Genomic DNA, 45742 nt, shown 5'->3' with positions numbered 1-45742 from the left:
TTAGAATACCGGCCTGTCACGCCGGGGGTCGCGGGTTCGAGTCCCGTCCGCTCCGCCACTAATTTGAAGGCCTTCCCGATTGGGAAGGCCTTTTTGCTATGGGCAGTTTTGCCCATAAGTCCCACAGATTTGTACGCAAGAACCAACACAAAGCCCGGTTTCATAACCGGGCTTTTGTATTTTTAGTGCGTTATATCGCCAATGTCAGGCTTTTACCTGTCGGAAGAATGGCCAGATAGCCGATTATTTCCACCATTTTCGGGCTATCTCAGAGTCTTATCAGTTTCATTTACTGCCATTTGAACGACTCTGCAGGTGGTCAAATCAGCCTTCTGCCGCCTGCTGACTACAGGGCAGTTCCATATTGACCACCCCCTCTTCCATCTGGACGTCGATCTTGAAGCCAAGCCGTTTGGCGAGGTTGACCATGCCGCGATTGCTGGGCATGGTCATGCCGGAGAGCTGGCCAATCCCCTGCTCGCTGGCGTAGCGGATGATCTTCTCCATCATCAGTTTGCCGAGCCCCAGTCCTTTCAGGTCGGAACGAACCAGAATGGCAAATTCGGCATCGCTGAGATCCGGCGTCGAGATGGCGCGCACCACCCCGAGAATCTGATCTTTGCGCTCCCCATCCTGCCCTACGGCAACAAACGCCATTTCTCGGTCGTAATCGATCTGGGTCATGCGGGCCAGCTCCTCATGACCCAGCTCACCCACGTCGGCGAAGAAGCGTTTGTACCTGTCTTCATCGGAGACCTGCAGCACGAACTGCTTGTGAGCCGGTTCATCTTCCGGCCGGATCGGGCGCAGCAGGATATGGCGCTGATCTTTAAGCCAAGCACCTTCTTCCAGCTCGGTAGGATAGGGGCGGATCGCCAGTAGGTTGCTGGCCGGGATGGCGGGGTCAGCCAGCGTGAGGCTGGCATCCAGCACCACCATTTCGGTACCGCACGCTTGTAGCGGGTGCAGGTCCAGTTCCTGAATCTCAGGAAAGGCGAGCAATAGCTCGGAGAGCTGGCAGAGCACTTGACCGAGGGCATCGATATCCAGTCGTTCCGGTGTGGCCTGTTCACGGATCTTGCGGCTCTTGAGGGCTCCGATGATCTGGTAACGAGCCAGTGCCTGATTGAGCGGTGGCAAGGCAGCCACCATCTCCTGCGGTTCCGCACCCGACTCACCCAGCAGAATGACGGGGCCAAAGATGGCGTCTTGCTGGATCCGTACCCGCAGCTCGAGGCCGCCGCTGCGGCGAGCCATGCGTTGCACCAGCAAGCCTTCGATGCGGGCGCCCGGATCATGCTGTTTGACCCTGTCCAGAATGGCATCTGCGGCTTGCGCCACTTCGGCCGAGGTGCGCAGATTGAGCACCACACCGTGTACGGCAGACTTGTGCAGGATATCGGGCGAGCGCAGTTTTACCGCCACCGGGTAGCCGATCTGCTCGGCTGTGAGGGTCGCCTCGATGGCGTCGGTGACGATCCAGGTTGGCAGGGTCGAGAGACCTGCGGCTTGCAAAATCGGGTGTACCAGATGAGTATCCAGCCTCAGTTGCTTGCGCTCCTGCGCCTGACGGATCAGTTGCTGGCAGAGCTCGATATTGAGCTGGTTGCCATGCAGGGAGGCGGGGGTCTCCATCAGCTGCTTCTGGTTGCGGCGGTACTCCACCATATGCATGAAGGCTGCCATGGCGCTTTCCGGGGTACGGTAGGTCGGGATGCCCGCTTCGGTAAAGAGCTTGCGCCCCTCCTGCGCCGAGTACTCGCCTGCCCAGTTGGTAAGAATATTGAAACGGCGAGCTTTGGGGTGCTGTTTCAGGTGGGCTATAAGGTGGCTGGCCAGCGGTGCGCTGGGGGCCGTGAGCGAGGGGGCGTGGATGATCAGGATGGCGTCGATACCATCCTCCTGCAACACGCTGTCCAACGCCTCCTGATAGGTGGCGATGGTGGCATCGCTGCCGATATCGAGCGGCGGGCGAGCCAGTTTGCCGCCCCGCTCCAGCAGCACATCCACCGCCATATTGGCCAGCCCGCGGCCATTGGAGATGATGGCGAGCCGCTCCCCCTTTAGGGCCATGGAGTGGCTCAAGGTTTCTACCGCGGCGAATAGTTCGTGGGTATCCCGCACCCGCAACATGCCGGCGCGGCGGATGGCGGCGTCATAGACGTTGTCGAGGCCGTGGGCCGGATCGTGGCGTCCGCTTTTCAGTACCAGGATCGGTTTGTTGCGCGAAGCGGCGCGCGCCGCCGAGAGAAAATGGCGGGCATCGTGCAGCTTGTCCATGTAGAGCAGGATGGCGCGGGTGACGCTGTCGCGGGAGAGTTGATCCAGCAGCTGGCCGAAGTCGATGTCGCAGTGATCGCCAAGGGAGATAAAGGCAGAGAATCCCAGCTCATGCTGCTTGGCCCAGTCGAGAATGGTGGTGCTGACCGCAGCAGACTGGGAGAGAAAGGCGACCTGCCCGGGCTTGGCGGCAATCGGTGAAAAGCTGGCATTGAGCCCCTGACCGGGCAGCAGCATCCCCATACTGTTGGGGCCGAGCAGGCGAATGCCATATTGCTTGCAGAGCCGTTTCAGCTCCTGCCGCTCATCTTGTGAAAAATCGGCGGCGAGGATGATGGCTGCGCCTGTTCCCTTCTGGCCGAGCGCCTCCAGCAGGGGGATGACCCGCTCCCGGCGAGTGCAGATGATGGCGAGATCCGGAGCCAGTGGCAGGCTGGCAATATCGGGATAGGCCAGCACGCCGGCCACCGCCTTGCTGCGCGGGGTGACTGGCAGGATGGGCCCTTTGAAGTGACCCGCCAGCAGGTGGCGCACGATCACATGACCCGCCTTGAGCGGGTCGGTCGAGGCGCCGATCACGGCGATTGAGTGGGGTTTGAACAGCCGATCCAGACCGCTTGCTTTCATGGGCACTCCCGACAAAAGGGGGAAGATACCAGTCTAATATGCCTTTGCTGCGGGTTCTGTGACCGGATCCTGATCACCGTTTTTTCAGGGCATTGGCACGCAGATAAAAGCGCAGTTCGCCTTGCACCCGGCGAATGGCTCCCAGGTGGCGTTCCTGCAGATAGATATCCTGCTCCCGATCGAGCGCCGTACTGGGCACGCCCATGCTCTGCAGATACTCGTCAAACAGGGTTGAACCCTTGATCTCTACCAGATGCTGTTTCATGGCTCTCCTCCCTGCGCCTTGGCGTTTGTTGATGAACGCCCAGTCTGCGATGACCTGCCGGGTTTGCCTATTGTCACTTTTGACACGAGATTTGACACGAGAGCGCTCAAACATCTTTCAGAGAGGGCGTCGTTGAGGCGCTGGCTGACGTTATAGTATGGCGAGGAGCACGAGGCACGGATGGTGCGCAGGATGATCAGACTCTGGTGGTGGTGCATGGCACTATGGACGGTTGGCGTATCGGCAGCCGAGCAGCCTATCCGCGCCTGGAATCTGCTGCTGGATCATCCCAACCCCGCCGTCGTCCAGTTGCTGCGCCTCTCCCTCGATCTCACCGTGCCCGAATATGGCCCCTACCAGCTGGTCTCCAGCCCGCAGATGGAGCAGGGGCGGGCGGTGAAGGAGCTGCGTAGCGGCGAGCTGGTTCAGGTCGGTGTCTTTGCCCCCGATGGTGAGCGAGAGCGGGAGTTGCTGGCAATCCACATTCCGCTGGCCAAGGGGCTGCTGGGGTGGCGGGTGTGTCTGGTTCGGCAGGGGGATGAGGGGCGTTTTGCCGCGATCGGATCGTTGGCGGACTGGCATCGCGCCGGGCTCTCCATCGGCCAGCACAGATCCTGGCCAGACACCCAGTTGCTGCGGGCTAACGGCCTCAAGGTGACGGTGGGCAATCTTTATGAGGCGCTCTTCAACATGCTGCGCAAGAAGCGCTTTGACTGCTTCCTGCGCTCGGTCATCGAGGTCGAGGATGAGCTAAGGCAGCATCCCGATCTCGCCATCGAGCCCCATCTGGTGTTTCGCTATCCGCTGGCGCTGCTCTTCTTTGTTTCGCCCAAATATCCGGAGCTGGCGCAGCGCATCGAGCTTGGCCTGCTGCGGGCGCGGCAGTCTGGTGCTTTTGACCGGGTCTTTGAAGAGGGATTTGGCAGCACCATTCGGCGGTTGAAACTGGATGAGCGGGTGCGCCTCGAGTTGCACAACCCCGACTTGCCGCAGCCCAGTCGCGTCATGATGGTCGATCCGGCCCTTATCTATAATCCGGTGTCAGCGCAGTGAGCCCTGATTCTGCGCGGTATCCCAGAAGGCGCGGATCAGCGGCTCCTCCAGCCGCTTCTTGAGCACCCCGATCCCCACATCAAATGGCTTGAAGGCGGGCTTGAGGTCGATGATCCGCACCTTGTCGCCGAGCGGGCTATGGTCGATCACCGCCGCCGGCACCAGCCCCACGCCACAACCGAGCGCCACCATGGCGACGATCCCCTCGTTACCCGCCACTTCGGCGTAGATGTTGGGGGCGATCCCCTTGTTGCGAAACCACTGATCGCTGCGTTTGCGGGCCAAGCCCTGCTCGGAGAGGATGACTGGCAGCTGCTCCCAATCAGGTTCTCCCTGACGGAACCACTGGTTCAGTTGCGGGGCGTTGCGCGGCGCGATAAAGACCAGCGGCACCTGCTGCAGGCTGGCGAACTCCAGCTTGGCGGGCAGGGCATCGGGACGGGCGGCGATGGCGAGATCGGCTTCATCGGCCAGGATCTTGTCCACCGCCAGCGCCGGGTCACCGGTCTCCAGCTTGATCTCCAGCTGGGGGTAGCGGCGGCGAAAGCGCTCCAGTACCTCGGGCAGCAGAAAGTAGCTGGCAGTGACTGAGCAGAAGACCCGCAGACGACCTTGCAGCGGCTCGTCGCTGCGTTTGAGCTCCTGTTTGAGCTGGCGCCACTCCTGCAACAGGCCCCCGCCGAATTCGCGCAGCTTCTCACCGGCGGGGGTGAGCCGCACCGAGCGGTTGTCCCGCTCGAACAGGATGCAGCCTGTCTCCTGCTCCAGCCGCTGGATGGCGCGGCTTAGGGTGGAAGGGCTGACCGCCATGGCATCGGCGCTTTTGCCGAAATGAAGGGAGTCGGCGAGGTGGAGAAACAGCTCGAGATTGCGAAGGTCCATCTTTCAGCTCCTGGCGCGGCATATGTGCCCGATATCCAGCGGTTGGCGGCTTGTTTCTGCCATCTCGCGGTACATTCAGCAGGCAATTATGAAGGGGGATCGTTTCAGTTATTGCAACGTACTATTTCGAATATATCAGTTCAGGCAATAAGTGTCCCGCGCTATAGTGGTTCAGACAACGCCGCTATCCGGCATGGAATCAATCGAACGGAGCAATCACCATGGCTAACTATTTCAACACCTTGAACCTGCGTCAGCAGTTGGCCCAGCTGGGCAAGTGTCGTTTCATGCAGCGCGAAGAGTTCGCGGACGGCTGCAACGTGCTGAAGGGCAAAAAGGTGGTGATTGTGGGCTGTGGTGCCCAGGGTCTGAACCAGGGTCTGAACATGCGCGACTCCGGGCTGGATATCTCCTACGCCCTGCGCAAGGCTGCCATCACCGAGAAGCGCGCCTCCTGGCAGAAAGCCAACGACAACGGCTTCGCGGTCGGTACCTATGAAGAGCTGATCCCGACCGCCGATCTGGTGCTGAACCTGACTCCGGACAAGCAGCACTCTGACGTGGTGAAAACCGTGATGCCGCTGATGAAGCAGGGCGCCGCGCTGGGCTACTCCCACGGCTTCAACGTGGTGGAAGAGGGTCAGCAGATCCGCTCCGATATCACAGTCGTGATGGTGGCGCCCAAGTGCCCGGGTACCGAAGTGCGTGAGGAGTACAAGCGCGGTTTCGGCGTACCGACCCTGATCGCCGTTCACCCGGAAAATGACCCGAAAGGCGAAGGTATGGCCATCGCCAAGGCGTGGGCCTCTGCCACCGGCGGCGACCGTGCCGGGGTGTTGGAATCCTCCTTCGTGGCGGAAGTGAAATCCGACCTGATGGGCGAGCAGACCATCCTCTGCGGCATGCTGCAGGCTGGTTCCCTGCTCTGCTACGACAAGCTGGTTGCCGAAGGCACAGACCCGGCCTACGCCGGCAAGCTGATCCAGTTCGGCTGGGAGACCATCACCGAAGCCCTGAAACAGGGTGGCATCAGCCTGATGATGGATCGCCTCTCCAACCCTGCAAAGCTGCGCGCCTTCGAGCTCTCCGAGCAGCTCAAGACCCTGATGCGCCCGCTGTTCGAGAAGCACATGGACGACATCATCGCCGGTGATTTCTCCCGCGGCATGATGGCCGACTGGGCCGAAGACGATGCCAAGCTGTTCGGCTGGCGCGAAGAGACCGGTAAATCCGCCTTCGAAAACGCCCCGGCGTTCGCTGGCAAGATTGCCGAGCAGGAGTACTTCGACAATGGCGTGGTGATGGTGGCCATGGTCAAGGCGGGTGTCGAGCTGGCGTTCGAGACCATGGTGGCTTCCGGTATCTACGAGGAGTCTGCCTACTACGAATCCCTGCACGAGTTGCCGCTGATCGCCAACACCGTTGCCCGCAAGCGTCTGTACGAGATGAACGTGGTCATCTCCGATACCGCCGAGTACGGAAACTACCTGTTCGCCAACGCCGCTGTGCCCTTGCTGCGCGAGCGCTTCATGCCGACCCTGAAGGCGGGCGATCTGGGTGCCAGCAAGGCGGAAGGGCAGAGCGTGGATAACCTGGCGCTGCTGGCGGCCAACGAAGCGACCCGCAACCACCCGATCGAAAAAATCGGCCAGGTACTGCGCGGTTACATGAAGGACATGAAACGCATCGCCGTTGGCGGTTAAGTCTGCATCGGGCAGGATGATGAAGGGGGGGGATGACGATCCCCGTCGCCGGTCGGACTGGACACCCGCTCGGCCAGCCAGAAAACTCAGCCTGACAGTCATAAAAAAGCCCCGCTCATCGAGCGGGGCTTTTGCATTCAGAAAGGCTGGATAAATCAGGCTTTCCACGCTTTCCAGGTGTTGATCAGACCGTTGGTGGAGCAGTCGTGGCTGGTGACAGCCTCGTTGTTGCCCAGCTCCGGCAGGATCTTGTTGGCCAGCTGTTTGCCCAGCTCCACACCCCACTGGTCGAAGCTGAAGATGTTCCAGATTGCGCCCTGTACGAAGATCTTGTGTTCGTACATGGCGATCAGGGCACCCAGGGTTTTCGGGGTCAGGCTCTTGAACAGAATGGAGTTGGTCGGGCGGTTGCCTTCGAACACCTTGAACGGCACCAGATCCTTGACCTGCTCCAGGGTTTTGCCAGCAGCCAGGAACTCGGCTTCAACCTCTTCCTTGCTCTTGCCGAAGGCCAGTGCCTCGGTCTGGGCGAAGAAGTTGGCCAGCAGTTTCGGGTGGTGGTCACCGATCGGGTTGTGGCTGATGGCCGGTGCCAGGAAATCACAGGGGATCAGCTTGGTGCCTTGGTGGATCAGCTGGTAGAAGGCGTGCTGGCCGTTGGTGCCCGGCTCACCCCAGATGATGGGGCCAGTCTGGTAGTCAACCGGCTTGCCGTTGCGATCCACGTACTTGCCGTTGGATTCCATGTTGCCTTGCTGGAAGTAGGCAGGGAAGCGGTGCATGTACTGGTCGTACGGCAGAATGGCTTCGGACTCGGCACCGTAGAAGTTGTTGTACCACAGGCCGATCAGCGCCAGCAGCACCGGCACGTTCTGCTCATAGGAGGCAGTGGCGAAGTGCATGTCCATCTCGAAGGCGCCTTGCAGCAGGGCTTCGAAGTTCTCGAAACCGACAGACAGGGCGATGGGCATGCCGATGGCAGACCAGGAGGAGTAGCGGCCGCCAACCCAGTCCCAGAACTCGAACATATTGTTGGTGTCGATGCCGAACTCGGCCACGGCCTTGCCGTTGGTGGAGAGGGCTGCGAAGTGCTTGGCAACGTGGGCCTTGTCACCGGCGATATTGATGAACCAGTCGCGGGCGGTCAGGGCGTTGGTCATGGTCTCCTGGGTGGTGAAGGTCTTGGAGGCCACCAGGAACAGAGTGGTTTCCGGATCGATCTTCTTCAGGGTCTCGGCGATGTGGGTGCCATCGACGTTGGAGACGAAGTGCATCTGCAGGTGGTTTTTGTAGGGACGCAGTGCCTCGGTGATCATCACCGGGCCGAGATCGGAGCCACCGATACCGATGTTGACCACGTGCTGGATCGCTTTGCCGGTGTAGCCTTTCCACTCGCCGGAGATGACCTTCTCGCAGAAGCCCTTCATCTTGGCCAGTACAGCGTTCACTTCAGGCATCACATCCTTGCCGTCGCACTCGATGGGGCGGTCGGAGCGGTTGCGCAGGGCCACGTGCAGTACGGAGCGGCCTTCGGTCATGTTGATCTTGTCGCCATTGAACATGGCATCGATCGCGCTGCGAAGATCGGTCTCTTTGGCCAGATCAACCAGCAACTTGAGGGTTTCTTCGGTGATCAGGTTCTTCGAGTAATCAACCAGGATGTCGCCGCCGAAGGTAAGGGAAAACTTGTCAAAGCGCTTCGGGTCATGCGCGAACAGATCCTTGAGTCGGGTCTCTTTGTTTGCTGCAAAGTGGGCTTCCAGTGCCTGCCAGGCCTGGGTTTGGGTTGGATTGATATTTTTCATAGGATTCCTGAAATGCCAAGTTGTGTTTGAACCTTGCAGGCAAGGTCCCGCCAAACCTTATTATCCGAGCATTATAGCGAGCCGATCGGGCGGCCCGTGTAACAGATTTTTACCGATTGTCTTTTACCGCAATGGGTCACTGCCGGGAGCATACAACCAGAACATTGGGATTATGTGTCACGAAAGCAAGGCGGATCTTGCGCTTGCTCATGATTGGGGCCACCCCGATAGCCTGAAATTGTTTTCATCCGGTTGGCGTGGTTATGCACCGACATGGCCATGGGCTGGGGCCAGAAACGACAATGCCAGCCCGAAGGCTGGCATTGTCTGTTGCAGCAGAACCGCGATCACGCCTGCGTTTTTTGCATGTGCATCACCATCTGCGGGAAGGGGATCTCGATGCCTTCGGCATCAAAGGTCAGTTTCACCTTCTCGTGGAAGTCGAACCAGACACCCCAGTAGTCAGCGGTTTTCACCCAGGGGCGCACCACGATATTGACCGAGGAGTCGGCCAGCGCGGCAACGGCGATGGTGGCTGCCGGATCTTTCAGGATGCGCGGCTCTTCGCTTACCAGACGCTCGAGGATCTGTTTGGCCTTGCGCAGGTCAGAGCCGTAGCCGATGCCAAAGGTCATGTCGACGCGGCGGGTATCCATACGCGAGTAGTTGACGATGGTGCCGTTGAGGATGGCGGAGTTCGGGACTACCACCATCTTGTTGTCACCGGAGGTGAGGGTAGTGGTAAAGAGCTGAACGGACTGCACCACACCCGCAGTGCCTGCCACTTCGATAAACTCGCCCGCCTTGATGGGGCGGAAGATGATCAGCAGGAAGCCGGCAGCGAAGTTGGAGAGCGAGCCTTGCAGCGCCAGACCGATGGCCAGACCGGCGGCACCGATAATGGCGACGAAGGAGGCTGTCTGCACGCCGACACGGCCCAGCGCAGCGATCACTACGAACACCAGAATGGCGTATTTGAGGATGCTGCCGACGAAGTGGGTGACTGTGGTGTCCAGCTTGCGGGCCTGCATCACCTTGACCACGCCACCGCTGATGAGGTTGGCGGCGATATAGCCGACCAGCAGGGTCAGCAGGGCGGCGGCGATATTGACGCCGTATTCGATCAGCAGTCCCTGATTATTGACCAGCCAGGTCTGCGCTTCGGTAATGATTTCGGGTTCCATAGGATGTCCTGTCAGGTTCTAAAAGGTTTATGGTGGATAAATCTAACACCGCAGCGCGACAGTACGGGTCGCATCTGGTACTTCTTTTCTGCCATAAAAACCTGACACAAAAAAGAAGGGAGGCCAAAGCCTCCCTTCTTTTTGCTGAATGATGCGAAAAAACCATCAGCTCTGCAGCAGCTGGCTGCGGATAAATTGCCACTGATCTTCGAAACCTGCGGTCGGCTTGAGCTTGAACTCGGAGCGCACGAACTGGCTGATGCGACCTTCGGTGTAGGCCAGCAGCAGATTGGCCAACATGGTCTCGTCGAGCTGGAAGCCCTGCCCCTCGCGCAGCCGCTTCTCGCGCAGCACCTGTTTGATCTGGGTCTCCAGCTTGTCGAACAGGATGCTGATGCGATCCCGCAGCCGATCGTGCTCACCCAGCAGGGCGTCGCCGTTGAGGATACGGGTGATGCCGGGATTGCGCTCGGCGAACACCAGCAGCAGCTGCAGGATGTGGTGGCAGCGTGCCATGGTGTCCTTCTCTTCCGCCATGATCAGATTGACCCGTGACAGCAGGGAATCCTCGATAAAGTCGATCAGCCCCTCGAACATCCGCGCCTTGCTGGGAAAATGTCGATAGAGGGCTGCTTCAGAGACGCCGACCTCGGCCGCCAGACGGGCCGTGGTGATGCGCTGACCCGGACTGGTTTCCAGCATATGGGCGAGCGCCTGCAGGATCTGATCGCGCCGACTCTGTTTCTGATTACTGCTTGCCATGGATTCCCCTAAAAAAAACAATGGCTTGATTCTATTATTAGGCACCGCCCATCGGGCTGGTGTGGTCTGTTATTGGCGACCAGAAGAACCAAAACCGCCTTCACCCCGTTCGCTCTGATTGAACTCATCGACCAGTTGGAAGCTGGCCTGAACCACCGGCATGATCACCAGCTGGGCGATGCGCTCGCCGGGTTGCATGGTGAACTCATCTTTGCCGCGGTTCCAGACCGATACCATCAGCTGACCCTGGTAATCGGAATCGATCAGACCGACCAGGTTGCCCAGCACGATGCCGTGCTTATGGCCGAGGCCGGAGCGGGGCAGGATGGTGGCACACAGACCCGGATCCTGGATGTGAATGGCCAGACCGGTCGGCACCAGGGTGGTATCACCCGGAGCCAGAGTCAGCGGCACATCCAGCAGTGCGCGCAGATCCATGCCGGCAGAGCCCGGTGTGGCGTAGGCGGGCAGCGGGAACTCGGTACCGATACGGGCATCCAGAATCTTCAGTTCAATTTGTGTAGTCATGAATCGCTTTTTCAGTTGGATCTTGTATTGGCGCCCCTCTTGGCAAGGGCGGGGCGCCGTGAGTTTTGTTCTTTCGGGACGCTCAGTGCCGGTAGTGGCGGGCAATCAGGGCGATCAGGTGACGGGCCAGCGTCAGCTTGTCGGCCAGCGGCAGCGGGGCCTGGCCCCCTTGCCAGAACACGGTCAGGGCGTTGTCATCGGCGTTGAAGCCTTGCCCCTCGCGGGACACATCGTTGGCGGCGATCATGTCCAGCCGCTTACGCTGCAACTTGTCGAGGGCGTATTGTTCCACATCCACGGTTTCGGCGGCAAATCCGACGGTGAAGGGTTTGTCTGAAAGGGCACCGACGGCCGCGATGATGTCGGGGTTTTTCACCAGCTTCACCACCATCTGGTCGTTGTCGCCGGTTTTCTTGATCTTCTGGCTGGCGACCTGCTCGGGGCGATAGTCGGCCACCGCCGCGCAGCCGATGAAGAGGTCGCACTCGCCGACCCGGCTCATCACCGCCTGATGCATCTGCTCCGCGCTCTCCACATCGACACGGGTCACGCCCGCAGGCGTAGCTAGCGTCACCGGACCGCTCACCAGCGTCACTTCGGCGCCCGCTTCACGGGCAGCTCGGGCGATGGCGTAGCCCATCTTGCCGGAGCTGTGGTTGCTGATGTAGCGCACCGGATCGAGCGCCTCGCGGGTTGGCCCTGCGGTGAGCAACAGCTTGACGCCTGCCAGCAAGGGCTCGGCGGCCAGCTGCTGACAGCAGCGATCCACCAGTTCGAGGGGATCCAGCATCCGCCCCGGGCCCACATCGCCACAGGCCTGGCTGCCAGCATCCGGCCCCCACAGCAGGATGCCGCGGCTGGCCAGGGTCTTGAGGTTGGCCTGGGTGGCGGCGTTGAGATACATCTGCTGGTTCATGGCTGGTGCCAGCGCGACCGGTGCCGGAGTGGCCAGACAGAGGGTGGTCAGCAGTTCGTCGGCCATGCCGGCCGCCATACGGGCCATCAGGTTGGCGCTGGCGGGGGCGATCAGTACCAAATCGGCCCACTTGGCCAGTTCGATATGGCCCATGCCCGCTTCGGCAGAGGGATCCAGCAGGCTGTAGGCCACCGGATGACCGGAGACCGCCTGCAGGGTCAGCGGGGTGATGAACTCCTTGGCGGAGCGGGTCATCACCACCCGCACTTCGGCGCCCTGATCTTTCAGGCGGCGTACCAGCTCGGCACTCTTGTAGGCGGCGATCCCGCCACTGACACCCAACAGGATGCGTTTATCGGCCAATCTCATCTGCTGTTTCTCTATCCGGCTCATTCTGACTGGTCGGCTAAGATACCACAGGCAATGGATGACGACAGGGGTTGGCATCAAGGGGTGTGGTCGGGCGCGCGCAATTTTTTGCTATGTTTTTTCTCAACAGGGATGAGGGAGAGACAAATGAGCATCAAAGAGTGGCCGGAAGATGAACGCCCCAGAGAGAAGTTGCTGCGTCAGGGGCCTGCGGCGCTCTCCGATGCCGAGCTGCTCGCCATCTTTCTGCGCACTGGCGTCAATGGCCTGAGTGCAGTGGATCTTTCACGTAATCTATTGAATCAATTCGGCTCTTTGCGCAGCTTGCTGGGCGCGGATCAACGGGCATTCTGCGAGGCGCACGGCCTTGGCCCGGCCAAATATGCCCAGTTGCAGGCGGTGCTGGAGATGGCCAGACGCCATCTGGCCGAGCAGTTGCAACGGGGCGATGCACTCACCTCGCCCCAGCTGACCCGGGACTATCTGCAGGCCCAGCTGCGGGATCGGCCGAGGGAAGTGTTTGCCCTGCTGTTGCTCGACAATCAGCACAGAGTCATTCAATTTGTTGAGCTTTTTTTCGGCACCATCGACTCGGCGAGCGTCTGGCCAAGAGAAATCGTGCAGATCGCGCTCAAACATAATGCAGCCGCGGTGATTCTGGCGCATAATCACCCGTCCGGCGTCGCCGAGCCCAGTAGGGCCGACCGCCAGATCACGGATCGGATCACGGCCGCTTTGGCCCTGATCGATATCAGAGTGCTGGATCACTTGGTGATCGGTGATGGCATCACGGTTTCTTTTGCCGAGCGCGGTTGGCTATAACTGTGCTCTGGCACCGTATTAGTTGATCTTTGATCACGGATGCTGTATAAAATGCCGCCTTCTGTTTGCCCCGCAATCGAAGGCCAGCGGGGCAGATATTTGCTCGAGCAATGAAGTAAGATTTGGAGAGACTGACATGTCTAGAGTATGCCAAGTAACCGGCAAGCGCCCGGCAGTTGGTAACAACCGTTCGCACGCTAACAACGCCACCAAGCGTCGTTTCCTGCCGAACCTGCACACTCACCGTTTCTGGGTTGAGAGTGAAAAACGCTTCGTAAGCCTGCGCGTATCCGCAAAAGGCATGCGTATCATCGACAAGCGTGGCGTTGAAGTGGTTCTGGCTGAACTGCGCGCCAGCGGTGTTAAGGTATAAGGAATTAGATCATGGCTAAAGGTATTCGCGAGAAAATTCGCCTGAACTCCAGCGCCGGTACTGGTCACTTCTATACCACTACCAAAAACAAGCGCACCATGCCCGAAAAAATGGAGATCAAAAAGTTTGATCCCGTTGTTCGTCAGCATGTGATTTACAAGGAAGGCAAAATCAAGTAATTACTTGATGCTGCATTCCCAAAAACCCGGCTTCGTGCCGGGTTTTTTTATGCGCCGAATTCAGTACACTGCCGGTTCAAAGGGAGGCTTGCCATGTTCAAATTGAGCCGCAAAGGCTGGAATAACGTGATCATTGTGGTGGTGCTGATCGTGATCACCCTGTTGCATCGTATGGAGACTGCCCAGCAGGAGAACAGCGCCAAGCGCACTCGCCCCTTGCTGCCGGATGCGGCCGTGGTGCTCACCTGGCAAGGGCCTAGCTGGCAGATTGAGCGGATTGGTCAGGGCTGGCGCAGTGTGCCGGATCTGGGGCTCGACACGGTGCAGCTGGATGCCCGGCTGGCACGCTGGCAAGGCTGGTTGCTGCCCCCCGGCGAGGTGGTGCGCGGCACCCCGGTGACCATCAAGGTGTGGATTGCCGGCCAGAGCGATCCGGTCGAGATCGGCCTCTATCAGAACAGCGGCCAATATGGCGCCCAGCTGCCGTCCGGTCTCTGGCTCGCCCTCACTGCCGAACAGTATCGCGATCTGCTGCGTCCTGCCCCCTGAGTTCCTTTTCCTTGCGAGGTGCCAATGCCCGAATTGCCAGAAGTTGAAGTCAGTCGTCAGGGGATCTCCCTCTGGCTCACCGGTATCAAGGTGACGCGTGTAGTGGTGCGGGATGGCCGCCTGCGCTGGCCGATCCCCGGTGAAATTCAGGAGCTGGTGGATCTCACCATCCATCGGGTGCGTCGCCGTGCCAAATACCTGCTGCTGGAGACCGATTTCGGTACCGCCATCCTTCATCTGGGGATGTCCGGCAGCCTGCGTGTACTGGATATCGGCACCCCGGCCGAGAAGCACGACCACGTGGATATCGAGCTGGAGAATGGCAAGCTGCTGCGGCTCAACGATCCGCGCCGCTTCGGCGCCCTGCTCTGGACTCGCGAACCGGCCGAAGCCCACGCGCTGCTCGCCAAGCTGGGGCCAGAGCCGCTCACCGATGCCTTCAGTGCTGATTACCTGCAGGGGCGCGCCAAGGGGCGCAGCACCGCCATCAAACAGTTCCTGATGGACAATCAGGTGGTGGTCGGGGTGGGCAACATCTACGCGAACGAGGCGCTCTATGCTGCCGGCATTCACCCCAAACGGGCTGCGGGCAATATCAGTGCCGAGCGGCTGGGAACCCTGGTGGCCGAGATCAAGCGCGTGTTGGCCGAGGCGATTCGCCAGGGCGGCACTACTCTGAAGGATTTCACCAGTGCCGATGGCAAGCCGGGCTATTTCGTGCAGCAGTTGCAGGTTTATGGTCGTGGCGGTCAGCCCTGTTTCCACTGTCACACCCTGCTGACCGAGACAAGAATGGGCCAGCGTACCACGGTTTTTTGCAGTCATTGCCAGCGCTGAGCGCACTTTTTGCCCCGATCCGGGGGAAGTTGTAACAGCGTATTTCCACTCTGTTGAAGATTTGCACAGCTGTCACTAGTATCCCGACCGTTCAGGCGGTTTGAGAATATAAAAATGACAGTTAAATCAATAGACTGGGAATATTTATCCCGGCAGGAGCGCTATTGCGCAAAATCCATGGCCCGCTTCCTCTACCCCGAGGGATGTGACCGGAAAACCTTCAATCGCGGCAAGTTCGTGCTGCGCAGCCTGCTCTATCGCAAGTCGCTGAGCCGGGTCTTCAGCCTGTTTCAGTGCGACTCGCTCAAGGCGCTGCCAGCGGTCTATCCCGAGCTGCTCGACAAGCCGATGCGACCCTATCGCTTCGCCTGTGCCAGCGCCCGTGAGCGGGTCGAGATGCTGGAAAATCACTATCGGTTGCTGCTGGAGTGCTACCCGCAGCTGATCGACCCCCTCTATCTGGGCGAGGGGATCGCGCTGGGGCACTATCCCCAGAGCGGCTGCCGCATTCTGCTGCGCCACGATGGCACCTTCCGCCGCGAGGCCGAGCTGGCGCTATCCATCGTCAACGGCGAGGGGCAGCGCCTCTACAGCTGCGCCTTTTCGCTGGCGGGCAGCGTGGATCGTTTGATTCTGATGATCGGCTCCATGCAGGGGCCGGAGCCTGCAGTCGACAATGCCCAGGATCGGGTGCGCGAGCTGACCAAAGAGGGGCACGGCCTGCGGCCCAAATCCCTGCTGGTGCAACTGGTGCTGCAACTGGCGCAGAGCATGGGGGCGGCAGAGGTGCTGGCGGTGCGCAAGCGGGCCCACGTGTTTCAGGCCAAGCGCTACAGCAGCAAGCAGAAAGCCAACCTACAGGCCGATTATGACGAGTTGTGGCAGGAATTCGACGCCCGGGATGTGGATGCTAACTTCGTTGCTCTGCAAGCCCAGCCGCGCAAGCCGCTGGAGGAGATCGCCTCCAAGAAGCGGGCCATGTATCGGCGCCGCTACGAGTGGCTCGATCAGCTGGTGCAGGAGATGAATGAGCGGTTTGCCCGTCAGTAACCGGCAAGCAGGCTGACCTCTCCATGCGAGAGAGATACAACAAGGGCTACCCACGGGTAGCCCTTGTTCGTAGTTGCCGTCGGGAATGGCCAGTGTGGAAGGGGATCACCCTTTCTGTTTGGCTGCGATGGCCTGGGCCACCACGGGATCGACAAACTGACGAATGTCGCCACCGTGCAGCGCCACCTCTTTCACCAGAGTGGAGGAGATAAAGGAGTTCTCCTCCGCCGGGGTGAGGAAGACGCTTTCCAGCTCCGGCATCAGGCGGCGGTTCATATTGGCCAGCTGGAACTCGTACTCGAAGTCGGAGACGGCTCGCAGACCACGGATCAGCACGTTGGCCTGATGCTCTTTGGCAAAATCGACCAGCAGCCCGGAGAAGCCCACCACCTTGACGTTGGGAAGCGTGCTGGTCACTTGCTGGACAAGCTGGACACGTTCTGCCAGATCGAACAGCGGGCGCTTGCTCGGGCTGTTGGCGACCCCGACCACCACCTCGTCAAACAGCTTGGCGGCGCGGCCGATGAGATCGGCGTGGCCATTGGTAACGGGATCAAAAGTCCCGGGATAGATCACCCTGGTAGTCATCTTTGCGGTCCTGCAACCTGGAAATTTGGTCGCATTATAAGGTCGTCGCTTGAGAATAGCAGTGCATCAGGCAAGAATACGCCATCGCGCATCAAGCCTCCTTGCATTGGTGACAGGGAGCAAAGGGATTTTTTATGAAACGTATTCTGGTCGTTCGCAATGACAAGATTGGTGACTTCATGCTGGCGTGGCCTAGCTTCGCCATGCTCAAAGGCTCCATGGAGTGTCATGTGACTGCCCTGGTTCCGGCCTACACGGCGCCGCTGGCCCGGCTCTGCCCCTGGATTGACGAGGTGATCATCGATCCGGGCGTGCGGGCCGACAAGGAGCAACAGCGAGCGCTGCTGGCGCGGATCAAGGCGGCTGCGTTCGACGCGTCCATCTGCCTCTTCTCCAACTCCCGCAACGCCATGCTGGTGTGGAAGGCGCACATCCCTTACCGGCTGGCCCCGGCGACCAAGCTGGCGCAGGTGCTCTACAACCAGCGACTGGTGCAGCGTCGCTCCCGCTCCCAGAAACCGGAGTCCGAGTACAACCTGGAGCTGATCCGCCGCTTCCTGGCCGATCAGCAGGTGGCCGTGGTGGAGCCCAAGACCCCCTTCCTGCAGTTCGATGACGAGACCCTGCTAGAGGTGCGCGAGCAGTTGGCACTCAAGCTCAAGCTCGATGCCAGCCGCCCCTGGTTGATGGTGCATGCCGGCAGCGGTGGCTCGGCCAACAACCTCTCCATCGAGCAGTACGCCCGCATCATCATCAAGCTCAATCAGGCCTGCCCCGAGCTGCAGTGCGTGCTGACCGCAGGCCCGGGCGAGGAGAAGATGGCCGAACAGCTGGCGGCCGAGCTGCTGGCCCACGGTGGCAACGGCTGGATCTATCGCTCCAGCGATGGTCTGCCGATGTTCTGTCAGGTGCTGGCCAACGCCGCCCTGTTTGTTGCAGGCAGTACTGGCCCGCTCCATATCGCCGGCGCGCTCGATGTGCCGACCATCGGCTTCTTCCCGATGCGCCGCTCCGCTACTCCGCTGCGCTGGAAGCCCCTCAACAGCGAAGGGCGTCACCTCGCCTTCAGCCCTCCGGAGGATAGCGACCATCCTGAGGATATGAGTCAACTCGATCCCAAGACCATGGTGCCGGTGATGGCCCGCTGGGCGGCGCCTTTCTGGCGCAAATAACGTATGCAGCAATGCAAACAGGGCCCCGCGGGGCCCTGTTTCGTATGACGGTTATTCCGGCTGCTGCGGTTGCTGGCGCACCCAGAGGTCGGCGTATTTGACGAAGGTAGAGTGGGCGGAGAGGATCGCCAGCAGCAGCCCCTGCTTGCCATCGAGGAAACCCGCTTTGAGCAGGTACATCTTGAGGAAGCAGCCGACAGCGTGGATCAGCCCCTGACTGAGAGAGCCCTTCTTGCCGCGGGCGGTGCGCTGGTCGGCCCAGGCGCGGGCATAACCGGCGGATTTCACCAGATAGTGCTCCAGATCCCGATAGGTGAAGTGGAGCAGGTCGCCATGAATGTTGACGATCTTCATGTTGGCCCGCACTTCTACCTTTTCGTGAACCAGCGCCTCGTTATAGCTGGTGAGCGCCTTGGGGTAGAGGCGCAGCACCCGATCCGGATACCAGCCACTATGGCGGATAAAGCGGCCAAACACCCAGGAGAGGCGCGGGATCGAGTAGATGGTATCGCTGGCCGGATTGGCCATCACATTGGCGATGGCGGTTTTCAGCTCGGGGGTGAGCCGCTCGTCGGCATCCAGCCACAGCACCCAGTCGGATTGCACGTGGGATTGGGCCAGTCGGCGCTGTTTGCCAAAGCCGGGCCACTTGGCGTTGACGAAGAAGCGGGCACCAAATTCGGCGGCAATGGCCGGGGTCTCGTCCTGACTACCGGAGTCCAGAATGACGATCTCGTCCACCAGTCCGTCGAGGGAGGCGAGGCACTTGCGCAGGTTGTCGGCTTCATTCTTGACGATCAGAACGGCAGCCAGAGTCGGTTTTTTCACGAAATGGGGCTCACGGTTATTGCCCGGCTGGCGGGTCGAATGCGTATTGATGGGCCATTCTAACGGAAAAACGGGTCAAAGAGAGAGCCGACATTGCCCGTTTCTATCAGCTGTTTGCCTGCTCGGCTGGCGTTGCATCTCTTCAGAAGACCTGTGGAAAAATGAGACGGCAGGGGGGATTGCCAAGGATCTTCTGTTATTTATCCAGTCATTCTTGGGGCATAATCTCGCCCAGTGATGATTAACCGCCGGGCCAGTCCCGAGAGAAGACGCGTGATGAAAATATTGGTGATCGGCCCCTCCTGGGTCGGCGATATGGTGATGTCCCAGAGCCTCTACAAGGCGATCAAAGCCAACCATCCGGAGAGCGAACTGCATGTGATGGCCCCCGCCTGGTGCTGCGCCCTGCTGGAGCGGATGCCGGAGGTGGACAAGGCGATCACCATGCCCCTCGGCCACGGTGACTTCAAGCTGGTGGCGCGTCGCCGCCTCGGCAAGCAACTGGCGGCCGAGAAGTACGATCAGGCCATCGTCCAGCCCAACTCCATGAAGTCGGCGCTGATCCCTTGGTTTGCCCGCATTCCGGTCCGTACCGGCTGGAAGGGCGAGAGCCGCTACGGTCTGCTCAACGACCTGCGCAGCAACAAGTCCGCCTTCCCGCTGATGGTGGAGGGCTATCTGGCGCTCGCCTATCCCAAGGAGCAGATGAAGAGCCGGGCCGATATTCCGACCATTCCCCACCCCTCTCTGCACGTCGATCTGGTCAACCAGAGCAAGGCGCTGGAGCGGCTGGGGCTGGATCGCGCCCGCCCGGTGCTGGTGCTCTGCCCCGGTGCCGAGTTCGGCCCGGCCAAGCGCTGGCCGGAGGGGCACTACGCCGTGGTGGCCCAACAGCATCTGGACGAGGGGTGGCAGGTGTGGATCTTCGGTTCCAGCAAGGATGTGCCGGTGGCCAACACCATCCGGGATCGGGTCAACCTGCTGACTCGCCCCAACTGCCACGTGCTGGCGGGTAAGACCAGCCTGCACGAGGCGATCGATCTGATGGCGCTGGCCAGCCGGGTCATCTCCAACGACTCCGGCCTGATGCACATCGCCGCCGCCCTCAACCGGCCGCTGGTGGGTGTCTATGGCTCCACTTCGCCGCTCTACACCCCGCCGCTGGCAGATCGGGTCGAGATCGTCCACACCGACATCGAGTGCCGCCCCTGCTTCAAGCGCACCTGCAAGTTCGGCCATCTCAAGTGCCTGATCGACCTGGCGCCGGAGCAGGTGGTCGATGCCTGCAAGAAGCTGGAGCAGAGTCAGTAAGATGCCCTACCGTCTGCTCTACAACCTGCTGATCCATCTGGGATTGCCGCTGGCGTTGCTGGCCCTCTACAAGCCGAAGAAAGGCAAGCCCGGCTTTGGCAAGCGCTGGGCCGAGCATCTCGGGCGGCAGCCCGCCACCGGACAGGAGGCGCCGCTCTGGATCCATGCGGTGAGCGTGGGGGAGACGCTGGCCATCACGCCGCTCATTCGCGCCCTCAAGGCGGAGCGGCCCGATCTGCCGATCCTGTTCACCACTACCACCCGCACCGGCGCCGATCAGGCTGCCAAGCTGGGGGACCGGGTGATCCATCGCTACGCGCCGCTCGACTACCCCTGGGCCATTGCCGCCTTTCTCGACACCTTCAAGCCGCGTGCGCTCTGGGTGATGGAGACCGAGCTGTGGCCGAACTGGCTGGCCGCCTGCGAGGCGCGCCACCTGCCGGTGACCATCATCAACGCCCGCCTCTCCGAGCGTTCCTGCCAGCGTTATGCCCGCTTCCACGGCGCCTTCGATGCCCTGAGCCAGCCACTGACCCATCTGCTCTGTCAGCATCAGGATGACGCCGACCGCTTCGCCCGCCTCGGCATCGATCGTTCGCGGCTGGCGGTGACCGGCTCCATCAAGTTCGATATCCAGTTTGGTGACGAGGTGCAGGCCAAAGGGCGTGCCCTGCGCCAGCAGCTGGGGGCGGATCGGCCGGTCTGGATCGCCGCCAGCACCCATCTGGGTGAGGATGAGCAGGTGCTGGCCGCCTTCGATCTGCTGCTCAAACGTCATCCCGATGCGCTGCTCATTCTGGTGCCGCGCCACCCCGAGCGGTTCGACCGGGTGGCCGAGCTGTGCGCCCCTTACGGCTGTGTGCGGCGCACCAGTCATGCTGCGGTTGGAGCACAGGATAAGGTCTATCTCGGCGATACCATGGGCGAGCTGCCGCTGATGCTGGCGGCGGCCGATGTGGCCTTCGTCGGCGGCAGTCTGGTGAAGGTCGGCGGTCACAACCTGCTGGAGCCGGCAGCCCTCGGCAAGCCCTGCCTGACGGGGCCCGCTTACTTCAACTTCAGCGATATCACTCGCCAACTGGTGGCTCAGGGGGGCGCCGCCATCGTGGCCGATGCCGCCGAGCTGGGCGAGCAGGTGAGCCAGCTTTTTGCCGACGAGAGCACCCGCCGCGAGATGGGCGAGCAGGCCCGCGCCGTGGTGCTGCGCAATCAGGGTGCGCTGGCGCGTACCCTCTCGCACTGCCTCACTGCGCTGGAGAACGACTGAGTGTCAGCCTTTCATACAGCCCGGCCATAAAAAAACGGAGCGCGATGCGCTCCGTTTTGTTTTTGGCGGAGGCCGGAATTAGCGAACGATCAGTCCCAGCAGGATGCCGACCACACCGAAGTCGGAGTCGCTGAAGGTGGTGTTGGCGAAGCCGAGGTCGCCCAGCACCGGCAGCAGGAACACCGGCAGAATGGTGAGCAGCAGCAGGCCGTTGGCGAAGGAGCCCAGAATGGCGCCACGACGACCACCGGTGGCGTTGCCGAAGACCCCGGCAGCGGCGCCGACGAAGAAGTGCGGTACCACGCCCGGGATGATGACGGTCAGGCCCATGGCGTAGAGCAGCGCCATCCCCACCAGACCGGCGGCAAAGCTCGACAGGAAGCCGATCAGCACGGCGTTGGGGGCATAGGGGAAGACGATGGGGCAGTCGAGTGCCGGCTTGGCGTTCGGCACCAGCTTGTCGGAGATCCCCTTGAAGGCCGGTACGATCTCGGCGATGACCATCCGCACACCCTGCAGGATGACGTAGACACCGGCGGCGAAGGTGATGGACTGCATCAGGGAGAACATGAACCAGTGCTTGCCTTTGGCGACGCTGGAGACAAACTCGGGGCCGGCGAAGGCGGAGGTCACCAGGAAGATGATGCCCATGGTGAAGGAGATGGCCACCGGGGTATCGCGCAGGAACAGCAGGCTCTTGGGCACCTGTACATCTTCGCAGCTGTGGGCCTTGTTGCCGAACTTGGCGCCGATCAGGGCGGAGAGCACGTAGGAGCAGGTGGAGAAGTGGCCCAGCGCCACGTCATCGGAGCCGGTGATCTGCTTCATGAAGGGGTGGGCGATGGCCGGGAAGAAGACCATGGCGACGCCGACCACCAGACTGCCCACCGCGATCAGCGGTACGCCGCTCATGCCGCCGGCAGAGAGGATCACCGCCACCATCATCGACATGAACAGGGTGTGGTGACCGGTCAGGAAGATGAATTTCCACGGGGTCAGACGGGCGATCAGGATGTTCACCAGCATGGCGAAGAACATGATCATCGCCATCTCCTTGCCAAACGAGGTCTGGGCGATGGAGACGATGGCCTCGTTGTTGGGGACGACCCCCTTGATGCCGAAGGCGTGCTGGAAGATGACGGCAAAGTCACCCAGCGAGTTGATCACCAGAGTTGCACCGGCCCCCAGAATGACGAAACCCATGATGGTCTTGACCGTGCCCTTGATGCACTCGGTCACCGGTTTCTTCTGGGCAATCAGGCCGATAAGTGCGATCAGGCCGACCAGCACGGCGGGCTCGGACAGCACGTCAAACATCAGAAAGTTGAAAAATTCCATGGTCAGCTCCTGGCAATGGAAGATGCGGCCCGCAGGCCGCATGGAGGATCCTTAGAGGGCGCCCAGTTCGCGCAGGGCGATGGCGAGCTTCTCTTTCATCGCGGCCTTGTCGACCATGTTGTCGAGGGCCACCAGACGGCCGTTGACCCCCATGGATTGCAGCTGCTCGGCGATGTCGCGGGTGGCGACAAAGATCTCGGCGGTTTCACTACCGGCGGAGGCCAGATCGCGGTGATCCACCTCGGCGGTGACTGCCAGCTCTTTCAGGATGCTCTTGATGCTCATCTCCATCATCAGGCTGGTGCCCAGACCGTGACCGCATACAACCAGAATTTTCATTGTCTCTTCCTCTGTCAGGTGCGCCTTGGCGCAGATTAGTAGCGCGCCAGAATGCGCAAGATGTCGTCTTTGGTGTCGGCCGCAATGATGGCCGCCACGTCCTCTTCATTCATAAACAGCTCGGCCAGCCGGGCGATGGTCTCCACGTGGGAGTTGCTGTCGCTGGCGGCCAGGGTGATCAGCAGCCGGATCGGGTCGTTGCCCTCGGAGTCGAAGTTGACCCCCTGCTTGATGACGGTCAGCCCCAGACCCAACCGGTTGACGCCGTCTTCGGGACGAGCGTGGGGCATAGCCAGACCGGGGCCCAGCACGTAGTAGGGGCCGAGCTCTTCATGAGAGCGAAACAGCGCCGCCACGTAGGAGGGTTCGATGGTGCCATTGGCCAGCAGGGGCGCCGTCGCCAGCTCGATGGCGTGACGCCAGTCGCGGGCTGTGGGCTCGATGCGGATGACATCCTCGGTCAGCAGTTGAGTCAGCATGGTGGTGATCCGGCTAGTTAAGATGGCGCCAATCTATCGATCTTGCGGTGGTGAAACTGTGAGGGTGATCGCGAAAGTTAGCGCTATCAGATAGCGCTAACATCAAACTGTGATAGCGCTATCACTTCACCCATTAACGGGAGTCATCCTGCCCCCGTGATCCGGGAAAGAGGGTAGAATCGGCCCTGAGCAAATGGTCAGTGGCGCTCTTTTGCCTTAAAGTGAGCAGCCGCAAGTCGAGGATGGGATGGATGTCAGAAGCAAAGAAGCGCCGTAGCACGGGTCGGGTGACCCTCAACGATGTGGCCCAGCTGGCCGGTGTGGGGGCCATGACGGTTTCCCGTGCCCTGCGCACGCCGGAGATGGTCTCCGACAGGATGCGCGAGCGCATCGAAGCTGCGGTGGAAGAGCTCGGCTATATCCCCAATCGGGCCGCCGGGGCGCTGGCCTCTGCGACTTCCCAGACCATCGTAGTGATCGTCCCGAGTCTGGCGGAAGCGGGCTGTGGCGAGATGATCGCGGGCCTGCAACAGACCCTGCTCGAGGAGGGCTACCAGATCATGCTGGGGGATGCCCAGCATCTGAAACAGCAGGAAGAGCGCCTGCTGACCAGCTTTTTGCAGCACAATCCGGCGGCGGTGGTACTGTTTGGTGGCGATCCCGGCGAGACGATCCGTACTCGCCTGAAAGCCTCCCGCCTGCCGGTGGTGGAAGTGGGTGCCATGGCCCGCAGCCCCATCGACATGAATGTGGGAGTCTCCAACTTCGATGCCGGTTATCAGCTCACCCACCACCTTATCGAGCGGGGCTACCGCAATATCGGTTTTCTCTGTGCCCGTCAGGAGCAGTGGATGCTGCAACAGCGGATGCAGGGCTGGCAGAAGGCGCTGCTCGACAACTACCTATCCCCCGATGCCATCATCAACACCTCGGAGCGGCCCAGCTTCAGCACCGGTGCCACCATGCTGGGTGAATTTCTGCTGCGCTGGCCCGAGCTGGACGCGCTGATCTGCGTTAACGACGAACTGGCGGCCGGGGTACTGTTCGAGTGCCAGCGTCGCCATTTGAATGTGCCGGGAAAACTCGCCATCGCCGGATTTGACGATCTGGATGTGGCGCGCGCCTGTTATCCGACCCTTACTTCGGTCAGGATCCCCTATCGCAAAATGGGGCAGGAGGCTGCCGAGCTGATCCTGCGCCAACTGGCCGGGGAGCCCGTGATGGGCACCGCGCTGGCTCTCGATTTTCAACTGCAAAAGCGTCAAAGCAGCTGATCCCCGTTTCACACGTCATCAAAGAGGCAACCATGTTCAAGGCTCTGTTACTGGAAAACCAAGACGGCAAGACTGTACCGACTCTGACCCGGCTGGCCGAGAGCCAGTTGCCGGAAGGTGAAGTGCGGGTGGCGGTCGCTTACAGCTCGATCAACTACAAGGATGGGCTGGCCATCACCGGCAAGGGCAAGATCGTGCGCCAATGGCCGCTGGTGCCCGGCATCGACTTTGCCGGTACCGTGCTTGAGTCTGCCGACAGCCGCTATCAGCCCGGCGACAAGGTGGTGCTGACCGGTTGGGGTGTGGGCGAAGGGCACTGGGGCGGCATGGCCGAACAGGCGCGGGTCAAGGGGGACTGGCTGGTGCCGTTGCCCGCCGGGCTGGATGAACGGCAGGCCATGTGCATCGGTACTGCCGGTCTCACCGCCATGCTCTGCGTGCTGGCACTGGAAGAGGCGGGCATTACTCCCGAAAGCGGCGAGGTGCTGGTCACCGGCGCGGCTGGCGGCGTGGGTGCCACCTCGGTTGCCCTGCTGGCAGCCCTTGGCTATCAGGTGGCGGCGCTGACCGGTCGTCCCGAAGAGCAGGGCGCCATGCTCACTGCGCTGGGTGCCAGCCGCATCGTGCCGCGTAGCGAGCTGCTGGTGCCTGCCAAACCGCTGGAAAAACAGCTGTGGGCTGGCGCCATCGATACCGTCGGCAGTCAGGTGCTGGCCAAGCTGCTGGCCCAGATGAACTATGGCGGCGCTGTGGCAGCCTGCGGGCTGGCGGGCGGCTTCGATCTGCCGACCAGTGTGATGCCCTTTATCCTGCGCAACGTGCGGTTGCAGGGGGTCGATTCGGTGATGTGCCCGTTTGAACGTCGTCAATTGGCATGGCAGCGACTGGCACGGGATCTTCCCGCCAGCTTCTTTGCTCAGGCGGTCACCGAGATTGGGCTGGAGCAGGTAGTGGAGGCCGCCGAGGCCATCACGCAAGGCCAGATCGCCGGTCGGACTCTGGTCAAACTTTGAACTCTCTCTGACTGGCGAGCCCGACAATTCCGGATAAAATTGGAGTGCGGGTGAACTATCCAAGGAGAGTGAAGATGGGTGGACACAAGCCGGATTACGACTCCTCTGATGATGATTGGGAGCCGGACTCCTGGGAAGAAGAGCTGGATCAGTGGGAAGATGAAAGCTGGCAGGATGATGACACTTTCGATGACCAGTGAACCACGGTATTGAACGAACAGGCGGGCTTTGGGCCCGCCTGATTTTTTTGCCGCGCTCACATGGCTGAGCGTTCGTCCTTGGTCAGGGGCGGGCCGCTGGGTAGAATGAACTGCCCAAATGACGCTCAAGGATGACTATGCGACTCTCCATCATATTGTTGGCTGCCCTGCTGGGTGGCTGTGTCTCCAACGATGATCCCTGCGAGAAGGTATGGAGTGAGGTGGGGGAGGCGGATGGCAAGCTGGGCTTCACCACCGAGCGGATCGAGTTCCATCAGGGCCAGTGTGGCAAGAAGGTGGATCCCGAACTGTGGAAGCAGGGACACCAGAAGGGATTGGCATGGTATTGCCGCCCCGAGCACCTCTATCTGGCTGGCCGCTCAGGCGAGGAGTATCGCGGCGTTTGCCCGAATGATACCCAGGCACGCAGATTGTTCGAACAGGGGCGTCAGGGGTGGACCGATCAATAACGCCCTGACAGGGAGGGGCGTTACTCCTCTTTCAAACGCAGCGGCTGGCAGAGGTAACCCTTGTCATTGGCACTGCGGGCACACTTGCTGCAGACAAACTTGGGTTTGCGGACTATCTTGCGCAACGCCTTGAGATCGGTGGGGATCTCGTGACGGCGCCATTCACACAGGGTTTTGCTGCCCATAACGACTACCTCTACGACTTGACGGCCGTATTGTAATCGATTTTCATTTCGAATAAACCGACAAAGCTCGCTTATTGGCCGATATGCCAATAAGCGATTGTTTCGGGAGGGATTACTGGTAGAGGAACTTGGTGAAGATAAGCTCGCGCACCGCTTTCTTGCCGGTCTCTTTCACCAGCAGTTCGTTGACGGTTGTCTCGCACTCCTTGCGCAGCTCTTCTCTGTTGGTCAGGGACTTCACTTGATCGGCATTTTTGCTGCCAATCAGACGGATGATGGCATCGCGGATCAGCGGGTCATGCTGCTCCAGCAGTTTGAGGTCGGCTTCGTTTTCCGCCATCAGCTCTACCGTGACCCGGATATAACCGAGGGTTTTGCTATCACTCAGGTAGTTGGTGATGATGTCGGGATCGAGCGCGTGGTAGGAGAAACCGGGCTTGGCAGCCCCCTCCGTGCCCTCGGCGGGCGGCTCATCTTCAGCCAGAGCTTGCTGCTGCAGGGCGCCACAGCTCAGTAACAACACCAGCAGAATTTTGAAGATCTTCATATAGATGGCTCATCAGCAAGAGATAACCCATTTTTGATGTTGCCATCGGGGCCGTCAAGCACGGATGTTCTTACATTTCGCTATTGATTTACGGATAATAAACCGGATTTTAACCTGAACACGGAAATCTCTGGATGGTGAAGCTGTGAAGTCCGAGTTGACTGTTCCCCTCACGCCGTTAAGCGGGTGGCTGGCCCCTGAATGTTGCGAATTGCCTGCCAGCTTGCGCCCCTGGCTGCTGGAGCCCGGCTCCATGACCCGGCGTCTGCGTCAGCACAATCGCCACTTTTCGGTGGAGTGGCTGGGCAATCACCCGGTCGCCCTTACTGCCGATGAGCAGTGGCTGGTGGATTCGGCCTCGCCGGCCGGCACCTGCCGCGAGGTGATCCTGCACGGGGATCGTGGGCCCGCCGTGCTGGGCTGGACCCTGTTTGCCGATGACGCACTGCAAGGGAGCGGCATTGCCGAGCTTGGCGAGCAGCCGCTGGGTGAGCGGGTATTTGGCCATGAGCCTGCCCGCCGTGATCACCTGCAGCTGGCCCGTTTCGATATTGCCGCCAATCCTCGTTGCCCGGCCGCCACTGTCTGGGGGCGTCGTTCCCGTCTGTTTCTGGGGCAGTGGCCACTGCTGGTGCACGAGCTGTTTCTGCCCTCTCTCGTCTGTGACAAGGAGCTGGAGTGAATCTGTTAACCAAGGAGCGGGGACTTGCCTACATGCAGTTGGCCCGCGTCGACAAACCCATAGGTACTCTGCTGCTGCTGTGGCCAACCCTGTGGGCGCTCTGGCTGGCCGCTGGTGGCCTGCCCAATCTCTGGGTGCTGACCGTGTTTGTGGTCGGGGTCTTTCTGATGCGCTCGGCAGGGTGCGTCATCAACGACTATGCGGATCGCAACTTCGATGGCCACGTCAAACGCACCGCCGGTCGCCCCTTGCCCACGGGTAGAGTCAAGCCGTGGGAGGTGCTGGCGCTCTTCTTCGTGCTGGCACTTATCTCGTTTGGTCTGGTGCTGACCATGAATCCGCTCACCATCGGCCTGTCGTTTGTCGCCCTGCTGCTGGCGGTGAGCTACCCCTTCATGAAGCGCTTTATCTCGAACCCCCAGCTGGTGCTCGGGATGGCCTTCTCCTGGTCGATCCCGATGGCCTATGCGGCCCAGGCGGATGCCCTGCCGCTGGTGGCCTGGCTGCTCTTCTTCGCCAACCTGCTCTGGACCGTGGCTTACGACACCCAGTACGCCATGGTGGATCGGGATGACGACCTCAAGATCGGCCTCAAATCCAGCGCCATCCTGTTTGGTCGTTACGACAAGCGGATCATCGGCGCATTGCAACTCTCGACGCTGCTGCTGTTGCTGGCGGTCGGGCAGCTGATGACGCTGGGGGGCTGGTATTACTGGGGATTGCTGGGGGCGGCGGTGCTGTTTGTCTATCAGCAGCGGCTCATTCGCGAGCGGCAGCGGGAAGCCTGCTTCCAGGCGTTTCTCAACAACAACTATGTGGGGGCGCTGGTGTTTGCCGGTCTGGTGCTCGATTACCTGCTGGCGTGACATGTTCCCGCGCAGACTCCGATAAAAAAGAAGGCCGCATCATGCGGCCTTCTTTGTTTGCGTTGCAGATCAGAGCTGATTGCCTGCCTGAATGGTGCGGCGGATCTTGTTGCTCAGCAGCGGCACTATGTTGTCGGCCAGCGCCTGGAAGCGGCCGAGATCCGGCTTGCACTCGGGAGAGAGGTATCCCTCCTTGCGCAAGGTGTGGATCAGGGTGCTGAACAGCTTCTGGTCGAAGAACTCGGGGGCGTTGATGCCGTGCAGGGTGCCGAGGCGCTCTGCCATCATCAGGCCGTCCGCTTCCAGCTGCTCCGCCTCGATATGAGGCTGGGCCAGCACCCGGGTCAGCACGATGGCGTAGCGTTGCAGGGTCTCCTGAATGCTCTCCGCCAGCAGCAGCAGGCGCATCTGGTTGGCCGGATTGACCCAGTAGCCGTCATCGCGGGTCTCGATCAGTTGCTGGGTTTGCAGAGCGTCGAGCAGGCTGTCGACCAGCGCCGGCAGCTCCTCTTCTTCATAACGCAGGAACAGCTCGGTCTTGAGCAGCGGATAGATGTCGATGCAACGGGCCATGATCTCGCTGCGGGAGATCCCTTCGCACCGTTCGATCAGTGCCGCCACCAGAGAGGGCATGGCAAACAAGTGGAGGATGTTGTTGCGGTAGTAGGTCAGCAGGATCGCCTGATAGCGGTCCAGACTGATGATCTGCCCCAGCTTGTCCTCGCTCACCTCGAACTTGTTGAGCTCCATCGCCTGATCCAGCAGGGTCTTGGCATCCTCATCCGGAATGGTGCTCTGCGGGCTGTAAGGCACTGCTTTGAGCAGATCCAGATAGGTGTTGAGCTGGGCCTGCAACTCGTCGCGGGTCAGGGCGTGGCGCTCGGCGGCCAGCAGCGCCAGCGCACTCAGGGTCAGGCCGTTGACCGCGGCAGCGCCGTTGATGCGGGTCATCAGCAGTTCGGCCAGATTGTTGACGGTGCCCGCCATCCACTCCGGACGCTCCTCTTCCCCGATGTGCTTTTTCCAGTCGGGAATATGTTCGCTCAGGTAGCTGTTGAGGGTCAGCGGTTCGCCGAAGTTGACGAAACCACGGCCGTAGTTGCGCAGCTTGCGCAGGATGCCGAGCACCTGCAGGAAGCTCTCTTTCTCCTTGCGACTCCCCTTGAGCTCGTTGTGGTAGGTGTTCACCTCCATCACGTGCTCGTAACCCAGATAGACCGGCACCAGAGTGACCGGCCTGTCCAGCCCGCGCATCATCGCCTGCAGGGTCATCGCCAGCATGCCGGTCTTGGGCGGCAGCAGGCGACCGGTACGGGAGCGACCGCCTTCGGTGAAGAACTCTACCGAGTACCCCTTGGCAAACAGCAGGTTGAGGTATTCACGAAATACCGTGCTGTAGAGCGGGTTGCCCTTGAAGGTGCGGCGAATGAAGAAGGCGCCGCCGTGGCGGAAAATCGGGCCCGCCGGCCAGAAGTTGAGGTTGATGCCTGCCGCGATATGGGGCGGCACCATCCCCTGGTGGTAGATGACGTAGGAGAGCAGCAGGTAGTCCATGTGGCTGCGGTGGCAGGGAACGTAGACGATCTCGTGCCCTTCCTGCGCCAACTGGCGTACCTTCTCGGCGCCATTGACCGACAAACCGCGGTAGAGCTTGTTCCACAGCCAGCCGAGGAAGCTCTCGCCCAGGCGGATCAGCCGGTAGGAGAAGTTGGAGGCGATCTCGTCCATGTAGCCATGGGCACGCTTTTGCGCCTTCTCGAGGCTGATCCCCTCGCGCTGGGCCTCCTCTTCAATCGCCTGCTGGATCACCGCGGAGTCGAGCAACTGCTTGAACAGCAGGTTGCGGTTCGGCAGTTTCGGGCCGGTGGCAGCCAGCTGCTGGCGGCTGAAGTGGGTACGGGCCACTCGTGCCAGCTTGTGGGCGATGGCCTCGTCGGTGCCGTGCTTGTCGGCCATGTAGCGCAGGGAGAGCGGCGGCGAGAAGCGCACCAGATTCTCGCGACCCTTGAGGATCACGATGAGCGCCTTCTTCAGCCGGTTCGGCGCCAGGCTGCTGATGATGTTGAGGCCGGAGGCTTCTTCCCCTTCCCGACCCGGAGCGCGGCCCCAGAACAGGGTGACGGGCACCACCTGGATATCCAGTGCGGGATCCTGCTTGTGCAGATCCAGCAGCTGGTGGAACTCCTGCAGGAAGGGGAGCGGTTTGCTGCGTTTGCCAAACAGGGGAGGCGGGCGATCCAGACAGACATAGCGCGGCAGCAGCTGGCCGTTCAGTTCCAGCGGCGTGAAGGGGCCGGGCAGCCCGAGATCCTCGCAGCACTGCTGCAGGGTCATCAGGTCGGTGATCGAACTGGTTTTCAGGGCATAGACGATGGGTCTGGCCGGATCCAGATTGAGTTCTGTGATGGGATTTTCCGGCAGGCTCTTGTGATTGACCAAGCCGCTGACCGGCCATTGCAAGATGGCTCTGGAAATCTTCTGTCCTAGGGACATGTGCGTCTGCTCTCCAAAAAAATGCGGCGTGAGCATAGCAAATCGACAGCCCCTTGTCGCCGAGAGGTACGATGAGTCAGCTGCGCAGGATCAAAACAGCAGTAAATGAGGGGTTGGTTGCGACAAATGTCAGCTGCGCCTTGCCTTGGCCACTGCACTGTATATACTGCCAGTGTGCTGTATAAAAAGACAGGTGCCAATTCTATGAAACCCCTTACCCCCCGCCAGGCCGAAGTGCTGGAGCTGATCAAGGTGAACATGAGCGAGACCGGTATGCCGCCGACTCGTGCCGAGATTGCCCAGAAGCTTGGTTTCAAGTCGGCCAATGCGGCCGAAGAACATCTGAAGGCCCTGGCCAAAAAAGGGGTCATCGAGATCATGCCGGGCACGTCCCGCGGCATTCGCCTGTTACTCGAAGAGGAAGAGGTGCTGGAAGAGAGCGGCCTGCCGCTCATCGGCAAGGTTGCCGCCGGTGAACCCATCCTGGCTCAGGAGCATATCGAGAGCCACTATCAGGTTGATCCCGCCCTGTTCCACCCGCGCGCAGATTTTCTGCTGCGGGTGCAGGGGATGAGCATGAAGAACATCGGCATTCTGGATGGCGATCTGCTGGCGGTGCACAAGACCCAGGAGGTGCGCAACGGTCAGGTGGTGGTCGCCCGTCTCGATGAGGATGTCACCGTCAAGCGCTTCCAGCGCAAGGGCAGTCAGGTATGGCTGCTGCCGGAAAATGAAGAGCTCTCCCCCATCGAGGTGGATCTCTCTTGCCAGCAGCTCACCATCGAGGGACTGGCTGTCGGGGTGATCCGCAACGCTGACTGGATGTAATCCTCCCCGCCAACTGCGTTTGCCACACGGCCTCCTTCGGGAGGCCGTGCTGTTTCTGGCGCACTTTCCCTGTCATATCAAACAGATCATCGGTGGCGGCATTTTTGTCCTGCGCGACCGGCTACCAATCATCCATTTCAGATATATGCTCAGATCAGTGCCCTGTCGCCGAGACAGGGCTTGGCGCCTCCCTCTGACCATCGCAATGCGCCGTGACGGGAGGGCCGGTAACAACGAGAATCAGGCAGTACACCTTCACGGGATATGAAGGGGGAGTGGGGAGATCCCGAGCCTTGTCGGGCAAAGGGGACCACTCGTAATGGTTGCAGATAGTCGTGACGGGCCTGTTCCCAGTTCAGGCCGACGAAGCAACATGACCTGTCGGTCAAGGAGGACTGGTATGGCATCAAGATCGCCATGGGATTCAGAGGCTGGGGCTGCGCCAGCGGAATCGTCAATCACCCGTTTCGTCAAAGGTAGCCGGATGACCTGGTTTTACGGTCTCTGGCTGCACCATCGTGGTTCGCACTGGACGCTCTGGCTGGGATGCCCGAAAGAGAAGGTGGTGCGTCTGGTATTGCTGTTCAAACGGGGTCACGGTGATCGCCAGGGGGAAGAGGGCTGGCTGGCCCCCGTGATTCCCATCGGCGTGCGGGCCATCGGCAAGATGTTGCAGCAGGGGCGTAACGCTCGCCCCTGAGCAGAAGAGACAAACAAATCCACCCATAACCGGCCCCCGAGGGGGCCGGTTTTTTTATGGCTGAAATTGGCGATTAATTATGCCAAATGGTCGACTCCTGACAGGGCGTTGCACAAGGTTGAACCACCTTGGCGGCTCGCTGGGGTACAATGCCCCCCTCTTGTCCGGTCACTGCTGGGCATCTGCCTCGAACTGAAAGGGTCTCTTGTTATGATGAAGCTCCGCTATCCCCTGCTCTTTCTGCTGCTGACAGCCTGCCTGATCCTGGTGTTCTACGCCACGCAGCCAGAGCAGCCGGAACAGGCCGACTACTATCCGGCGGGGCGGGACATCAATGATTTCGCCTTTACCGATGCGGACAACCAGCCGTTCACCCCTGCCAACCTGAAGGGGCACTGGACCTTCCTGTTCGTCGGCTACACCTTCTGCCCCGATATCTGCCCCACCACCCTGGCAGATATGCGCTCCGTCTATGACCAGCTGAAGAAGATGGCGCCCGACAGTCAGGTAGTGTTTATCTCGGCGGATCCCCAGCGTGACGATATTCCACGCCTCAAGACCTATACCGCCTTCTTCAATCCCGAGTTCAAGGCGGCCACTGCCCCCCACGACAAGCTGTTCCCGTTCGTGCGCAATCTGGGGCTGATCTACTCCATCGCCAATCAGGGGGAGAAGGATTACCTGATCGATCATTCCGCCTCCATCGTGCTCATCAATCCCAAGGGCAAGCTGCAGGCGGTATTCCGTCCGCAGGTGGCGCCGGGTCAGGTGCCCAGAGTGCAGATGGCCACCATGCTCTCTGACTTCTCCCGCATCCTGAAGCTGACAGGCCACTGAGCGTGACCCCAGCTGTTGCCCCCTGGTGGCGAGATCCCTCTCGCCACCGCGCTGTGTTTGCGCTCGCCCTGCCCATGGTTTTCTCCAATATCACCACCCCCTTGCTGGGGCTGGTGGACACCTGGGTGATCGGTCATCTCGGTCAGGCCTGGTTTCTGGGGGGCGTTTCGGTCGGTGCGACCCTGATCAACCTCATCTTCTGGCTGCTCGGCTTTTTGCGGATGTCGACCACCGGCCTGACGGCGCAGGCGCACGGCGCAGCTGATGGTCGTGCCCAGCTCGATACCCTGCTGCGGGCGCTGGGGCTGGCCATTGCTCTCGGTCTGGCGCTGCTGTTGTTGCTTTTCCCCCTGTTGCCACGACTGATCGCCCTGAGTGGCGGCTCGCCCGAGGTGCAGCTCTATGCGGGCCAATACGTGGCGGTACGGATCTGGAGCGCCCCGGCGGCGCTCTGCAATCTGGTGATCATGGGCTGGCTGCTGGGGATGCAGGATGCCCGCAGCCCCATGGTGATGCTGATCCTCACCAATCTGGTCAACATGGCGCTCGACGCCCTGTTTGTGCTGGGGCTCGGCTGGCAGGTGCGGGGTGTGGCGGCGGCCTCGGTCATGGCGGACTACTGCGCGCTGGCCGTCGGTATCTGGCTGGTACGCCGTCAGCTGGGGCAATTGGCGCCGACGGTGTGGCAGGATGGCTGGCAGCGCTGGCGGCAGCTCGCGCCCATGGTGCGGTTGCTCGGCCTCAACCGCGATATCTTCCTGCGCTCCCTGTGCTTACAGCTCTGCTTTGCCTTCATGACTCTGCAAGGGGCACGACTGGGGGATGTGGCGGTGGCCGCCAATGCGGTGCTGCTCAACTTCCTGATGCTCATCTCCTACGGGCTCGATGGTTTTGCCTATGCGGTGGAGGCCATGGTAGGACGAGCCATCGGTCAGCGGGATCGGCAGAAACTGCGGGAGGCCATCGTGCTCAATCTGGGCTGGGCCGCCCTCATTGCCAGTGGTTTTACCCTGGTGTTTGCCCTCTTTGGTGCCCACCTTATCGGCTATATCACCGACATTCCGGCCGTGGTGGCGGAGGCAAATCGTCAGCTTCCCTGGCTGATCGCCATGCCCTTGCTGGCGGTCTGGTGTTTCCTGCTGGATGGCGTATTTATCGGGGCGACCCGGGCGCGGGAGATGCGCAACAGCATGTTGCTGGCCGCGTTTGGCGGCTTCTTCCCGATCTGGTGGCTCTGTCAGTCGTGGGGCGTGGCCGCGTTATGGGCGGCGATGGCGGCGCTGATGGTGGGGCGTGGCCTGTCGCTGGGGGTCACTTGCTGGCGGCTGGAGCGCAGCGGGCATCTACTCGACGCCCGCCACTGATCATCGGTGGCGCTTACATGGCGCCGTCGTAGCCGAGCTGGCGCCAGCTCTCGTAGACAAAGACAGACACCGCGTTGGAGAGGTTCATGCTGCGGCTCTGGGGCACCATAGGGATGCGCAGCCGCTGCTCGAATGGCAGGCTCTCGATGATCTCGATGGGCAGGCCGCGACTCTCCGGGCCAAACAGCAGGGCATCGCCAAGGGCATATTGTGCTGCCGAGTGCGCGGTGCGGCCCTTGGTGGTGCAGGCAAACACCCGCTTGGGTGCCACGGCGGCCAGAAAGGCCTCATAGCTCGGCCAGCGCTTCACCTCGGCAAACTCGTGATAGTCGAGTCCCGCCCGTTTTACCCGCTTGTCATCCCACTCAAATCCCAGCGGCTCAATCAGATGGAGCCGGTAACCGGTATTGGCGCAAAGCCGGATGATATTGCCGGTGTTGGGCGGAATTTCCGGCTGGTAGAGGACGATATCGAGCATGACGAGCTCCTGTAAAGAGATGTAAAGCCAAGAAGGGGCGCCAGCATACCCAGCGCCCGTCCGGATGAAAAGGATCAGGCGATGGGCAAGCGGATGGTGATGGTCAGCCCGGTCGGGTGATTGTTGCTGGCCGCAATGGTGCCGCCGTGGCGCTGTATTGCCTCCGAGGCGATGGCCAGCCCCAGCCCGGTGCCGCCAGTTTTGGCGTTGCGGGCGTCATCGACCCGGAAGAAGGGCTGGAACAGCAGCGCCTGCTGCTCGTCTGGCACCCCGGGGCCGTCATCCCGAATGGTCATCACCCACTCCTGCCCCTCCCGATACCAGTCCACCTTGATGAACTCGCGGGCATATTTGAGGGCGTTGCGCAGGGGGTTCTCCACCGCCCGGGCCAGCAGCTCGGGCCACATCTGGATCGACTCGGCAGGTAGCGGCGGCAGTCTGAGCTGTTTGCCGCTCTGATTCGCTTCGAACATGGCATCTTCGAGGATGGGCTCCAGCAGGTCGGCCAGCGGATGTACCACCGGCGCCTCCACATGCTGCTGCACTCGCGACAGATCCAGCAGATCGCCGATCAGCTTGTCCAGCCGTCCGATCTCCGACTCGATCCGCGCCAGCTCGGCGCTGTCACCCTGTTTGCGGCGGATCAGCGCCTGCGCCAGTTGCATCCGGGTGAGGGGGCTGCGCAGTTCGTGGGAGATATCGGAAAGCAGCTGTTTCTGCTTCTGGATCATGCTCTTGAGCGTCTCCACCATGCGGCTGACGTTGTCCGCCAGCTGGCCGATCTCGTCGCCCCGTCCCAGGTTGGGGATCTGTACCTCCAGATTGCCCGCCGCCAGTTGGGAGACCGACTTCTGCAACTGCAGGATGGGGCGGGTCAGCCGCCAGGCGAGCAGCAGGCAGAGCGGGGTGCTGACCAACATCGAGATGCCCAGAATGCGGATCGGGTGATCCAGCACCTGAATGAACAGGAACAGATAGGGGTTCTCGGCATTGAGGCCGAAATAGACGTGATAGCGATGACCGTGGTGCTCCATCAGGAAGGGGCCGGCGATCGCCTTGCGATCCTCGTTGCCCAGCATGGGATTGGCCGGGTCATCGGCGTCCACCATAAAGCGCACCACGAACTTGCGCGGATGGGTGGTGGACTGGATCTGCCCCTTCTCGTCGCGCAGGTAGACGTTGTCCACCGGCAGCATGGCGATCTTGTCCATCGCCTTGGCCAGATCAAAATCCTGATCCGGCTCGGCGGCGTTGAGCAGGGCCTGCACGTTGTTCTGCATCCGCGCGACTTCGTGGGTCGGCAGCGGGATCTGGTTACGGGGATCCAGGGTCGGCAGGCTGATCACGGCGGCCAGCATCACCAGCAGCATGAACCAGAACCAGAGGAAGATGTGGGTCGAGATCCCGTTGAGGGAGTTGATGCGCTCTATTCTTGCTCTAGCCACAGGTACCCGCGCCCCCGTACGGTTTTGAAGCGGGGTTGACCATCGGTGCGGTCCGGCAGCTTCTTGCGCAGGTTGCTCAGGTGCATGTCGATGGCCCGATCGAAGGGTTCCAGCTTCTTGCCCAGCACCTGCTCGGAGAGGTGGCTCTTGCTGACGATCTGGCCGGGATTACGCAGCAGGCACTCCAGCAGCCCGAATTCGGTGGCGGTCAGCTCCAGCAGCTGTTCGCCGCAGCGGGCCTGCTGCAGGCCAGGTTGCAGCACGATATCCATGAAGTGCACTTCGTCGGAGGAGCTGCCGCGCTGGGGCGGGGCGCTCTGGGTACGGCGCAGGATGGCGCGTACCCGGGCCAGCAGCTCCCTGTCATCGAACGGCTTGGCCAGATAGTCGTCGGCACCCGCTTCCAGACCGTTGACCCGATCCTGGCTGTCACCGCGGGCGGTCAGCATCAGCACCGGGGTGTCGTGGGTCTTGCGCAGCTTGGTCAGCATGGCAAAGCCGTTGAGCTTGGGCATCATCACGTCCAGCAACACCAGATCGAAGCTCTGCTCCGCCAGCCGTTGCAGCCCCTCTTCACCATCCTCGGCGACCGTGACCTGAAATCCCTCCAGGGTCAGAATTTCGGTGAGCAGTTGGGTCAATTCAAGATCGTCGTCGACCAGGAGTATTCTGTTCATCTGGTGTTATTCCGCAGATTTTCGCGCCAAACTGACGCCGGGGTCAGGGTATAATAAGTTTTTCATCGCCAGAGGAAAGCCGGTTTTGAGCCATCAACAATATTCCCGTTGGGTGACCTTTGCCAGCATAGCGGCGGTCACCACCGCTACCTTGCTGATCATCGGCAAACTGATCGCCTGGCTGATGACCGACTCGTCGACCCTGCTGGCGTCGCTCACCGACTCCTTCATGGATGTGAGTGCCTCCATCATCAACCTGCTGGCCATTCGCTATGCGCTGGCCCCCGCCGATGACGAACACCGTTTCGGTCACGGCAAGGCGGAGTCGCTGGCTGGCCTCATCCAGTCGGCCTTTATCTCCGGCTCCGCCCTGCTGCTGGTGATGCACGGAATTTCATCCTTGCTCAATCAGGCGCCGATTCTGCGGCTGGAGGCGGGTCTCTGGGTCAGCGGCGGATCCATCGTGCTGACCCTGCTGCTGGTCAGTTTTCAGAGTTTCGTTATTCGCAAGACCAACAGTGTGGCGATCAAGGCCGACATGCTGCACTACCGCTCCGATCTGCTGCTCAATGCCGGTGTCTTGCTGGCGCTGGTGCTGGCGGGGCAGGGGTGGTACTGGGCCGACGGCCTGTTTGCCATCCTGATCGGGCTATTCCTGTTGTGGGGGGCGGGACACATCGGCTACGAGTCGGTGCAGGCCCTGCTCGATCGTCAGTTGCCAGCGGAAGAACAAGCGAGAATAATGGCGCTCTGCTGTGCCGTAGAAGGTGTACACGGCGTACATGACCTGCGCACCCGTCAATCCGGGCCGACCCGATTCGTACAGTTGCATCTTGAACTGGATGATCAGATCCCCCTGGTCAAGGCCCATCAGATCGCCGATGAAGCCGAACTGGCGGTACGCCAGGCATTCGAGCGGATGGATGTCATCATCCACATGGACCCCATCTCGGTGCTGACAAAAGAACAACAGAGCCCTCACCCAGAACAACAGTAGGCTGCAACATGGATGAACTGGTTGCCAAAACCTGGCACAAAATTCAGCAAGAAGCACAGTGCATGGCGGCCCAGGAGCCGATGCTGGCCAGCTTCTTCCACTCCACCATTCTCAATCACAAGAATCTGCGTTCGGCCCTCAGCTTCCAGCTGGCCAACAAACTCGACAGCGCCACCATGCCCGCCATCGCCCTGCGCGAGGTGATCGAGCTGGCCCTGCGCAGCGAGCCCGAGCTGCTGACGGTAGTGGCGGCTGACATCTGCGCCGTGCAGGAGCGGGATCCTGCGGTCGATCTCTTCTCCACCCCGCTGCTCTATCTCAAGGGGTTCCATGCCCTGCAGGGCTATCGGGTCGCCAACTGGCTGTGGCGTCAGGGGCGCCGCTCGCTGGCCCTCTATCTGCAAAATCAGATCTCGGTGGTGTTCGGGGTGGATGTGCACCCGGCCGCCCGTATCGGCAAGGGGATCATGTTCGACCACGCCACCGGCATAGTGGTGGGCGAGACGGCGGTGATTGAAGATGATGTCTCCATCCTGCAGAGCGTGACCCTCGGCGGTACCGGCAAGGAGAGCGGCGATCGCCACCCCAAGATCCGCGAAGGGGTGATGATAGGGGCGGGCGCCAAGGTGCTCGGCAATATCGAAGTGGGCGTGGGTGCCAAAATTGGCGCGGGCAGCGTGGTGATCAACCCGGTGCCGCCTCATACCACGGTCGCTGGCGTACCTGCCAAGATCGTCGGCCGTCCGGAGTGCGACAAGCCTTCACTGGATATGGATCAGTGTCTCTGATCTCCCGGCCGGAGTAGTCGATGGCCAAACGCTGGTCGGGTTATCTGATTTTGGGGATGTGGCTGCTCAACCTGCTCCATCTCTATCTGGGACTCTCCCCCTGGCCCGCGGCCATGGCGGCCTGGGGGGCGTCACTGCTCACCTGGCCCTGGCTGGTGGGAGCCGCCAAGCGGCAGGCGCTGGCCCTGTATGGCGCCGCCCTGCTGCTGCTCATCTTCTCCTGGTGGCAGGGCGCGCCCCTTACCGCCGGTGACTGGCTGCTGCCCAACATCAATATGCTCACCATGTTTGCCGCGGTGAGCACCCTCAACCTCGCCACCTCAGGTCTCTTGACCGGCACCACCTCCTGGACCGGGCGTAAAGGTCTGTGGAGCACCATGGCCAGCCTCAATCTGCTGGGGGCGGTCATCAACCTCTCGGTGTTGTTCATCATCGGCGATCGGCTGGAGCGCAATGGCACCCTGGAGCGGCGTCAGGTGATGGTGCTGAGCCGGATCTTCTGTGCCGCCGCCTTCTGGTCGCCCTTCTTTGTCGCCATGGCGGTGGCGCTTACCTATGCGCCGGGCTTGCAACTCTCCCATATTCTGCCGTTCGGGATCCTCGCCGCCTTGCTGGCGATGGGGCTGACCGCCTGGCAGGTTGAGCGGATCGGGGTGGCCGACTTTGCCGGTTATCCGCTGCGGCTGCAGACCCTGGGGTTGCCAGTCACGCTGGCGCTGCTGGTGCTGCTCATCAAGCAGATCTGGCCCCAGCTCGGCATTCTGGCGGTGATCGCGCTGGTGGCCCCGCTGCTGGCGCTGCTCTTTATGCCGAGGGTCGGGCGCAAGGCGGCCCTCAAGCGGCAGGTAGTGGAGCGCTTCCCCGCCATCGGCGGTCAGCTGGTGCTGTTTCTGGGGGCCGGTTTGCTGGCGGCAGGCATCAACAGTGCACTGTCGGTTATCGATTTCGGCTCCGGTCACGGCCTGCCGCTGTTCAATCACTTTGGCTGGCTCGAAGCATCCCTCACTCTGCTGCTGATCCTGCTGGTGGCCATCGTCGGGGTACATCCGCTCATCAGTATCTCCGGGCTGGCGCCACTGCTCTGGCCGCTGGCTCCGGATCCCAGCCTGCTCGGTATGTGTTTCCTGCTGGGGTGGGGGCTTGCCACCGGCACCAGTCCGCTCTCCGGATCCAATCTTGCGCTGGCCTCCCGCTACAACCTCAGTGCCGGGCTGATTCTGCGCTGGAACCTGCTCTACGGCCTGCTGATGTATGTGGTCGCCTGTCTGTTGCTGGGGGCTTATATCGCCTTGCATGGATAACGGCGGCGCCGTCAGGAGGGAGCAAATGATGCGCGGGTGGCGAGGCCTTTTACGCACGGTTCAGTGTGTTGTCGCGGCTCGGGCGCAGGATGCGAGAAAAATAGACGCATATTTAGACAATACATCTATGGAAGGCGCATTTTACAGCGCACTGGCTTGTTTGTGCCGATGCGCTCGGGGTATGCTGGCTTCACGCGCTTGAATCGCCCTCTGTGGGGCATCGCAATTGAACAAACAGGTATGCATATGTCACTAGAAGTCCTTGAGCAACTCGAATCCAAAGTACAATCCGCCGTCGACAACATCTCCCTGCTGAAGATGGAGCTGGACGAGCTGAAAGAGCAGAACAGCAAGCTGCAAGACGAGAACCATCAGCTGCGCAACGAGCACACTGCATGGCAGGAGCGTCTGCGTGCCCTGCTGGGTAAAATGGATCAGATGGGCGAAACCATCTAATTCATCGCCTTCAGGCAGAATTGAAAACGGGCCGCTCCATGAGCGGCCCGTCTGTTTTTGGCAGGGCGGGGATTACAGCGCCAGCAGCTGTTTGACCGTCTTCTCGATGCCGTCTGCCGCTTCGACTATGTTGTTGGCCAGCATGTATGCGGGGGTGGAGATCACCTTGCGCTCCTGATCCACCACGAATTCGTTGACCGGGCAGTTGAGATGGCTGCCTCCCATCGCCTCGATGGCGTTGGCGGTACCCTCGTCATGGCCGATGGTCGCCAGCGTCCCGGCGCCATATATCAGCGGGATCATGGCGGGCGCGATGCAGATATAGGCGGCCGGTTTGTTGGCTTTGGCAAAGCTCTGGCACGCTTTCAGCACATCGGGCTGGATCTGGCATTCGGCTCCTTTGATAGCGAAGTCGCACAGGTTTTTGGCCGCGCCAAAGCCGCCGGGCACCAGCAGCGCGTCGTAATCGGCCACATCCAGCTCGGCCACATCCTTTATCTGGCCACGGCAGATACGGGCCGCTTCGACCAGCACGTTGCGGCTCTCTCCCTCGCTCACTTCACCGGTCAGGTGATTGATGACATGGAGCTGCGCCACGTTCGGGGCGAAGCACTGGACGGCGGCTCCCTGACGGGCCAACGCCAGCAGGCTGATGACGGCCTCGTGGATTTCGGCCCCGTCAAAGACACCGCAGCCACTCAAAATCACGGCCACTTTTTTCATGGCAAACTCCTCGTTGTTGAAAATGTGAGCCAGGATGGATTGTTGTACTTTTGTATGGTTATCGCTCGCCCTCCGCTGGTCAAGTCATCTTGCTGTGCAAGGATTGTTTCGTTTTGGATCCTGCCGTACCTACTCCCTTAAATCTTTTTCCACATTGATCGAGATCATTTCAACTGTCTCGCGATCGGTTTTTACGATCTCAATTAATTGTTTTTAATGGCTTTTTGTATTCTTATGCACAGCTTTATCACTGTGCGCTCTGATGCGCCCCATTTTTGAACACAGAGTTATCCACAGATTGAGTCCCTTTATCAGGCGCTGTGTGCTGTTGCTGCGCCCCTTGGTGTGAGGGGGGCCCTGTGGCATCCTAGCGGCTGTTTATCTCTGGCAGGACGATTTCATGGCCCCTAGCAACCCCCTTATTCTGGTCGACGGCTCCTCTTATCTTTACCGCGCCTTCTTCGCCTCCCAGCAGGCCGATCTGCGCACATCGACCGGTTTGCCGAGCGGCGCCGTCCGTGTCATGGCCAACATGATGCGCAGCCTGCGCAAGCAATATCCTGACTGTCATGTGGCCGTGGTGTTTGATGCCAAGGGCAAGACCTTCCGCGACGACATCTATCCCGAGTACAAGGCGACCCGCGCCAGCATGCCGGACGATCTGCGCAGCCAGGTCGCCCCGATCCACCAGATGATCAAGGCGATGGGCTTCCCCTTCCTGATGGTGGAGGGGGTGGAGGCCGACGACGTGATCGGCACCCTGGCCCGCCAGGCGACCGAGAAGCAGCTGCCGGTGCTGATCAGCACCGGTGACAAGGACATGGCGCAGCTGGTCTCCGACCATGTCACCCTGATCGACACCATGAAAGATGTGAAGACCGATCGGGAAGGGGTGATCGAGAAGTTCGGCGTACCGCCCGAGCTCATCATCGACTATCTGGCCCTGATGGGTGACAAGGTCGACAACATTCCCGGTATGACCGGTGTCGGCGAGAAGACCGCACTGGCTCTGCTGCAGGGGATTGGCAGCATCGATGAGATTGCCGCCAACCTCGACAAGGTAGCTGCCCTCGGCTTCCGTGGCTCCAAGGCGTTCGCCGACAAGTTCCGCGAGCAGGAGGAGCAGGTTCGTCTCTCCTATCGACTGGCGACCATCAAGACCGACGTCGAACTGGAACAGAGCCTGGAAGAGCTGTTGCTCAAGCCGGTCGACAAGGAGTCCTTGCTGGCGGTCTATCGCGAATACGAGCTGCGCAACCTGATCAAGGAGCTGGAATCCGGTGGTGAAGAGGGGAGCGAGAGCGCCGGACAGGACGAAGCTGGCGATGAGATCGCCGCTCCGGTTGCCGCCATCGAAACCGACTACCGCTGCATTCTGGACGAAGCCGAGTTTGACGGCTGGCTGGAACAGCTGAAAGCGGCACCGCTGTTTGCCTTCGATACCGAAACCACCAGTCTCGACTATATGGAAGCGCGGATCGTCGGCGTCTCCTTCGCGGTTGAGCCGGGCAAGGCTGCTTATGTGCCGTTTGGCCACGACTATCTGGGGGCACCGGTACAGCTGAGCGAGGCCGTGGTGTTGGGCAAGCTCAAGCCGCTGTTGGAAGATCCGACCCGTCTTAAGGTGGGGCAGAACCTCAAGTACGACCGCAACGTGCTGCTCAACCATGACATCGACCTGCAAGGTATCGCCTACGACACCATGCTCGAGTCCTACGTGCTCAACTCCACCGCCAGCCGCCACGATATGGATTCGTTGGCCAAGCGTTACCTCGGGGTCGAGACCACCTCCTTTGAAGATATCGCGGGCAAAGGGGTGAAACAGCTCACCTTCAACCAGATCGAGCTGGAGCAGGCCGCTCCCTATGCGGCGGAAGATGCTGATATCACTTTGCGCTTGCACCAGATCCTGTGGGGTCAGCTGGAGGCCGTGCCGGGCCTTGCCAAGGTATTCAGCGAGATCGAACTGCCCCTGCTGCCGGTACTGGCGCGGATGGAGTTGCTCGGCACCACCATCGATCCCAAGCTGCTGCACCAGCAGAGCCAGGAGATCGAGCTGCGGTTGGCGGAGCTGGAGAAGCAGGCTCACGAGCGGGCCGGACAGGAGTTCAACCTCTCCTCGCCCAAGCAGCTGGGGGAGATCCTCTTCACCAAGCTGGGCCTACCGATCATCAAAAAGACTCCGAAGGGGGCACCGTCCACCGCAGAAGAGGTGCTGGCCGAGCTGGCGGAGACCTACGAGCTACCGCGTCTCTTGATGGAGCACCGCGGTCTGGCCAAGCTCAAGTCCACCTACACCGACAAGTTGCCGCTGATGATCAAGCCGCAGACCGGGCGGGTACACACCTCCTATCATCAGGCGGTAGCGGCTACGGGCCGTTTGTCATCATCTGATCCCAATCTGCAGAACATCCCGGTGCGCAACGAGCAGGGGCGCCGGATCCGTCAGGCCTTTATTCCGAGCGCCGGTTACAAGCTGGTAGCGGCGGACTACTCCCAGATCGAGCTGCGTATCATGGCGCACCTCTCCGGTGACAAGGGGCTGCTGACCGCCTTTGCCGAGGGCAAGGACATCCACAAGGCGACTGCCGCCGAGGTGTTCGGCGTGGCGCTCGATGCGGTCACCACCGACATGCGCCGCAGCGCCAAGGCGATCAACTTCGGCCTTATCTACGGCATGAGTGCCTTCGGTCTGGCCAAGCAGCTGGGGATCGGTCGTGCCGAAGCGCAGAAGTACATGGATCTCTACTTCGAGCGCTACCCGGGCGTGCTGGAGTATATGGAGCGCACCCGTCAGCAGGCGGAAGCCCAGGGGTATGTCGAGACCCTGTTTGGTCGTCGCCTCTATTTGCCGGATATCAAGTCCCGCAACGCCGGTCTGCGCAAGGCGGCCGAACGGGCCGCCATCAACGCCCCGATGCAGGGCACGGCCGCCGATATCATCAAGCGCGCCATGATCAACGTGGACAGCTGGATCCGCGGTATCGAGGATGAGTCGATCCGCATGCTGATGCAGGTACACGATGAACTGGTGTTCGAGATCCGCGAAGAGAAGCTGGAGGAGTACACCGCCATCATCAAGGAGAAGATGTCGGCCGCTGCCGAACTGGATGTGCCGCTGGTGGTGGAGGCGGGCACCGGCGACAACTGGGATCAGGCTCACTGATTTCCGGTCAGCCGTTTTGCACGGTTATATAGCTATATAAGAAGCGAAGCCCGGCATTATGCCGGGCTTCCTGTTTCTGCCTGCCCTATGAGGTCTCTTGCAGATACTCATCCTTGAGCAGCACATAGTTGTCGGCCGAGGTCTTGAGGAAGGCGACCTCGGCCGGCTTGAGCGGGCGAGCCTGTTTGACGGGATTACCTATATATAGAAAGCCTGACTCGAGTCGCTTGCCTGGCGGCACCAGACTGCCGGCTCCGATCATCACATCATCTTCGACCACGACGCCATCAAGCAGAATGGCACCCATGCCGACCAGCACCCGGTTGCCGATGGTGCAGCCGTGCAGCATCGCCTTGTGACCCACAGTGACATCTTCACCGATCAGCAGCGGATAGCCGGTCGGATTGCTGGCGCTCTTGCGAGTCAGGTGCAGCACAGTGCCATCCTGAATATTGCTGCGGGCGCCGATGTGGATATGGTTCACATCCCCCCGTGCCGCCACCATGGGCCAGATGCTGGCATCATCGGCCAGCTCGATATCGCCCACCAGTGTCGCGCAGGGATCTACATATACCCGTTTGCCCAGTTGCGGGCGTGTTCCCTTATAGGGTCTCAGTCGCAAGTCCATCTTGGCCTCCTTGTTTTCGGCCATTCTAGCAACCTGAAGGCTGTTTCTGTGGATAAGTTTGTATAAAAGCTGTGGTCGGATATGAATAACTAAAAAAGTGCTGTTTTTTGCAATTTTA

General features: G+C 60.8%; 47 protein-coding genes. 26 read left to right on the top strand and 21 right to left on the bottom strand.

The features are described 5' to 3' along the window. Positions 1-324: 324 nt before the first annotated feature. Positions 325-2907 (bottom strand): bifunctional acetate--CoA ligase family protein/GNAT family N-acetyltransferase, encoded by a 2583-nt coding sequence (locus OKB77_RS22710; protein ID WP_199416326.1) that lies wholly within the window; start codon positions 2905-2907, stop codon positions 325-327. Between the two features lie 73 nt (positions 2908-2980). Beyond that, positions 2981-3172: a hypothetical protein gene (locus tag OKB77_RS22705; RefSeq protein ID WP_150390070.1), complete on the bottom strand. Its 192-nt coding sequence runs from the start codon at positions 3170-3172 to the stop codon at positions 2981-2983. 192 nt (positions 3173-3364) lie between these two features. On the opposite strand from OKB77_RS22705, the gene OKB77_RS22700 reads away from it, so the two are divergent. Further along, on the top strand, positions 3365-4225 hold the full coding sequence (locus OKB77_RS22700; protein ID WP_064339020.1) for a hypothetical protein: 861 nt from the start codon (positions 3365-3367) through the stop codon (positions 4223-4225). Here the strand turns inward: OKB77_RS22700 and ilvY are convergent. After that, entirely contained in the window at positions 4214-5107 is an 894-nt protein-coding gene (gene ilvY, locus OKB77_RS22695; protein WP_040069423.1) for an HTH-type transcriptional activator IlvY, read from the bottom strand. The two genes, OKB77_RS22700 and ilvY, sit on opposite strands and share 12 nt — an antisense overlap. Before the next feature lie 221 nt (positions 5108-5328). On the opposite strand from ilvY, the gene ilvC reads away from it, so the two are divergent. Then, positions 5329-6810 carry a ketol-acid reductoisomerase gene (gene ilvC, locus OKB77_RS22690; protein WP_199416325.1) on the top strand — a complete coding sequence of 494 codons (1482 nt, stop codon included), beginning with the start codon at positions 5329-5331 and terminating at the stop codon, positions 6808-6810. Between the two features lie 155 nt (positions 6811-6965). Here the strand turns inward: ilvC and pgi are convergent, their stop codons facing one another. The 5 genes from pgi to coaBC form a co-directional block, all read right to left on the bottom strand. Then, the gene (gene pgi / locus OKB77_RS22685) at positions 6966-8615 is read right to left on the bottom strand and encodes a glucose-6-phosphate isomerase (RefSeq protein WP_270818554.1); all 1650 of its coding nucleotides are present in this window, start codon (positions 8613-8615) and stop codon (positions 6966-6968) included. A 347-nt stretch (positions 8616-8962) separates the two neighbouring features. Further along, on the bottom strand, positions 8963-9799 hold the full coding sequence (locus tag OKB77_RS22680; protein WP_088868140.1) for a mechanosensitive ion channel domain-containing protein: 837 nt from the start codon (positions 9797-9799) through the stop codon (positions 8963-8965). A gap of 165 nt (positions 9800-9964) precedes the next feature. Then, positions 9965-10561 (bottom strand): nucleoid occlusion factor SlmA, encoded by a 597-nt coding sequence (gene slmA / locus OKB77_RS22675; protein WP_005339495.1) that lies wholly within the window; start codon positions 10559-10561, stop codon positions 9965-9967. Positions 10562-10630: 69 nt separating this feature from the next. Beyond that, positions 10631-11089 carry a dUTP diphosphatase gene (dut, locus tag OKB77_RS22670; RefSeq protein ID WP_199416324.1) on the bottom strand — a complete coding sequence of 153 codons (459 nt, stop codon included), beginning with the start codon at positions 11087-11089 and terminating at the stop codon, positions 10631-10633. Between the two features lie 82 nt (positions 11090-11171). Beyond that, positions 11172-12374 (bottom strand): bifunctional phosphopantothenoylcysteine decarboxylase/phosphopantothenate--cysteine ligase CoaBC, encoded by a 1203-nt coding sequence (gene coaBC, locus OKB77_RS22665; RefSeq protein WP_150390072.1) that lies wholly within the window; start codon positions 12372-12374, stop codon positions 11172-11174. A gap of 147 nt (positions 12375-12521) precedes the next feature. Here coaBC and radC point away from each other — a divergent pair, with 147 nt between their 5' ends. The 6 genes from radC to OKB77_RS22635 all read left to right on the top strand — a co-directional run bounded on the left by radC (position 12522) and on the right by OKB77_RS22635 (position 16184). Next, positions 12522-13196: a RadC family protein gene (gene radC, locus OKB77_RS22660; protein ID WP_005339502.1), complete on the top strand. Its 675-nt coding sequence runs from the start codon at positions 12522-12524 to the stop codon at positions 13194-13196. A gap of 136 nt (positions 13197-13332) precedes the next feature. Next, a complete protein-coding gene (gene rpmB, locus OKB77_RS22655) occupies positions 13333-13569 on the top strand; it encodes a 50S ribosomal protein L28 (RefSeq protein WP_005307492.1) in 237 nt (78 codons plus the stop codon). An 11-nt stretch (positions 13570-13580) separates the two neighbouring features. Next, positions 13581-13748 (top strand): 50S ribosomal protein L33, encoded by a 168-nt coding sequence (rpmG, locus tag OKB77_RS22650; RefSeq protein WP_005307500.1) that lies wholly within the window; start codon positions 13581-13583, stop codon positions 13746-13748. Between the two features lie 93 nt (positions 13749-13841). Continuing rightward, a complete protein-coding gene (locus OKB77_RS22645) occupies positions 13842-14297 on the top strand; it encodes a hypothetical protein (protein ID WP_270818553.1) in 456 nt (151 codons plus the stop codon). Positions 14298-14321: 24 nt separating this feature from the next. Continuing rightward, positions 14322-15134 carry a bifunctional DNA-formamidopyrimidine glycosylase/DNA-(apurinic or apyrimidinic site) lyase gene (mutM, locus tag OKB77_RS22640; protein WP_150390074.1) on the top strand — a complete coding sequence of 271 codons (813 nt, stop codon included), beginning with the start codon at positions 14322-14324 and terminating at the stop codon, positions 15132-15134. A 114-nt stretch (positions 15135-15248) separates the two neighbouring features. Beyond that, positions 15249-16184, top strand: coding sequence for a VirK/YbjX family protein (locus OKB77_RS22635; RefSeq protein WP_150390075.1), 936 nt, complete (start codon positions 15249-15251; stop codon positions 16182-16184). Between the two features lie 105 nt (positions 16185-16289). Here the strand turns inward: OKB77_RS22635 and coaD are convergent, their stop codons facing one another. Then, positions 16290-16772: a pantetheine-phosphate adenylyltransferase gene (gene coaD / locus OKB77_RS22630; RefSeq protein WP_040069411.1), complete on the bottom strand. Its 483-nt coding sequence runs from the start codon at positions 16770-16772 to the stop codon at positions 16290-16292. A 134-nt stretch (positions 16773-16906) separates the two neighbouring features. Here coaD and OKB77_RS22625 point away from each other — a divergent pair, with 134 nt between their 5' ends. Beyond that, the gene (locus tag OKB77_RS22625) at positions 16907-17944 is read left to right on the top strand and encodes a glycosyltransferase family 9 protein (protein ID WP_064339015.1); all 1038 of its coding nucleotides are present in this window, start codon (positions 16907-16909) and stop codon (positions 17942-17944) included. 51 nt (positions 17945-17995) lie between these two features. Here OKB77_RS22625 and OKB77_RS22620 read toward each other — a convergent pair whose 3' ends face one another. Next, the gene (locus tag OKB77_RS22620) at positions 17996-18772 is read right to left on the bottom strand and encodes a glycosyltransferase family 2 protein (RefSeq protein ID WP_005339515.1); all 777 of its coding nucleotides are present in this window, start codon (positions 18770-18772) and stop codon (positions 17996-17998) included. A 276-nt stretch (positions 18773-19048) separates the two neighbouring features. Here OKB77_RS22620 and waaF point away from each other — a divergent pair, with 276 nt between their 5' ends. Next, positions 19049-20083 carry a lipopolysaccharide heptosyltransferase II gene (gene waaF / locus OKB77_RS22615; RefSeq protein WP_265776490.1) on the top strand — a complete coding sequence of 345 codons (1035 nt, stop codon included), beginning with the start codon at positions 19049-19051 and terminating at the stop codon, positions 20081-20083. 1 nt (position 20084) lies between these two features. After that, on the top strand, positions 20085-21350 hold the full coding sequence (gene waaA / locus OKB77_RS22610; protein WP_265776489.1) for a lipid IV(A) 3-deoxy-D-manno-octulosonic acid transferase: 1266 nt from the start codon (positions 20085-20087) through the stop codon (positions 21348-21350). A gap of 78 nt (positions 21351-21428) precedes the next feature. Here the strand turns inward: waaA and OKB77_RS22605 are convergent, their stop codons facing one another. Genes OKB77_RS22605 through OKB77_RS22595 form a run of 3 tightly spaced genes read right to left on the bottom strand, consistent with a single transcriptional unit; the run spans position 21429 to position 23506 of the window. Further along, positions 21429-22688, bottom strand: coding sequence for a PTS ascorbate transporter subunit IIC (locus OKB77_RS22605; RefSeq protein WP_005357405.1), 1260 nt, complete (start codon positions 22686-22688; stop codon positions 21429-21431). Positions 22689-22739: 51 nt separating this feature from the next. Next, positions 22740-23027 (bottom strand): PTS sugar transporter subunit IIB, encoded by a 288-nt coding sequence (locus OKB77_RS22600; protein WP_064339011.1) that lies wholly within the window; start codon positions 23025-23027, stop codon positions 22740-22742. A 35-nt stretch (positions 23028-23062) separates the two neighbouring features. After that, the gene (locus OKB77_RS22595) at positions 23063-23506 is read right to left on the bottom strand and encodes a PTS sugar transporter subunit IIA (protein WP_064339010.1); all 444 of its coding nucleotides are present in this window, start codon (positions 23504-23506) and stop codon (positions 23063-23065) included. A gap of 251 nt (positions 23507-23757) precedes the next feature. Between OKB77_RS22595 and OKB77_RS22590 the strand changes: the two genes are divergently transcribed. From OKB77_RS22590 to OKB77_RS22575, 4 genes are all read left to right on the top strand, one after another. Next, the gene (locus tag OKB77_RS22590) at positions 23758-24780 is read left to right on the top strand and encodes a LacI family DNA-binding transcriptional regulator (protein WP_043826411.1); all 1023 of its coding nucleotides are present in this window, start codon (positions 23758-23760) and stop codon (positions 24778-24780) included. 32 nt (positions 24781-24812) lie between these two features. Continuing rightward, on the top strand, positions 24813-25793 hold the full coding sequence (gene acuI / locus OKB77_RS22585; RefSeq protein ID WP_043826413.1) for an acrylyl-CoA reductase (NADPH): 981 nt from the start codon (positions 24813-24815) through the stop codon (positions 25791-25793). A 74-nt stretch (positions 25794-25867) separates the two neighbouring features. Then, complete coding sequence (locus OKB77_RS22580) at positions 25868-25993, top strand: hypothetical protein (protein WP_005339521.1); 126 nt, start codon at positions 25868-25870, stop codon at positions 25991-25993. Between the two features lie 137 nt (positions 25994-26130). Further along, on the top strand, positions 26131-26463 hold the full coding sequence (locus OKB77_RS22575; RefSeq protein WP_042054791.1) for a DUF2799 domain-containing protein: 333 nt from the start codon (positions 26131-26133) through the stop codon (positions 26461-26463). Positions 26464-26483: 20 nt separating this feature from the next. Here the strand turns inward: OKB77_RS22575 and OKB77_RS22570 are convergent, their stop codons facing one another. Further along, on the bottom strand, positions 26484-26648 hold the full coding sequence (locus OKB77_RS22570) for a hypothetical protein (protein WP_005339525.1): 165 nt from the start codon (positions 26646-26648) through the stop codon (positions 26484-26486). A gap of 112 nt (positions 26649-26760) precedes the next feature. Next, complete coding sequence (locus OKB77_RS22565) at positions 26761-27195, bottom strand: flagellar basal body-associated protein FliL (protein WP_040069400.1); 435 nt, start codon at positions 27193-27195, stop codon at positions 26761-26763. A 145-nt stretch (positions 27196-27340) separates the two neighbouring features. On the opposite strand from OKB77_RS22565, the gene OKB77_RS22560 reads away from it, so the two are divergent. Next, the gene (locus OKB77_RS22560; RefSeq protein ID WP_005339534.1) at positions 27341-27877 is read left to right on the top strand and encodes a chorismate--pyruvate lyase family protein; all 537 of its coding nucleotides are present in this window, start codon (positions 27341-27343) and stop codon (positions 27875-27877) included. Then, a complete protein-coding gene (gene ubiA / locus OKB77_RS22555) occupies positions 27874-28743 on the top strand; it encodes a 4-hydroxybenzoate octaprenyltransferase (protein WP_005339536.1) in 870 nt (289 codons plus the stop codon). Before OKB77_RS22560 ends, ubiA begins: the two co-directional genes overlap by 4 nt. Positions 28744-28812: 69 nt before the next feature. Here the strand turns inward: ubiA and plsB are convergent, their stop codons facing one another. Continuing rightward, complete coding sequence (plsB, locus tag OKB77_RS22550; RefSeq protein ID WP_103251815.1) at positions 28813-31236, bottom strand: glycerol-3-phosphate 1-O-acyltransferase PlsB; 2424 nt, start codon at positions 31234-31236, stop codon at positions 28813-28815. A 204-nt stretch (positions 31237-31440) separates the two neighbouring features. On the opposite strand from plsB, the gene lexA reads away from it, so the two are divergent. The 4 genes from lexA to dinF all read left to right on the top strand — a co-directional run bounded on the left by lexA (position 31441) and on the right by dinF (position 34965). Continuing rightward, the gene (gene lexA / locus OKB77_RS22545; protein WP_005339540.1) at positions 31441-32064 is read left to right on the top strand and encodes a transcriptional repressor LexA; all 624 of its coding nucleotides are present in this window, start codon (positions 31441-31443) and stop codon (positions 32062-32064) included. 484 nt (positions 32065-32548) lie between these two features. Continuing rightward, positions 32549-32764 carry a hypothetical protein gene (locus OKB77_RS22540; RefSeq protein ID WP_019446524.1) on the top strand — a complete coding sequence of 72 codons (216 nt, stop codon included), beginning with the start codon at positions 32549-32551 and terminating at the stop codon, positions 32762-32764. 210 nt (positions 32765-32974) lie between these two features. Then, positions 32975-33601 (top strand): SCO family protein, encoded by a 627-nt coding sequence (locus OKB77_RS22535; protein WP_150997314.1) that lies wholly within the window; start codon positions 32975-32977, stop codon positions 33599-33601. Positions 33602-33603: 2 nt separating this feature from the next. Next, on the top strand, positions 33604-34965 hold the full coding sequence (dinF, locus tag OKB77_RS22530; RefSeq protein WP_107683346.1) for an MATE family efflux transporter DinF: 1362 nt from the start codon (positions 33604-33606) through the stop codon (positions 34963-34965). A gap of 13 nt (positions 34966-34978) precedes the next feature. Here the strand turns inward: dinF and trmL are convergent, their stop codons facing one another. From trmL to OKB77_RS22515, 3 genes are all read right to left on the bottom strand, one after another. Beyond that, positions 34979-35443: a tRNA (uridine(34)/cytosine(34)/5-carboxymethylaminomethyluridine(34)-2'-O)-methyltransferase TrmL gene (trmL, locus tag OKB77_RS22525; protein ID WP_005339545.1), complete on the bottom strand. Its 465-nt coding sequence runs from the start codon at positions 35441-35443 to the stop codon at positions 34979-34981. A gap of 74 nt (positions 35444-35517) precedes the next feature. Then, on the bottom strand, positions 35518-36888 hold the full coding sequence (locus OKB77_RS22520) for an ATP-binding protein (protein WP_005339547.1): 1371 nt from the start codon (positions 36886-36888) through the stop codon (positions 35518-35520). Next, positions 36870-37565: a response regulator gene (locus tag OKB77_RS22515; RefSeq protein ID WP_040069396.1), complete on the bottom strand. Its 696-nt coding sequence runs from the start codon at positions 37563-37565 to the stop codon at positions 36870-36872. Before OKB77_RS22515 ends, OKB77_RS22520 begins: the two co-directional genes overlap by 19 nt. An 85-nt stretch (positions 37566-37650) precedes the next feature. Here OKB77_RS22515 and fieF point away from each other — a divergent pair, with 85 nt between their 5' ends. The 4 genes from fieF (at position 37651) to OKB77_RS22495 (ending at position 41107) form a co-directional block, all read left to right on the top strand. Then, positions 37651-38562 carry a cation efflux pump FieF gene (gene fieF / locus OKB77_RS22510; protein ID WP_005339551.1) on the top strand — a complete coding sequence of 304 codons (912 nt, stop codon included), beginning with the start codon at positions 37651-37653 and terminating at the stop codon, positions 38560-38562. An 8-nt stretch (positions 38563-38570) separates the two neighbouring features. Then, positions 38571-39350, top strand: a complete 780-nt coding sequence (gene cysE, locus OKB77_RS22505) for a serine O-acetyltransferase (protein ID WP_019446522.1) — start codon at positions 38571-38573, stop codon at positions 39348-39350. Between the two features lie 20 nt (positions 39351-39370). After that, positions 39371-40651 (top strand): hypothetical protein, encoded by a 1281-nt coding sequence (locus OKB77_RS22500; RefSeq protein WP_265776488.1) that lies wholly within the window; start codon positions 39371-39373, stop codon positions 40649-40651. 246 nt (positions 40652-40897) lie between these two features. Then, positions 40898-41107: a cell division protein ZapB gene (locus OKB77_RS22495; protein WP_005339554.1), complete on the top strand. Its 210-nt coding sequence runs from the start codon at positions 40898-40900 to the stop codon at positions 41105-41107. 72 nt (positions 41108-41179) lie between these two features. Here OKB77_RS22495 and elbB read toward each other — a convergent pair whose 3' ends face one another. Then, positions 41180-41830 (bottom strand): isoprenoid biosynthesis glyoxalase ElbB, encoded by a 651-nt coding sequence (gene elbB, locus OKB77_RS22490; protein ID WP_199416317.1) that lies wholly within the window; start codon positions 41828-41830, stop codon positions 41180-41182. A gap of 400 nt (positions 41831-42230) precedes the next feature. Between elbB and polA the strand changes: the two genes are divergently transcribed. Beyond that, positions 42231-44996 carry a DNA polymerase I gene (polA, locus tag OKB77_RS22485; protein WP_270818543.1) on the top strand — a complete coding sequence of 922 codons (2766 nt, stop codon included), beginning with the start codon at positions 42231-42233 and terminating at the stop codon, positions 44994-44996. A gap of 85 nt (positions 44997-45081) precedes the next feature. Here the strand turns inward: polA and OKB77_RS22480 are convergent, their stop codons facing one another. Then, on the bottom strand, positions 45082-45624 hold the full coding sequence (locus OKB77_RS22480) for a gamma carbonic anhydrase family protein (protein WP_064340089.1): 543 nt from the start codon (positions 45622-45624) through the stop codon (positions 45082-45084). Between the last annotated feature and the right edge of the window lie 118 nt (positions 45625-45742).

Origin of the sequence: Aeromonas sp. Y318-3 (assembly GCF_027706185.1) — a bacterium.
Lineage (GTDB): Bacteria > Pseudomonadota > Gammaproteobacteria > Enterobacterales > Aeromonadaceae > Aeromonas > Aeromonas veronii.
Note: the sequence above shows the minus strand (reverse complement) of the source record. Positions and strands in the feature narration are given on the sequence as shown.

Coding starts and splice junctions, on each gene's coding strand:
- OKB77_RS22710 (WP_199416326.1), bottom strand. CDS start 2,907: ATGAAAGCAAGCGGTCTGGATCGGCTGTTCAAACCCCACTCAATCGCC.
- OKB77_RS22705 (WP_150390070.1), bottom strand. CDS start 3,172: ATGAAACAGCATCTGGTAGAGATCAAGGGTTCAACCCTGTTTGACGAG.
- OKB77_RS22700 (WP_064339020.1), top strand. CDS start 3,365: ATGATCAGACTCTGGTGGTGGTGCATGGCACTATGGACGGTTGGCGTA.
- ilvY (WP_040069423.1), bottom strand. CDS start 5,107: ATGGACCTTCGCAATCTCGAGCTGTTTCTCCACCTCGCCGACTCCCTT.
- ilvC (WP_199416325.1), top strand. CDS start 5,329: ATGGCTAACTATTTCAACACCTTGAACCTGCGTCAGCAGTTGGCCCAG.
- pgi (WP_270818554.1), bottom strand. CDS start 8,615: ATGAAAAATATCAATCCAACCCAAACCCAGGCCTGGCAGGCACTGGAA.
- OKB77_RS22680 (WP_088868140.1), bottom strand. CDS start 9,799: ATGGAACCCGAAATCATTACCGAAGCGCAGACCTGGCTGGTCAATAAT.
- slmA (WP_005339495.1), bottom strand. CDS start 10,561: ATGGCAAGCAGTAATCAGAAACAGAGTCGGCGCGATCAGATCCTGCAG.
- dut (WP_199416324.1), bottom strand. CDS start 11,089: ATGACTACACAAATTGAACTGAAGATTCTGGATGCCCGTATCGGTACC.
- coaBC (WP_150390072.1), bottom strand. CDS start 12,374: ATGAGATTGGCCGATAAACGCATCCTGTTGGGTGTCAGTGGCGGGATC.
- radC (WP_005339502.1), top strand. CDS start 12,522: ATGAGCATCAAAGAGTGGCCGGAAGATGAACGCCCCAGAGAGAAGTTG.
- rpmB (WP_005307492.1), top strand. CDS start 13,333: ATGTCTAGAGTATGCCAAGTAACCGGCAAGCGCCCGGCAGTTGGTAAC.
- rpmG (WP_005307500.1), top strand. CDS start 13,581: ATGGCTAAAGGTATTCGCGAGAAAATTCGCCTGAACTCCAGCGCCGGT.
- OKB77_RS22645 (WP_270818553.1), top strand. CDS start 13,842: ATGTTCAAATTGAGCCGCAAAGGCTGGAATAACGTGATCATTGTGGTG.
- mutM (WP_150390074.1), top strand. CDS start 14,322: ATGCCCGAATTGCCAGAAGTTGAAGTCAGTCGTCAGGGGATCTCCCTC.
- OKB77_RS22635 (WP_150390075.1), top strand. CDS start 15,249: ATGACAGTTAAATCAATAGACTGGGAATATTTATCCCGGCAGGAGCGC.
- coaD (WP_040069411.1), bottom strand. CDS start 16,772: ATGACTACCAGGGTGATCTATCCCGGGACTTTTGATCCCGTTACCAAT.
- OKB77_RS22625 (WP_064339015.1), top strand. CDS start 16,907: ATGAAACGTATTCTGGTCGTTCGCAATGACAAGATTGGTGACTTCATG.
- waaF (WP_265776490.1), top strand. CDS start 19,049: ATGAAAATATTGGTGATCGGCCCCTCCTGGGTCGGCGATATGGTGATG.
- waaA (WP_265776489.1), top strand. CDS start 20,085: ATGCCCTACCGTCTGCTCTACAACCTGCTGATCCATCTGGGATTGCCG.
- OKB77_RS22605 (WP_005357405.1), bottom strand. CDS start 22,688: ATGGAATTTTTCAACTTTCTGATGTTTGACGTGCTGTCCGAGCCCGCC.
- OKB77_RS22600 (WP_064339011.1), bottom strand. CDS start 23,027: ATGAAAATTCTGGTTGTATGCGGTCACGGTCTGGGCACCAGCCTGATG.
- OKB77_RS22595 (WP_064339010.1), bottom strand. CDS start 23,506: ATGCTGACTCAACTGCTGACCGAGGATGTCATCCGCATCGAGCCCACA.
- OKB77_RS22590 (WP_043826411.1), top strand. CDS start 23,758: ATGTCAGAAGCAAAGAAGCGCCGTAGCACGGGTCGGGTGACCCTCAAC.
- acuI (WP_043826413.1), top strand. CDS start 24,813: ATGTTCAAGGCTCTGTTACTGGAAAACCAAGACGGCAAGACTGTACCG.
- OKB77_RS22580 (WP_005339521.1), top strand. CDS start 25,868: ATGGGTGGACACAAGCCGGATTACGACTCCTCTGATGATGATTGGGAG.
- OKB77_RS22575 (WP_042054791.1), top strand. CDS start 26,131: ATGCGACTCTCCATCATATTGTTGGCTGCCCTGCTGGGTGGCTGTGTC.
- OKB77_RS22570 (WP_005339525.1), bottom strand. CDS start 26,648: ATGGGCAGCAAAACCCTGTGTGAATGGCGCCGTCACGAGATCCCCACC.
- OKB77_RS22565 (WP_040069400.1), bottom strand. CDS start 27,195: ATGAAGATCTTCAAAATTCTGCTGGTGTTGTTACTGAGCTGTGGCGCC.
- plsB (WP_103251815.1), bottom strand. CDS start 31,236: ATGTCCCTAGGACAGAAGATTTCCAGAGCCATCTTGCAATGGCCGGTC.
- lexA (WP_005339540.1), top strand. CDS start 31,441: ATGAAACCCCTTACCCCCCGCCAGGCCGAAGTGCTGGAGCTGATCAAG.
- OKB77_RS22540 (WP_019446524.1), top strand. CDS start 32,549: ATGACCTGGTTTTACGGTCTCTGGCTGCACCATCGTGGTTCGCACTGG.
- OKB77_RS22535 (WP_150997314.1), top strand. CDS start 32,975: ATGATGAAGCTCCGCTATCCCCTGCTCTTTCTGCTGCTGACAGCCTGC.
- trmL (WP_005339545.1), bottom strand. CDS start 35,443: ATGCTCGATATCGTCCTCTACCAGCCGGAAATTCCGCCCAACACCGGC.
- OKB77_RS22515 (WP_040069396.1), bottom strand. CDS start 37,565: ATGAACAGAATACTCCTGGTCGACGACGATCTTGAATTGACCCAACTG.
- cysE (WP_019446522.1), top strand. CDS start 38,571: ATGGATGAACTGGTTGCCAAAACCTGGCACAAAATTCAGCAAGAAGCA.
- OKB77_RS22500 (WP_265776488.1), top strand. CDS start 39,371: ATGGCCAAACGCTGGTCGGGTTATCTGATTTTGGGGATGTGGCTGCTC.
- OKB77_RS22495 (WP_005339554.1), top strand. CDS start 40,898: ATGTCACTAGAAGTCCTTGAGCAACTCGAATCCAAAGTACAATCCGCC.
- elbB (WP_199416317.1), bottom strand. CDS start 41,830: ATGAAAAAAGTGGCCGTGATTTTGAGTGGCTGCGGTGTCTTTGACGGG.
- polA (WP_270818543.1), top strand. CDS start 42,231: ATGGCCCCTAGCAACCCCCTTATTCTGGTCGACGGCTCCTCTTATCTT.
- OKB77_RS22480 (WP_064340089.1), bottom strand. CDS start 45,624: ATGGACTTGCGACTGAGACCCTATAAGGGAACACGCCCGCAACTGGGC.